The 54,718-nt window shown below is 72.2% G+C and carries 53 protein-coding genes (2 of these 53 cut by a window edge); 28 read left to right on the top strand and 25 right to left on the bottom strand.

Translation table 11 applies throughout. The features are described from left to right. Positions 1 to 1,034, bottom strand: the 5' portion of a protein-coding gene (locus ACIRD8_RS08825; RefSeq protein WP_403988166.1) for a citrate synthase 2. The gene continues 76 nt to the left of window position 1, outside the view; only the first 1,034 of its 1,110 coding nucleotides appear in the window; the start codon lies at positions 1,032 to 1,034; the stop codon falls past the left edge of the window. A gap of 257 nt (positions 1,035 to 1,291) precedes the next feature. Here ACIRD8_RS08825 and pdxH point away from each other — a divergent pair, with 257 nt between their 5' ends. Beyond that, on the top strand, positions 1,292 to 1,924 hold the full coding sequence (gene pdxH, locus ACIRD8_RS08820; protein WP_403988163.1) for a pyridoxamine 5'-phosphate oxidase: 633 nt from the start codon (positions 1,292 to 1,294) through the stop codon (positions 1,922 to 1,924). 436 nt (positions 1,925 to 2,360) lie between these two features. Then, positions 2,361 to 3,746 (top strand): PAS domain-containing protein, encoded by a 1,386-nt coding sequence (locus ACIRD8_RS08815; RefSeq protein WP_403988160.1) that lies wholly within the window; start codon positions 2,361 to 2,363, stop codon positions 3,744 to 3,746. A 112-nt stretch (positions 3,747 to 3,858) separates the two neighbouring features. Here the strand turns inward: ACIRD8_RS08815 and ACIRD8_RS08810 are convergent, their stop codons facing one another. Then, the gene (locus ACIRD8_RS08810; protein ID WP_099173970.1) at positions 3,859 to 4,614 is read right to left on the bottom strand and encodes an SIS domain-containing protein; all 756 of its coding nucleotides are present in this window, start codon (positions 4,612 to 4,614) and stop codon (positions 3,859 to 3,861) included. 221 nt (positions 4,615 to 4,835) lie between these two features. Here ACIRD8_RS08810 and ACIRD8_RS08805 point away from each other — a divergent pair, with 221 nt between their 5' ends. Together ACIRD8_RS08805 and ACIRD8_RS08800 are read left to right on the top strand one after the other, a co-directional pair. Next, complete coding sequence (locus ACIRD8_RS08805; protein ID WP_099173969.1) at positions 4,836 to 5,528, top strand: metal-dependent transcriptional regulator; 693 nt, start codon at positions 4,836 to 4,838, stop codon at positions 5,526 to 5,528. A 653-nt stretch (positions 5,529 to 6,181) separates the two neighbouring features. Then, complete coding sequence (locus ACIRD8_RS08800; RefSeq protein ID WP_403988691.1) at positions 6,182 to 7,075, top strand: alpha/beta fold hydrolase; 894 nt, start codon at positions 6,182 to 6,184, stop codon at positions 7,073 to 7,075. Positions 7,076 to 7,140: 65 nt separating this feature from the next. Here ACIRD8_RS08800 and ACIRD8_RS08795 read toward each other — a convergent pair whose 3' ends face one another. From ACIRD8_RS08795 to ACIRD8_RS08785, 3 genes are read right to left on the bottom strand one after another with little or no spacing between them, the layout of a single operon-like run. Continuing rightward, on the bottom strand, positions 7,141 to 8,790 hold the full coding sequence (locus ACIRD8_RS08795) for a transporter (protein ID WP_403988157.1): 1,650 nt from the start codon (positions 8,788 to 8,790) through the stop codon (positions 7,141 to 7,143). Continuing rightward, positions 8,787 to 9,611 (bottom strand): ABC transporter ATP-binding protein, encoded by an 825-nt coding sequence (locus tag ACIRD8_RS08790; protein ID WP_403988154.1) that lies wholly within the window; start codon positions 9,609 to 9,611, stop codon positions 8,787 to 8,789. The genes ACIRD8_RS08795 and ACIRD8_RS08790 overlap by 4 nt, the downstream gene beginning before the upstream one ends. Before the next feature lie 38 nt (positions 9,612 to 9,649). Continuing rightward, positions 9,650 to 10,327 carry a bifunctional DNA primase/polymerase gene (locus tag ACIRD8_RS08785; RefSeq protein WP_403988151.1) on the bottom strand — a complete coding sequence of 226 codons (678 nt, stop codon included), beginning with the start codon at positions 10,325 to 10,327 and terminating at the stop codon, positions 9,650 to 9,652. 255 nt (positions 10,328 to 10,582) lie between these two features. Here ACIRD8_RS08785 and ACIRD8_RS08780 point away from each other — a divergent pair, with 255 nt between their 5' ends. Continuing rightward, positions 10,583 to 11,965, top strand: a complete 1,383-nt coding sequence (locus ACIRD8_RS08780; RefSeq protein ID WP_403988148.1) for a transcriptional regulator — start codon at positions 10,583 to 10,585, stop codon at positions 11,963 to 11,965. Positions 11,966 to 12,125: 160 nt separating this feature from the next. Further along, a complete protein-coding gene (locus ACIRD8_RS08775; protein WP_403988145.1) occupies positions 12,126 to 13,589 on the top strand; it encodes a hypothetical protein in 1,464 nt (487 codons plus the stop codon). Between the two features lie 58 nt (positions 13,590 to 13,647). On the opposite strand, the gene ACIRD8_RS08770 is transcribed toward ACIRD8_RS08775, so the two are convergent. Beyond that, positions 13,648 to 14,916 (bottom strand): ABC transporter substrate-binding protein, encoded by a 1,269-nt coding sequence (locus ACIRD8_RS08770; RefSeq protein WP_403988142.1) that lies wholly within the window; start codon positions 14,914 to 14,916, stop codon positions 13,648 to 13,650. Between the two features lie 174 nt (positions 14,917 to 15,090). On the opposite strand from ACIRD8_RS08770, the gene ACIRD8_RS08765 reads away from it, so the two are divergent. Beyond that, a complete protein-coding gene (locus tag ACIRD8_RS08765; RefSeq protein WP_033297487.1) occupies positions 15,091 to 15,537 on the top strand; it encodes a hypothetical protein in 447 nt (148 codons plus the stop codon). A gap of 28 nt (positions 15,538 to 15,565) precedes the next feature. After that, positions 15,566 to 16,465, top strand: coding sequence for a formyltetrahydrofolate deformylase (purU, locus tag ACIRD8_RS08760; RefSeq protein WP_403988139.1), 900 nt, complete (start codon positions 15,566 to 15,568; stop codon positions 16,463 to 16,465). Positions 16,466 to 16,477: 12 nt separating this feature from the next. Here the strand turns inward: purU and ACIRD8_RS08755 are convergent, their stop codons facing one another. Next, entirely contained in the window at positions 16,478 to 17,806 is a 1,329-nt protein-coding gene (locus ACIRD8_RS08755; protein WP_403988136.1) for a maleylpyruvate isomerase N-terminal domain-containing protein, read from the bottom strand. Then, positions 17,803 to 18,384, bottom strand: a complete 582-nt coding sequence (locus tag ACIRD8_RS08750) for a sigma-70 family RNA polymerase sigma factor (protein WP_403988133.1) — start codon at positions 18,382 to 18,384, stop codon at positions 17,803 to 17,805. Before ACIRD8_RS08750 ends, ACIRD8_RS08755 begins: the two co-directional genes overlap by 4 nt. Positions 18,385 to 18,671: 287 nt before the next feature. On the opposite strand from ACIRD8_RS08750, the gene ACIRD8_RS08745 reads away from it, so the two are divergent. From ACIRD8_RS08745 to ACIRD8_RS08735, 3 genes are all read left to right on the top strand, one after another. After that, on the top strand, positions 18,672 to 19,046 hold the full coding sequence (locus tag ACIRD8_RS08745; protein ID WP_403988130.1) for an STAS domain-containing protein: 375 nt from the start codon (positions 18,672 to 18,674) through the stop codon (positions 19,044 to 19,046). Between the two features lie 106 nt (positions 19,047 to 19,152). Further along, positions 19,153 to 19,689 carry an EF-hand domain-containing protein gene (locus tag ACIRD8_RS08740; protein WP_403988127.1) on the top strand — a complete coding sequence of 179 codons (537 nt, stop codon included), beginning with the start codon at positions 19,153 to 19,155 and terminating at the stop codon, positions 19,687 to 19,689. Positions 19,690 to 20,256: 567 nt separating this feature from the next. After that, positions 20,257 to 20,718 carry an ATP-binding protein gene (locus ACIRD8_RS08735; protein WP_403988124.1) on the top strand — a complete coding sequence of 154 codons (462 nt, stop codon included), beginning with the start codon at positions 20,257 to 20,259 and terminating at the stop codon, positions 20,716 to 20,718. Between the two features lie 63 nt (positions 20,719 to 20,781). Here ACIRD8_RS08735 and ACIRD8_RS08730 read toward each other — a convergent pair whose 3' ends face one another. After that, the gene (locus ACIRD8_RS08730; RefSeq protein ID WP_403988121.1) at positions 20,782 to 21,771 is read right to left on the bottom strand and encodes a GlxA family transcriptional regulator; all 990 of its coding nucleotides are present in this window, start codon (positions 21,769 to 21,771) and stop codon (positions 20,782 to 20,784) included. Between the two features lie 63 nt (positions 21,772 to 21,834). Here ACIRD8_RS08730 and ACIRD8_RS08725 point away from each other — a divergent pair, with 63 nt between their 5' ends. Together ACIRD8_RS08725 and ACIRD8_RS08720 are read left to right on the top strand one after the other, a co-directional pair. Then, positions 21,835 to 22,275: a DUF2809 domain-containing protein gene (locus tag ACIRD8_RS08725; protein ID WP_403988118.1), complete on the top strand. Its 441-nt coding sequence runs from the start codon at positions 21,835 to 21,837 to the stop codon at positions 22,273 to 22,275. A 68-nt stretch (positions 22,276 to 22,343) separates the two neighbouring features. Further along, on the top strand, positions 22,344 to 23,657 hold the full coding sequence (locus tag ACIRD8_RS08720; RefSeq protein WP_403988115.1) for an MFS transporter: 1,314 nt from the start codon (positions 22,344 to 22,346) through the stop codon (positions 23,655 to 23,657). An 8-nt stretch (positions 23,658 to 23,665) separates the two neighbouring features. Here the strand turns inward: ACIRD8_RS08720 and ACIRD8_RS08715 are convergent, their stop codons facing one another. From ACIRD8_RS08715 to ACIRD8_RS08695, 5 genes are all read right to left on the bottom strand, one after another. After that, the gene (locus ACIRD8_RS08715) at positions 23,666 to 24,853 is read right to left on the bottom strand and encodes a flavin-containing monooxygenase (protein WP_403988112.1); all 1,188 of its coding nucleotides are present in this window, start codon (positions 24,851 to 24,853) and stop codon (positions 23,666 to 23,668) included. A gap of 136 nt (positions 24,854 to 24,989) precedes the next feature. Continuing rightward, positions 24,990 to 25,580: a hypothetical protein gene (locus ACIRD8_RS08710; protein WP_403988110.1), complete on the bottom strand. Its 591-nt coding sequence runs from the start codon at positions 25,578 to 25,580 to the stop codon at positions 24,990 to 24,992. A 9-nt stretch (positions 25,581 to 25,589) separates the two neighbouring features. Further along, entirely contained in the window at positions 25,590 to 26,501 is a 912-nt protein-coding gene (gene htpX / locus ACIRD8_RS08705) for a zinc metalloprotease HtpX (protein ID WP_403988107.1), read from the bottom strand. Positions 26,502 to 26,568: 67 nt separating this feature from the next. After that, positions 26,569 to 27,234, bottom strand: coding sequence for a pyridoxal 5'-phosphate synthase (locus tag ACIRD8_RS08700; RefSeq protein ID WP_403988104.1), 666 nt, complete (start codon positions 27,232 to 27,234; stop codon positions 26,569 to 26,571). Positions 27,235 to 27,377: 143 nt separating this feature from the next. Further along, a complete protein-coding gene (locus tag ACIRD8_RS08695) occupies positions 27,378 to 28,025 on the bottom strand; it encodes a TetR family transcriptional regulator (RefSeq protein WP_403988101.1) in 648 nt (215 codons plus the stop codon). 420 nt (positions 28,026 to 28,445) lie between these two features. Between ACIRD8_RS08695 and ACIRD8_RS08690 the strand changes: the two genes are divergently transcribed. Next, a complete protein-coding gene (locus ACIRD8_RS08690) occupies positions 28,446 to 29,240 on the top strand; it encodes a VOC family protein (protein WP_403988098.1) in 795 nt (264 codons plus the stop codon). Between the two features lie 204 nt (positions 29,241 to 29,444). Beyond that, complete coding sequence (locus ACIRD8_RS08685) at positions 29,445 to 31,829, top strand: PQQ-binding-like beta-propeller repeat protein (protein ID WP_403988095.1); 2,385 nt, start codon at positions 29,445 to 29,447, stop codon at positions 31,827 to 31,829. 4 nt (positions 31,830 to 31,833) lie between these two features. Here the strand turns inward: ACIRD8_RS08685 and ACIRD8_RS08680 are convergent, their stop codons facing one another. Then, positions 31,834 to 32,556, bottom strand: a complete 723-nt coding sequence (locus ACIRD8_RS08680) for a hypothetical protein (RefSeq protein ID WP_403988092.1) — start codon at positions 32,554 to 32,556, stop codon at positions 31,834 to 31,836. Between the two features lie 222 nt (positions 32,557 to 32,778). Between ACIRD8_RS08680 and ACIRD8_RS08675 the strand changes: the two genes are divergently transcribed. The 3 genes from ACIRD8_RS08675 (at position 32,779) to ACIRD8_RS08665 (ending at position 34,020) form a co-directional block, all read left to right on the top strand. Beyond that, positions 32,779 to 33,324, top strand: a complete 546-nt coding sequence (locus ACIRD8_RS08675) for a hypothetical protein (RefSeq protein ID WP_403988089.1) — start codon at positions 32,779 to 32,781, stop codon at positions 33,322 to 33,324. Positions 33,325 to 33,349: 25 nt separating this feature from the next. Further along, a complete protein-coding gene (locus tag ACIRD8_RS08670) occupies positions 33,350 to 33,625 on the top strand; it encodes a hypothetical protein (protein WP_403988087.1) in 276 nt (91 codons plus the stop codon). Between the two features lie 110 nt (positions 33,626 to 33,735). Then, a complete protein-coding gene (locus ACIRD8_RS08665) occupies positions 33,736 to 34,020 on the top strand; it encodes a hypothetical protein (RefSeq protein WP_403988084.1) in 285 nt (94 codons plus the stop codon). A 120-nt stretch (positions 34,021 to 34,140) separates the two neighbouring features. On the opposite strand, the gene ACIRD8_RS08660 is transcribed toward ACIRD8_RS08665, so the two are convergent. The 4 genes from ACIRD8_RS08660 to ACIRD8_RS08645 form a co-directional block, all read right to left on the bottom strand. Further along, on the bottom strand, positions 34,141 to 34,296 hold the full coding sequence (locus ACIRD8_RS08660) for a hypothetical protein (protein ID WP_403988081.1): 156 nt from the start codon (positions 34,294 to 34,296) through the stop codon (positions 34,141 to 34,143). 200 nt (positions 34,297 to 34,496) lie between these two features. After that, positions 34,497 to 37,454: an AfsR/SARP family transcriptional regulator gene (locus ACIRD8_RS08655; RefSeq protein ID WP_403988078.1), complete on the bottom strand. Its 2,958-nt coding sequence runs from the start codon at positions 37,452 to 37,454 to the stop codon at positions 34,497 to 34,499. A gap of 174 nt (positions 37,455 to 37,628) precedes the next feature. After that, entirely contained in the window at positions 37,629 to 38,453 is an 825-nt protein-coding gene (locus ACIRD8_RS08650; RefSeq protein WP_403988076.1) for a MerR family transcriptional regulator, read from the bottom strand. Between the two features lie 74 nt (positions 38,454 to 38,527). After that, positions 38,528 to 39,427 carry a MurR/RpiR family transcriptional regulator gene (locus ACIRD8_RS08645; RefSeq protein ID WP_403988073.1) on the bottom strand — a complete coding sequence of 300 codons (900 nt, stop codon included), beginning with the start codon at positions 39,425 to 39,427 and terminating at the stop codon, positions 38,528 to 38,530. Positions 39,428 to 39,559: 132 nt separating this feature from the next. Here ACIRD8_RS08645 and ACIRD8_RS08640 point away from each other — a divergent pair, with 132 nt between their 5' ends. Genes ACIRD8_RS08640 through ACIRD8_RS08615 form a run of 6 tightly spaced genes read left to right on the top strand, consistent with a single transcriptional unit; the run spans position 39,560 to position 46,043 of the window. Then, positions 39,560 to 40,744, top strand: a complete 1,185-nt coding sequence (locus tag ACIRD8_RS08640) for a C45 family autoproteolytic acyltransferase/hydolase (protein ID WP_403988070.1) — start codon at positions 39,560 to 39,562, stop codon at positions 40,742 to 40,744. 13 nt (positions 40,745 to 40,757) lie between these two features. Beyond that, on the top strand, positions 40,758 to 42,410 hold the full coding sequence (locus ACIRD8_RS08635) for an ABC transporter substrate-binding protein (protein ID WP_403988067.1): 1,653 nt from the start codon (positions 40,758 to 40,760) through the stop codon (positions 42,408 to 42,410). Positions 42,411 to 42,414: 4 nt separating this feature from the next. Next, positions 42,415 to 43,362 carry an ABC transporter permease gene (locus tag ACIRD8_RS08630; protein WP_403988065.1) on the top strand — a complete coding sequence of 316 codons (948 nt, stop codon included), beginning with the start codon at positions 42,415 to 42,417 and terminating at the stop codon, positions 43,360 to 43,362. Then, the gene (locus tag ACIRD8_RS08625) at positions 43,359 to 44,207 is read left to right on the top strand and encodes an ABC transporter permease (protein ID WP_403988062.1); all 849 of its coding nucleotides are present in this window, start codon (positions 43,359 to 43,361) and stop codon (positions 44,205 to 44,207) included. The genes ACIRD8_RS08630 and ACIRD8_RS08625 overlap by 4 nt, the downstream gene beginning before the upstream one ends. 4 nt (positions 44,208 to 44,211) lie before the next feature. Continuing rightward, complete coding sequence (locus tag ACIRD8_RS08620; protein WP_403988059.1) at positions 44,212 to 45,213, top strand: ABC transporter ATP-binding protein; 1,002 nt, start codon at positions 44,212 to 44,214, stop codon at positions 45,211 to 45,213. Continuing rightward, positions 45,210 to 46,043 carry an ABC transporter ATP-binding protein gene (locus tag ACIRD8_RS08615; RefSeq protein WP_403988056.1) on the top strand — a complete coding sequence of 278 codons (834 nt, stop codon included), beginning with the start codon at positions 45,210 to 45,212 and terminating at the stop codon, positions 46,041 to 46,043. The genes ACIRD8_RS08620 and ACIRD8_RS08615 overlap by 4 nt, the downstream gene beginning before the upstream one ends. Before the next feature lie 112 nt (positions 46,044 to 46,155). Here ACIRD8_RS08615 and ACIRD8_RS08610 read toward each other — a convergent pair whose 3' ends face one another. Next, positions 46,156 to 46,359, bottom strand: coding sequence for a cold-shock protein (locus tag ACIRD8_RS08610; protein WP_003967102.1), 204 nt, complete (start codon positions 46,357 to 46,359; stop codon positions 46,156 to 46,158). 297 nt (positions 46,360 to 46,656) lie between these two features. On the opposite strand from ACIRD8_RS08610, the gene ACIRD8_RS08605 reads away from it, so the two are divergent. From ACIRD8_RS08605 to ACIRD8_RS08590, 4 genes are all read left to right on the top strand, one after another. Further along, the gene (locus ACIRD8_RS08605; RefSeq protein WP_403988053.1) at positions 46,657 to 47,535 is read left to right on the top strand and encodes a menaquinone biosynthetic enzyme MqnA/MqnD family protein; all 879 of its coding nucleotides are present in this window, start codon (positions 46,657 to 46,659) and stop codon (positions 47,533 to 47,535) included. A gap of 497 nt (positions 47,536 to 48,032) precedes the next feature. Then, positions 48,033 to 49,688, top strand: coding sequence for a serine/threonine-protein kinase (locus ACIRD8_RS08600; protein WP_403988050.1), 1,656 nt, complete (start codon positions 48,033 to 48,035; stop codon positions 49,686 to 49,688). Between the two features lie 71 nt (positions 49,689 to 49,759). Next, positions 49,760 to 50,959 (top strand): cyclic dehypoxanthinyl futalosine synthase, encoded by a 1,200-nt coding sequence (mqnC, locus tag ACIRD8_RS08595; protein ID WP_403988047.1) that lies wholly within the window; start codon positions 49,760 to 49,762, stop codon positions 50,957 to 50,959. 7 nt (positions 50,960 to 50,966) lie between these two features. Continuing rightward, positions 50,967 to 51,614 (top strand): imidazolonepropionase-like domain-containing protein, encoded by a 648-nt coding sequence (locus ACIRD8_RS08590; RefSeq protein WP_403988044.1) that lies wholly within the window; start codon positions 50,967 to 50,969, stop codon positions 51,612 to 51,614. 41 nt (positions 51,615 to 51,655) lie between these two features. Here ACIRD8_RS08590 and ACIRD8_RS08585 read toward each other — a convergent pair whose 3' ends face one another. From ACIRD8_RS08585 to ACIRD8_RS08565, 5 genes are all read right to left on the bottom strand, one after another. After that, positions 51,656 to 51,922, bottom strand: a complete 267-nt coding sequence (locus tag ACIRD8_RS08585; protein ID WP_403988041.1) for a response regulator transcription factor — start codon at positions 51,920 to 51,922, stop codon at positions 51,656 to 51,658. A gap of 181 nt (positions 51,923 to 52,103) precedes the next feature. Continuing rightward, positions 52,104 to 52,952 carry a DUF3152 domain-containing protein gene (locus tag ACIRD8_RS08580; RefSeq protein WP_403988038.1) on the bottom strand — a complete coding sequence of 283 codons (849 nt, stop codon included), beginning with the start codon at positions 52,950 to 52,952 and terminating at the stop codon, positions 52,104 to 52,106. Positions 52,953 to 52,956: 4 nt separating this feature from the next. After that, positions 52,957 to 53,376 carry a peptidase inhibitor family I36 protein gene (locus ACIRD8_RS08575; RefSeq protein ID WP_403988036.1) on the bottom strand — a complete coding sequence of 140 codons (420 nt, stop codon included), beginning with the start codon at positions 53,374 to 53,376 and terminating at the stop codon, positions 52,957 to 52,959. A gap of 47 nt (positions 53,377 to 53,423) precedes the next feature. After that, complete coding sequence (locus ACIRD8_RS08570; RefSeq protein ID WP_403988033.1) at positions 53,424 to 54,383, bottom strand: hypothetical protein; 960 nt, start codon at positions 54,381 to 54,383, stop codon at positions 53,424 to 53,426. A 141-nt stretch (positions 54,384 to 54,524) separates the two neighbouring features. Further along, positions 54,525 to 54,718 carry the final stretch of a hypothetical protein gene (locus ACIRD8_RS08565; protein ID WP_403988030.1) on the bottom strand. The gene runs 205 nt beyond the window's last position, so 194 of the gene's 399 nt are visible here — the last part of the coding sequence; its start codon lies off the right edge, out of view; it ends in the stop codon at positions 54,525 to 54,527.

Genomic DNA, 54,718 nt, shown 5'->3' with positions numbered 1-54,718 from the left:
GCCGAGGGGCGTACCAGGCGGCCGGTGCGCTTCTGCTCCAGGATGTGCGCCGACCAGCCCGCCGTGCGGGCGCAGCTGAACATCGACGTGAACATGTGCGCCGGGACCTCCGCGAAGTCCAGCACGATCGCCGCCCAGAACTCGACGTTCGTCGCCAGGACACGGTCCGGGCGGCGCGCGTGCAGCTCCTCCAGGGCGGCCTTCTCCAGGGCCTCCGCCACCTCGAAGCGCGGCGCGGCCAGCTCACGGGCCGTACGGCGCAGGACGCGGGCCCGGGGATCCTCGGCCCGGTACACGCGGTGGCCGAAGCCCATCAGGCGCTCACCCTTGTCCAGCGCCTGCTTCACGTACGCCCGGGCGTCGCCCGTCCGCTCGATCTCCTCGATCATGCCGAGGACCCGGGACGGGGCCCCGCCGTGCAGCGGGCCCGACATGGCGCCCACCGCGCCGGACAGCGCCGCCGAGACATCCGCGCCGGTCGAAGCGATGACACGGGCGGTGAACGTCGAGGCGTTCATCCCGTGCTCGGCGGCCGACGTCCAGTAGGCGTCGACGGCCTTGACGTGCTTCGGGTCCGGCTCGCCGCGCCAGCGGATCATGAACCGCTCCACCACGGACTCCGCCTTGTCGATCTCGCTCTGCGGGACCATCGGCAGCCCCTGGCCACGGGCCGACTGGGCGACGTACGACAGGGCCATCACGGCGGCGCGGGCGAGGTCGTCGCGCGCCTGCTCGGCATCGATGTCGAGCAGCGGTTTCAGGCCCCACACCGGCGCCAGCATGGCGAGCGCGGACTGCACGTCGACGCGGATGTCGCCGGAGTGCACGGGGATCGGGAACGGCTCGGCGGGCGGCAGACCGGGGTTGAACGCCCCGTCCACCAGCAGACCCCAGACGTTGCCGAACGACACATGGCCGACGAGGTCCTCGATGTCCACGCCGCGGTAACGGAGCGAGCCGCCTTCCTTGTCCGGTTCGGCGATCTCCGTCTCGAACGCGACGACTCCTTCAAGTCCGGGTACGAAGTCGGACATCGGGCGGCTCCCTCGAATCGGCGGCTGCGATACGGCCACAAGGGCCGCTCCACGATACTGGCGGGTTACCTCGGTGCGGGGAAGGGTGACGTCCGGCACAGCCCGCGCGGCTCGCGGACCGTCGGTCGAGCCCCTCCCGCGGGGATTCCGGCCCGCTGCGGCAGGATGGCCCCGTGCCCACAGCAGATGCCACTCCGTCTTCCGCTTCCGCCTCCTCTCGCGTCCCGTCATCCGATTGCACCACCGATCCGGCCACGATGCGCGAGCAGTACCGCTCCGAGGACTTCATCGAGAAGGACCTCGCCGCGGACCCCATGGACCAGTTCGCCCGCTGGTTCCGCCAGGTCGCCGGGGGCGGCGCGCTCCACGAGCCGAACGCGATGGTGGTCTCCACGGCCGGCCCCGAGGGCCGCCCGTCGTCCCGGACCGTGCTGCTGAAGCAGTACGACGACCGCGGCTTCGTGTTCTTCACCAACTACGGCTCCCGCAAGGGCCGCGAACTGACGGCGAACCCGTACGTCTCGCTGCTCTTCCCCTGGCACCCGCTCGCCCGCCAGGTCATCGTGACGGGCACGGCGTCCCGCGTCGGACGCGAGGAGACCGTCGCGTACTTCCGCACCCGCCCGCACGGCTCCCAGCTGGGCGCCTGGGCCAGCGACCAGTCGACGGTGGTCTCCTCCCGCCAGGAGCTGGTCGACCGCTACGAGGAGCTGGCAGCCCGCTACCCGGAGGGCGAGAAGGTCCCCGCCCCGCCGCAGTGGGGCGGCTTCCGCGTCGTACCGGACACGATCGAGTTCTGGCAGGGCCGCGAGAACCGCCTGCACGACCGGCTCCGCTACGTCCGTGAGAGCCCGGCCGCGGACTGGCACGTGGAGCGCCTCTGCCCGTGAGCGCCTGAGCGGCCGGCCCCGCTCCCGGCGGCCCGGACACGCCCCGGACATGCCCTGGACATGCCCTGGACGTGCAGAAACCCGCAGGCTCTGGTCCCTCCTTGCGGAGGAGCCGGCCGGACTTACCGGCGAGCCTGCGGGTCGGTGACTGCTTGGGATTGGCCGGCGACCGGCCTGCACTGCAAAGAGCGCGACGACGGGCGTCAGCCCGCAGTCACCTCACGAGTCCGAGAAGAAATCACTTCCGGAACACCTCCTTTCTTCGCTGCCCACAGCCTAGGAACGTCCCCCGGCGCCACACAAGCGAATTAACGGATCCATCGGTGGACACCGGATTTCCTGGAAGTGGCTGTGTGGTGGCTCACGTTCGAGTTCAATGGTCTGACGTGCGGCAATGCGGAACGCGAAGCGCAATACGCCCTGCAGGAGGTACGGAGTGAGTGCTTCCAGGAGCACCGGGACCACCGACGCGCTCGGCCCCGACGAGGACCCCGAGCGGGAGCCGTCGGCGGCGATTCCGGGGTCCCGGCTTCTCGCCGCGCTGCTCGACGGCATGGATGCCGCGCTCTGCGCGTTCGACGCCCACGGCACGATCACCCACTGGAACCGTGAGGCCGAGCGGATCCTCGGCTGGAGCGCCGCCGAGGCCGTCGGGCGGCGGGGCTTCGCGGGGTGGGCCGTGCGGAGCGCGGACGCGGGGGACGTGCAGGGGCGGCTGCTGGCCGTCATGGAGGCGCCGGGGCGCCAGGTCCACGAGTTCGCGCTGCTGCGCAAGGACGGCGGGCGTGTCCTCGTACGGACCCAGTCGTCGGGGGTGCGCGGCGAGGACGGGAAGCCCGCCGGGGTGTACTGCGCGTTCAGCGAGGTGCACGCGCAGATCGATCTGGAACGGTCCATCGCGATCGGTGAGGCCCTCTTCGAGGACGCGTCCTGGGGTGTCGTCGCCGTCGACGTCGACCTGCGTCCGACCGTGGTCAACGCGTACGCCGCGCGGGCGCTGGGCGGCGGGCGCACCACGCCGCTGGGGCGGCCGCTGGGCGAGCTGATCGTGCAGGGCGTCGAGGATCTGGAGGGTGCGCTGCAGCATGTGCTGGCCGACGGTGCGCCGTCCGCGCCGGCCGAGCTGTGGGTGACCCTGCGGACCGCGGAGGGGGAGCGGCGGCGCTGCTGGCGCAGCGGGTTCCTGAGGCTGGCCTCGCCGCTGGCGGAAGAGCCTGTTCCGCTGGGGGTCGGCTGGCTGTTCCGGGACGTCACGGCGGCGAAGCTCGCGGAGCAGGACGCGGACCGGGTGCGGTTCCGCTCCAACCAGCTGCACCGGGCGGCCCGCCAGGCGGCGGAGTGCGAGGACCCCATGGAGGCGGCGACCACGTCGCTGGACTACGCCCTGGCGGGGTTCGCCGACCATGTGGTGGTCGATCTGCTGGAGGACCTGGCGGTGGGGGAGAAGCTCGTACGGGCCGCGTCCACGCCGGCCGACGCGCCGGGCCCGTGCCTGCCGGTCTCCGGCGGTTCGCTCCCCGTGCGGTACGCGCCGGGGCACCCGGCGCTCCAGGCCGTGGAGCGTACGGGTTCCGTACGTGCGGTGGCGCCGGCCGGTGCGGGCGAGACGTGGGCGGTGGAGCACCGGTGGCCGGGTGACTCGGTGCACGCGCTGTGCGCGGTGCTGCGGAGCCGGGGGCGGACGCTGGGCGTGGTGACGTTCCTGCGCGCGGCGAACCGCAGCGCGTTCGAACGGCCCGATGTGATGTACGCGGAGAGTGTGGCGGTCCGGGTCGCCTCGGCGGTCGATCTGGCCAGGCTGACGGCCGGGCCGGAGGGCTGAAGGGGCCCGGGCCCGGCGACTCGGTGCCGGGCCCAGCGCCTCGGTGCCGGGCCCGGTGCCGGTCCGCCCGGTGCCGGTCCGCTCAGTGCCGGTCCGCTCAGTGCCGGTCCGCTCAGTGGCGGTAGAAGATGCGGTCGCCGTACTCCCGCATCACGCGTCCGTTCCACTCGTGGCCGCCGTCGACGTTGCCCGAGCGCAGCAGCGGCGGTTCGATGCCCCGGGCGACGAGCTCCTCTGCGGCGGTGGCCATCATGGCCTGCATCAGTGCGCTGGTGACGACCGTCGACGCGGGTGCGAACGGTGCCTCGACGCCCTCCGCGCTCAGCTCCGCGTCGCCGATCGCGATCTTGCTGTCGAGCACGATGTCGCAGTGGTCCCGGAGGAATCCGCCCGAGACGTGCCGGGACTTGGTGCCCGTCGTGTACGCGACGGAGGTGACCCCGACGACCGTCAGGCCGAGCGCCCGCGCGTTCTGCGCCATCTCCACGGGCAGTGCGTTGCGCCCGGACAGGGAGATGATCACGAGGAGGTCGCCGGCCCGGGCCGGGCTGGAGTCGAGCACCGCGCCCGCCAGGCCGTCCACCCGCTCCAGCGCGGAGCCGAGCGTGGCCGGCATGACGTCGACGCCGACGGTGCCGGGCACGGCGAGCAGGTTCATCAGGGCCAGTCCGCCCGCGCGGTAGACGACGTCCTGGGCGGCGAGCGAGGAGTGCCCGGCGCCGAAGGCGAAGAGCCGGCCGCCCGCGGCGACGGTGTCGGCGATGGCGGCCCCCGCGGCGGCGATCGACCCGGACTCCTCGTCACGCACCCGCTCCAGCAGGCCGATCGCTGCGTCGAAGAACTGACCGGCGAGCTTGCTGTCGCTCATCGAGGAGGCCTTTCCTGCGGGGGGTGGGGCGGGGTGCGGGGCCCGTGCGGTGCCCGTGTCGCGGATCACGTTGCGGTCTGGACCAGTGGGCTGTCAATAGCGCCGTGGACGGGCCGTCGGCACCGACTCCCGACGGCGGGGCACGGTTGTCGGTGCTATGCGTCAGAATTGGGGCAGGGCCATCGCACGACGACTTCATGTCACAGCATCGAGGGGCACGTATGTCCGGACTGATCGATACAACGGAGATGTATCTCCGCACCATCCTCGAGCTCGAAGAGGAAGGCGTGGTCCCCATGCGCGCCCGGATCGCCGAACGGCTGGACCAGAGCGGTCCGACGGTCAGCCAGACGGTGGCGCGGATGGAGCGGGACGGGCTGGTCCAGGTCGCGGGCGACCGCCATCTGGAGCTGACCGAGGAGGGGCGCCGGCTGGCGACGCGGGTGATGCGCAAGCACCGGCTCGCCGAGTGCCTGCTCGTCGACGTCATCGGCCTGGAGTGGGAGCAGGTCCACGCCGAGGCCTGTCGCTGGGAACACGTGATGAGCGAGGCCGTGGAGCGCCGGGTGCTGGAGCTGCTGCGGCACCCGACGGAGTCTCCGTACGGGAACCCGATCCCGGGGCTGGAGGAGCTGGGCGAGAAGTCCGAGGCCGATCCGTTCCTGGACGAGGGCATGGTGAGCCTGGCCGAGCTCGACCCGGGCGCGGAGGGCAAGACCGTGGTGGTGCGCCGGATCGGTGAGCCGATCCAGACCGACGCACAGCTGATGTACTCGCTGCGGCGGGCGGGCGTGCAGCCCGGCTCGGTCGTCAGCGTGACCGAGTCGGCCGGCGGGGTGCTGGTCGGCTCCAGCGGTGAGGCGGCCGAGCTGGACGCCGAGGTCGCCTCGCACGTCTTCGTCGCGAAGCGCTGAGCAGTACGTTCGTGCGCGCCGGTGCCCTGCTCGCAAGTGCAGGCGCCGGTGCGGATGCACGTGCAGATGTGGGCGGGTAAGACCGCTTTCTGTTTTCCGCCCGGAATCGCAGCGCCCGGGCGAAACGCGTGCCAGGCTGTGGCCAGGCATATGACCTGAGGGTGCCGGCAGAGGCTGCCGCGCGGTCGGGGAGGGAGCAGGGAATGCGCCCGTCGCACTGGCACGTGCACCGTGAGGTGGCTGCCGGGCTTTCCCACGCCCCCGTTCGAATCGCCCCGGATGCCCTTCACGCCGCTCCGGTGGGCCTTCGTGCCGCTCCGGCGGCCGGGCGAACCCTTTCAGCGGTCCCCCATGATCGCGGATCCATGTGTTCCGGAACGCTGGACGGCCTCGGCGCCCGAGGGTGCCGAGGCCGGTCCTCCCCTGCGCTGACCTGGAGCCCCGAGCTCTCGAGGTCAGTCCCCGCGGACCCCTGTCCCCGAGTGGTCCGCTTCCCGGAGAAGGTCTCCCCCGGGAGGCCGTCATCAATCCTGAACCGCTGTCACTCAAACGTGGGAAGTTGCGAGCCGGAAGCGAGTTTTCGAATAAAGGTTCGATAGCCTGGCGGGCACGCACACACGGTGATCGAGGACCAGAAGGGGGTGCCAGAACCTATGGTGCGGCGCATCGATGTGACCGGATCGGACGGGGTACGCCTCGCGGCCTGGGAGTTCGCCGATCAGCCCAAGGGGCGCCCGGAGACCGGGCAGGCCCCGGGGATCTTAATGCTCCACGGGCTGATGGGCCGGGCCACGCACTGGGCCTCCACCGCCCGCTGGCTCTCCGAGCGCCACCGGCCGGTCGGCCTCGACCAGCGGGGCCACGGGCGCAGCGACAAGCCGGCCGACGGCCCGTACACCCGCGACGCCTACGTCGCGGACGCCGAGGTCGCGATCGAACAGCTCGACCTCGGCCCGGTCACCCTGATCGGGCACTCGATGGGCGCGCTCACCGCCTGGCAGCTCGCCGCGAAGCGCCCCGACCTCGTCAAGGCGCTGATCATCTGCGACATGCGGGCGTCCGCGCTCGGGGCGGCCTCGCAGCGCGAGTGGGAGGACTGGTTCAACTCCTGGCCGCTCCCCTTCGCGACGCTCGCCGACGTACGGAAGTGGTTCGGCGAGGACGACCCCTGGGTGGAGCGGCCCAATCCCTCGCGCGGTGAGTTCTTCGCGGAGGTGATGGCCGAGAGCGCCGACGGCTGGCGGCCCGTCTTCTCCCAGGAGCAGATGCTGACGTCCCGGGCCACCTGGGTCTACGACGCCCACTGGGAGGAGCTGGCGCAGGTGCGCTGCCCCACCCTCGTGCTGCGCGGGATCGACGGGGAGCTGGGCAGGGCCGAGGCCCAGGAGATGGTCCGCGTCCTGCCCCGCGGGCAGTACGCGGAGGTGGAGGACGCCGGCCATCTCGTCCACTACGACCGGCCCGAGGGCTGGCGCAGGGCGGTGGAGCCCTTCCTGGAGCGCCTCGCCGACGGCTTCCGGGACGACCGGGAAGCCGTGAGCCCCTGATCCCTCACGCGCCCCGGCGCCCGATCCCTCGCGTACCCCGGCGCCCCGCCCCGTGAGCCGGTCCCTCAGCCCTTGCTGACCGCGGCCAGGATCTCCGGGAGCCGGCCCGCCGTGCGCGGCGCCGCCAGCCGTACGCCCAGCCACCCGATGAACGCCCCGTACACCGCGCCCACCGGCAGCAGCAGCCACAACCGGTCCTGGTGGTCCGCCACATGCAGCCAGATCGTCAGCGCGATCACGGGCCCGCTGAGCACCGCGGCCGCGATCATGCCGCCGAAGATGGAGATCCAGGCGAGCCCGGCCTGACCCGGCACGACGTTCTTGAACGCCCCGTCCTGGGGGATCGAGTACGGGAACTGCGCCGAGGCCAGGGCGCCCGTCGCCAGCATCGCGCCCAGCAGGGCGAACGACAGCCCCATGGCCCCCGGCAGCGCCGTCCAGTTCCCGAGCACCGCAGCGGTCACCACCGTCACCAGGACCGTGTACGGCAGGGTGATCAGCAGCAGCGCCAGGGCCCGCGCCCGGAGTTCGACATAGGCGTCCCTGGTCGAGGAGATGGACAGCGCCACCATCCAGAAGGCGGAGGTGTCCTGCCCGAACTGGTTGTACATCTGCATGCCGAGCATCCCGGCCGCGAAGCACGCGAAGTAGACCGACCCGGACCCCTGCACCGCGTTGAGCACGGGCACGATCAGACCGATCGCCAGCGCCGTCACCCAGGACGCCTTGGTCTTCGGGTCCCGTACGACGTACCGCAGACTCCGCTGCATCACCGTTCCCGTGCGCCCCTCGGGCAGCAGCGCGAAGAACCCGGAGCCGGCCCCGTCCCCGCGCGACCGGCGGGCCGACGGCTCGGCGGCGGCGAGCGTGGAGCCGTCCGGCGACGTCATCAGCTTCACCAGGCTCCGCTGCCACAGCCACATCAGGCCGCCCAGCGCGAGCACCGAGATCAGCAGCTGGCCGAGCGCCGTCCCGTACGACCCCTCGGACGCGGACCCCACGGCTCCGAGGGCCGAGGCGGGGGGCAGCCAGCGCACCACGTCCGCGACCGGTTCCAGCGAGGACAGCCCGCCCGCCCGGCCCAGGCGCTGCGCGCCGAAGTTGACGAACTGGATGCCCACCGCGATCACCAGCCCGCTGAGCACCGCGAGGTCGCGGCCCTTGCGCGAGGTCAGCAGCCGGATGTTGGCCGTGGCGACGGACCGCGCCAGCGCCACACAGACCAGCAGCGTCAGTGGCACGGCGAGCGCACCGAACACCACCGCGGCCGCGCCGTGCGCCACCGCGATCACCGAACCGAGGGTCAGGGCGAGCGTGAAGAGCGGCCCGATACCGATCAGCGAGGCCACCAGCAGCGCCCCGATCAGGGGGCGGGGCCGCAGCGGCAGCATCACCAGCCGGCTCGGGTCCAGGGTCTCGTCACCGCTCGGGAAGAACAGGGGCATCACCGCCCAGCCCAGCGCCACCACCGCGGTCAGCAGCACCACCAGGGTGCCCGCCTGCGCATGGCCGCGCAGGGCGACCAGACCGATCACCTGGGCCACCGCGAACAGCAGGGTGACGACGAGCGAGGCGACATAGGCGGCCCGCCGCCCGGAGGACTGGCGCAGCCCGTTGCGCAGCAGCGTCAGCTTGAGCCGTACGAAGACGGGGACGATGCCCCGGCCGGGCACGGCCGGGACGGCGGAACCGGCGGGCGCGTCCAGCACCGTCATCGGGCACCGCCCAGCCAGTCCAGGGAGTCACCGGTGTCCCGGGCCCCCGCGCCGACGAGCTCCAGGAAGGCGTCCTGGAGGGAGGCCGCCCCGCCGCGCACCTCGGCCAGCGTGCCCTGGGCCCGGATCCGGCCCGCCGCCATGACGGCGACCCAGTCGCAGAGGGACTCGACGAGCTCCATCACATGGCTGGAGAAGACCACGGTCGCGCCGGAGCGGGTGTAGCGCTCCAGCACCCCGCGGATGGTCTGCGCCGACACCGGGTCGACGCCCTCGAAGGGCTCGTCGAGGAACAGCACTTCGGGGTTGTGCAGCAGGGCGGACGCCAGCCCGATCTTCTTGCGCATCCCGGTGGAGTAGTCGACGACCAGCTTGTGCTGCGCCCCGGCGAGATCCAGTACGTCGAGGAGCTGGGTGGCCCGCTTGTCGACCTCGGCGCCCGGGAGCCCGCGCAACCGTCCGGTGTAGCCGAGGAGTTCGCGCCCCGAGAGCCGCTCGAAGAGCCGCAGGCCCTCCGGCAGCACCCCTATCCGGGACTTCACCTCGACCGGGTCACGCCATACGTCGTGGCCGCCGACCTCGATCCGCCCCATGTCGGGCCTGAGGAGCCCGGTCACCATCGAGAGCGTGGTCGTCTTCCCCGCGCCGTTGGGGCCGACCAGGCCGATGAACTTGCCCGCGGGCAGGTCGAGATCGATCCCGGAGACCGCGACCTGCTCCCCGAACCGCTTCCACAGCCCCTCCACCCGCACGGCGGGCGGTGGCGCCGGAGCCACCCCCGCCGTGTCGGTCCCGCCCGCACTGTCCGCCTGGTCCGGCATGGCACTGCCCTTCGCTATCCCCGCGTGTGGGGACCACCCTACGAAAGACGTGTGCGGGCGTCGGCCGTCTCCCGTGCGCAGGCGTACGCGAGCGGGCTGATCAGCTCGTCCGCGCCGGGCAGCCACAGATCGGCGCGGGAGGGGCCCCGGGCCCACTGCACGGCGCCGCGGCCCGCCACCCGGGTCGGCGGCGCGGCCACGTAATCGCCCTCGCCGCGCCCCACCAGGCCGATCGCCGCGGTGTCCCAGCCCAGCTGCCGTACGAGCCCGGGCGCCTTGGCCGCGGTGCCCGGCAGGGCGAAGAACAGCATCCGGCGGTCCGGGGTGCGGGTCACCGGGCCCAGCGCGAGGCCCAGCCGCTCCATCCTCGCCAGGGCCAGGAACCCGGCGGACTCCGGTACGTCCAGGGCGTCGAAGGTCCGGCCGGCCGGCAGGAGCACCGACGCCCCGGGCTGCCTGGACCACATCCGGCGGGCCGCGGCGGCGCTGCCGGTCGCCAGGCCCGCCCAGTCCGGCCCGGCCGGGTGGGCTCCGGGGGCGGCGCAGCCCGTGTCACCGCACGAGCAGCGCTCCGTCCCTCCGGCGGCCTCTAACCAGGTACCCGGGAACACGTCCCAGTGCCGCTCCTGGGCGTACCGGGCGGCGGCGTCGATCAGCTGTTCACCTCGCTGTTGGGGGATCCGGGCGGCTTGCGTCACTCCGATGGGCTCATCCACGCCCCGCTCAACTCCCGGCGTCACCAAGGGTTACGGGCGCGCGTGCGCCCTTCGGGAGGGATCGATCCTGCATATGGGGCGCACGGGTGCATGGCCGGGGGCGCGTGGGAGGAAAGGCACCGATGTGCGGGTAGCCAGGTGCAGGACTGCGCCAACTCGCCACCGCTCGTACCCGATACAGATGAATATGCGCATTTCTTGTGCCGTGCCGGGCAGTGATCCCTTCATCGAATCACTGCGGTCTCAGGGGGAAATATGGCAGCCAGGCCTCTCGTCGCCCGCCAGCCGAACGAACGGCTCCAGACGCTCATCCAGGAGGCGGCGTGTTCCAACGCCGGCCTCGCCCGCCGGGTCAACATGGTCGGGGCGGAGCGGGGGCTCGACCTGCGCTACGACAAGACCTCCGTGGCCCGGTGGCTGCGCGGGCAGCAGCCACGCGGCAGGGCGCCGGGCATCATCGCCGAGGCGATCGGGCGGAAACTCGGCCGCACGGTCACGATCGACGAGATCGGCATGGCCAACGGCAAGAGCCTGGCCTCCGGCGTCGGCCTGCAGTTCGCGCCGACCGTGCTGGGCGCCGTCGAGCAGGTCTGCGAGCTCTGGCGCAGCGACGTGGGCCGCCGTGACCTGCTGTCCGGATCGGCGGTGGCCGCCTCCGCCCTGGTCGAGCCCAGCCGCGACTGGCTGATCACGGGCGCCGACCCGCAGGTGGCGCGGACGGCCGGGAGCCGGGTCGGCATGCCGGACGTGGCGGCGGTGCGGGCGATGACGGCCGCGCTCGTCGACCTGGACCACCGCTTCGGCAGCGGGCACGTGCGGCCCGTCCTGGTGCACTACCTCAACAGCGTGGTGTCCGGGCTCCTTTCGGGGTCGTACCGCGAATCGGTCGGCCGTGAGCTGTTCGGCGCGGTCGCCAGACTCACGGAGCTCGCCGGGTACATGGCCGTCGACACGGGCCAGCCGGGTCTCGCCCAGCGGTACTACATCCAGGCGCTGCGGCTGGCCCAGGCGGCGGGCGACCGGGCGTACGGGGGCTATGTGCTGGCCGCTTCGATGAGCCACCTCGCGGCCCAGCTCGGGAACCCGCGTGAGATCGCCCAGTTGGCGCGGGCCGCGCAGGAGGGCGCTCGGGGGCAGGTGACCCCGCGGGCGGAGGCGATGTTCCACGCGGCGGAGGCCCGGGGGCACGCGCTGATGGGCGATGCCCGCACCTGCCAGGTCGCGGCGGGCCGGGCGCTGGCCGCCCTGGAGCAGGCCGACCCGGAGAAGGGCGACGACCCGGACTGGATCATCCACTTCGACGCGGGGTACCTCGCGGACGAACTGGCCCACTGCCACCGGGACCTGGGGCAGGCCGAACCGGCCGCCCGCCGGGCGAAGGAGGCCCTGGCGGCCCTCCCGGAGTCCCGGACCCGGCGCCGGGGCATCGGCCTGGTGCTGCTGGCCTCGGCGCAGGTGCAGCAGCGCGAGGTGGAGCAGGCCTGCCACACGGGGCTGCGGGCGATGGAACTGCTCGGGACGGTGCGCTCCAGCCGGGGTGCCGAATATCTCGACGACCTCCAGCAGCGGTTCGAGCCGTACGCCGACGAGCCCGCGGTCCGGGAGTTCGGTGCCAGGCTGGAGCTCCAGGCCGCCTGACCGGCGTATTCGGCGAGTTGACCATGATCAGCGCCGTGGGCGCCGCATGTGTTACCCGCGGTGTGAAGGGGTGGTGAGCGCTCCTGGGCGCTTGGCGCCGGGCTCCGGACACCCGGTAGCGTGAGCCGACGATTCCATAGGTTCACACGTAGGAGTCCCGGTGACGCAGAGCGGACAGGGTGACGAGCGGCAGCTTCCCGCTGTACGGCCCGCGCACGAAGGTGTCGTGCTGCCCGCGGAGGGTGGTGCCCCCTGGAACGCGGGCGGGCCGGCGGGCGGGCAGCCGGACCAGGCCGCCCCCGCGGGCGGGCAGCCGTGGGGCCAGCCCTGGGGGCCCGGGGCCTCGCACCAGGACGGCCCGGGGCAGCTGCCACCGGAGCAGCACCAGCAGGGCGGCTACCAGCAGCCGCAGCACGGGCAGTACCAGCCGCAGCAGTACGCCCCCCAGCAGGACGCGTACCGGCCGGACCCGTACCAGCAGGACCCGTACCAGCAGCAGCCGTACGCCCAGCCCCTGCCGCCCGAGGCCGCGCCCGCGGGGCAGGGCCTGGGGCAGGGCGGGGACGCGGACGCCACGCAGTACATCGCTCCCGTCCCCGGCGGTCCGCTCCCCGGCGGGCTGCCGCCGGAGCGCCAGGCGGAGTCCACCCAGTACCTGGGGCAGTCCTCCGGGGCCCCCGCGCAGCCGTCCGACGCCGACGCGACCCAGTACATACCCCCGGTGCCCGGCGGCGCTCCGTACGGGATCCGGCCGGGAGCCCCGGGCGACCGGCAGCCGCCCGCGGAGTTCGACAGTCTCTTCCGCAGTGAGGGGCCCGCGGGCGCCACGCAGCAGATGCCCCGCTTCGACGGGTCCCAGCAGCCGCACCAGCCCCACCAGCCATACCCGGGCCCGCAGGCCGCCCAGCCGTACGGGGCGGGCCCGCAGGGCTTCCACGGCGGGCACGGCGGCCACGACGCGGCCGAGCCGGACCAGGGCGGGGATGCGCCGCGCAGGCGGTCCGCGCACATCCCGCTGATCGCGGCCGTCGTCGTCGGCTGCGCCGTCATCGGGCTGGGCGCCGGAGCCCTGATGAGCGGCGGGGACGAGTCCCCGGACGACAAGCAGCCGGTGGCCGCGCAGAGTTCACCCGCCGCCGAGCCGTCCACGCAGGCGGCCGAAGACCCGGCGAAGCCCCAGGCCGAGGCGCTCGACAAGCTGCTCGCGGACAGCAACAACAGCCGCTCGGCGGTGATCGGCGCCGTGGAGAAGATCAAGACCTGTCGCGCCCTCGACCAGGCGGCCACCGATCTGAAGGGCGCCGCCGCCCAGCGCCGGGACCTGGTGACCCGGCTGGAGGCGCTGAGCGTCGACCAGCTCCCGAAGAACGCCGAGCTGAAGGACTCCCTCACCAAGGCCTGGCAGGCGTCGGCGGAGGCCGACGACCACTACGCCGTGTGGGCCGGCCAGGCCAAGCACGACAAGAAGGTCTGCAAGGGCGGCAAGGCCCGCAACACCGACGCGACCGCCAAGGCCGGTGTGTCGAGCAGCGACGCCACCATCCAGAAGCGCAAGGCCTCGGGGCTGTGGAACTCCATCGCGCAGAAGTACGGGCTGACCGAGCGCGCCCCCACGCAGCTCTGACGCGACTGCCCTCGACTCCTTCCGGCCGCCCCCGGGAGCCGAGGGCGGCCGAGCGGACTCAGCCGCCGGGCCGGGCGTTCACGAGGGTCTCCGTCACATCCACGAAGCCCTTCTTCTCGGCGGTCAGACGCCCGGCGCGGACCACCTGGAACGTCACCCGGCCGTTGACGATGCGCCCGTAGGCGGCCGTGCCGACCATGTCCTGGAAGCGCCAGCGCAGGACCGGGGTGAGGCCGCCGGTGTCCACCTCGGTGCCGCGGTTGAGGCTGACGGAGATCCCGCCCGCCGAGATGTCGGGCCGGTCCATCGCCTCGACGACCGCCCGGAGCGCGGTGTAGGCGATCCAGGTCGTCTGCACGCCCGTGTCCGTGGGATCGATCCGGTTGTCCCCGAAGGCGTACTTCTCGATCACCTCGCGCATCTCGTCCCAGCGGGCGTCGCCCGACTCCGGGTACCAGCCGGTGACGAGGGCCCCCTCGAAGGGGCTGTCCGGGCCGCCCGACCGGTTGATGAGGCCCTGGCCGACGCTGCCCAGCACGGAGGAGATCCGCACCCGGCTGCCCTCCGGTTCGAGCCGGCGGAAGGAGTCGAAGAACGTCTCCGTGCCCGGCCCGAGCACTGCGGTCACACAGCCGTCGCCCGCCTTGTCGAGGGCCCTGGCCGCCTCGGAGTCGTACGACGTGGCCCCCTCGGCCGCACTGATGTCGTAGGACGCGGGCCGGTCGCTCCGGGTGAGGCTCGCGTCGAGGAGCCCGGGCATGCTGTCGCCGACCAGGGTGTCGGGCCGCACGAGCGACACCCGCTCGCAACTGGCCGCCAGCTGCTCGCCGTTGCCCGCGACGAGCGCCGGCTGGCCACCGTTGACCGGGTAGGAGAGATAGCTGGTGAACTCGTCGGCGGAGGCGCCGTACCCGCCGATGTACGGGATCCCGGCCGCCTCCAGCGGAGCGAGGAACGCCCGCCCGTACCGGCTGTACGAGCCGACGACCGCCGCCACGTCCGCGTCGGCCGCCCGCCGGGCGCACTTCGAGGCACCGGTCGGGGTGTCCTGCTCGTTGCAGGTGAGCACCCGCAGCTCGTGGCCGTCGATCCCGCCCTTCTCGTTGATCCAGCGGGCGTAGGTCCTCGCCATGGCGGGCATGCCCGCCATGTTCACGGTGTCGGCCCCGGTGGTGTCGGGGGCCCACGTCATCACGGTGACGGGTTCCCTGGAGCCCCCCGAGACCCCGGGGAGGACACCGCAGCCGGATATCAGCAGCGCCCCGGCCGCCACGGATGTGAGGAGCTTGCAGGGGCGGGGGGAGGTGAGGCGTCGCCATCCGGTCATGGGCATGAACACTTGCGGCTCACGGGTAACGCCATGGTGTGGAGCGGTCAACGCACGGTGACGTGGAGGTGAATTACGGGGGGCCGCACACGGCCTCGGCAAGGGAACGTACGATCGGCAACCGTGCAGCAAGGTTCGGAGAACACTTCCCGTCGCGGCCGTCGCTCCTCCACCATGGGCGGCATGCCGCTCAATGACATGCCGTGGTGGCGCTGGCGCAGCAACGTGCGCTCGGCGCTGCACATGCTCTCCGACCCCGTCTTCCACCACGAGTGCTGGCTGGCCGGCCGGGAAGGGTACGGCGACGTCACCGACGCCGTGTACCGCCTGGTCGAGGACACCTGGCTGGACAACTGGTCTGCCGAGAAATACGTGGGGACAATCTTCCGCGACTCGGCCGAGGCCGCCCTCGTGGACGTCGCCGCCCTGCGGGTGCTGCGCATCATGCACCAGATAGGCGCCGATGCCCCCGTCTCCGCCTATCTGGAGCACCCGGGCTGGCAGGAGGCCGTCGTGGCCGCCCGCGAGGCCCATGTGATGCTCGCCACCAATGACGCGGAGGACCCCGACACCCCGCCGCGCTCCCTGGACGTGCTCCGCATCATGACCAGATCGGCGTGACCTGCGGACGGTGTGGCACCCTACGGGGATGACCGCGCCGCAGCCCGCCGAATCCGTACCCGCTGCCTCGGACACCGCCGCCGAGCAGTACGTCCTCACGCTCTCCTGCCCCGACAAGCAGGGCATCGTGCACGCCGTGTCGAGCTATCTCTTCATGACCGGCTGCAACATCGAGGACAGTCAGCAGTTCGGCGACCACGACACCGGTCTCTTCTTCATGCGCGTCCACTTCTCGGCGGACGCCACGGTCACCGTGGACAAGCTGCGCGCCAGCTTCGCCGCGATCGGGGACGCCTTCCGGATGGACTGGCAGATCCACCGGGCGAGCGACCGGATGCGGATCGTGCTGATGGTCAGCAAGTTCGGGCACTGCCTCAACGACCTGCTGTTCCGCTCCCGCACCGGTGCGCTGCCGGTCGAGATCGTGGCCGTGGTCTCCAACCACACGGACTTCGCCGAACTCGTCGCCTCGTACGGCGTCCCCTTCCGGCACATCCCCGTGAACAGGGAGAACAAGCCGGAGGCCGAGGCGCAGCTGCTGGAGCTGGTCCGCGGGGAGAACGTCGAGCTCGTCGTCCTGGCGCGCTACATGCAGGTGCTCTCGGACGACCTCTGCAAGCAGTTGAGCGGCCGGATCATCAACATCCACCACTCCTTCCTGCCGAGCTTCAAGGGCGCGAAGCCCTACCACCAGGCCCATGCGCGCGGGGTGAAGCTGATCGGTGCGACGGCGCACTACGTGACCGCCGACCTCGACGAGGGGCCGATCATCGAGCAGGAGGTCGAGCGGGTCGGGCACGGCGTCACGCCGGACCAGCTCGTGGCCGTGGGGCGTGACGTGGAGTGCCAGGCGCTGGCCCGCGCGGTCCAGTGGCACGCGGAGCGGCGCATCCTGCTCAACGGCCGCCGTACGGTCGTCTTCCCGTAAGGGGCCCCGCGCTCAGAGCCGGCTGAGGGAGGCCGCGGCGAACAGGACGTCGCGGATCGCCTCGCGGTCGCCCTCCTGCCCGGCCGCGGCCTCGACCGGCAGCACATGGCCGGCCACCAGCCGGCAGAACTCCACCCCGTCGAGCGCGACCTGCGCGACCGCGTGGTCGGGGGAGCCGAGAGCGGCGGGTGAGTCCAGCGCGATGTACCAGTCGCCGCCGCCGCGCCCCTCGACCTCCAGGTGGAGGGAGCGGCCCGGGGACCCCGCGGTGACCAGCCGGCGCGCCGGTGCGGCCAGCCCCGCCCGGCGGCGCTCGGCCAGGATGGCGGGCAGCAGCCGGGCCGCCAGATCGATCATCCCGTGCAGATGGGCGGCGGCGGGCGGTTCGTAGGGGTAGTCCACGGCGTCGGCGATGTCGCCGCCGTGCACCCAGCACTCGAAGGCCCGCTCCAGGAGCGAGTCCTGCAGCGGAAGGGCGAAGTGCCCGTACGGCACGGACAGCTCCGCGACGCCCCGGCCGGCGAACGACACCGTACGGACGAGGGAGTGGCTCTGGTCACGCCAGGGCTCCCGCACGGTCCGGGTGGGCGGCCGGGAAGCGGCCGACCAGTACCGCTCGGTGCGCTCGGTCGGCGGCAGCGGCTTGTCGCCCACGCCCAGCGGGTCGTCCAGGCCGAGGGCCCTGGACACCAGTCCGTCGACGGCCGTCAGATGGCCGATCACCCCGGCGACCGTGGTCTTCCGGTTCACCTGCCGGTCGTCCTCGAACCACTTCAGCCGCACCGGCGCGTGCCACTCCGAGTCGCCGATGTCCCGCAGCAGCGCGTCGAGCCGTGCGGTCTCCGCGTCGTACGGTGCGGCCCAGGCAGGCACGGGGATGCGCGCCGGCCGGCGGCCGAGACAGCCCTCCAGGACGCGGGAGCGGAGCATCGGGTCAAGGTCCAGGGTGCCGTCGGAGTGCAGCAGCCCCACCGCGTCGCGCAGCCTCAGCGCCTCGTCGGCGCAGGGCGCGCACGAGGTGAGGTGCTCCTCGACGGCCGCGGTCTCCTCGGCGGAGCAGGCGGCCAGGGCCCAGGCACCGAGGAGGGACTTGAGCACCTTGTGCGGGAGCGGCGGGGCGGGCGGCTCCGGGAGCTCCGGAGGTTCGGGCGGCTCCGGTGGTTCGGGAGGTACGGGCGGCTCCGCCCGGGGTGGCTCCGGCGGATCAGGCGGTTCCGAGCCTCCCGGCCGGGCCGGGGGCAGCGTCTCCCGGTCGTCGGCGGCCTGCCGCGGGCCCGGTATGCGCCGCTCGACCGGCGGGCGCTCCCCGTCGCGGCCGTCGCCGCCCTGGGACCCGTTCACGGCGTCGGCCCGTATCCGGGAGGGGCGGAGTCCGCCGACGGCCGGGTGTTCGCCGTGGAGAGCAGCTGGAGGCCGAGCCGCAGCCGGCGCCTGGCCTCGTCCCCGGTGACGCCCAGATCGGCGGCGGCCTGCCGGTAGTCACGGCGCTGTACGTACGCGAGCTCCAGGGCGGCGCGCAGCGGTGCGGGCATCGAGGCGACGATGTAGTCGGCCCGGGCCGCAGCGGTGGCCTTGAGCACCCGGTGCTCCAGCTCCTCGGCCCGCGCGTCGGCGTCGGGCCCCTCGGCCCCGCCGTGCGTGCTGCGGAGCCGCTGCACGGACCGGCGGTGGGTGAGCCGCGCCACCCAGGAGCGCATGGAGCCGTGCTTGGGGTCGTAGGCGCCGGGGTTCTCCCAGACGTAGCCGAAGACCTCGCGCGTCACCTGGTCCGCGGCGTCCTCGTCGTCCAGCATGCGGTGGGCCTGACTGTGCACGAGGGCGGCGAACCGGTCGTAGAGCTCGCCGAGGGCGGCCGCCTCGCCACGCGTCAGACGCTGCTGCATGCGGCGGTCCCAGCGCGGTGGTGCGTCCTTCGCCATCCAGCCCCCAGCCCTGTGCCTCTCGTCATGTCGAATGTAGTCGGCGGCATGGTCCGGACACGCACCTTTGCGGCAAGTACGTCCCTCAAGTGGCGCCGGATGATAGGGAATGATTCCCCCCTTGCCCCTTCCTGATCGCGTAAACAAACCTGAAGTGATCATTTCTGGATGGATCCTGTGCCAGGCCGGTGGGCGGATGGGTGTTTCGCGAGCGGGTGGGCGGGCAGCCGCGAGGAGGAACGGAAACTTCCGGATCCTCCGGAGCCCCGGACGAGAGGCCGAGTCGCGTGACGCTGAAGGTGTACGAGACCGAGCAGGACGCGTGGACCGTGCTGCGGATCCACGGTGAGCTCGACCTCGTGAGCTCACCCGTCGTGCGCCAGTCGGTCCACGGTGCGGTGGCCGAGGGCCGGCACGACGTGATCCTCGACCTCTCCGGTGTCCTGTTCTGCGACTCCAGCGGTGTCGGCGTCCTGATCGCCTCCCGGCGCCTGATGAAGTCCTGCGGCGGCCGGCTGCGGATCGTCCTCCCGGCCCGTGGCGCGGTCGACGGCTCGCACGTCAACAAGGTGCTCGGCGCCCTCGGCGTACGCCGGCTCTTCGACGTCTACCCGGACTCGGACGCGGCCACCGACGACGCGTCCAGGCCGCTCACGGCCTGACGCCACCGTCCGGCCCCCGCCCGGCACACAGGACCGACGCGAAGTTGTCACACTCCTGGGCAGGCTCGGTGACACGTGACGCCGCTCGGCGTCGTACGCTCCCCGCATGGACAGCGCAGAGTACGAGCGCAAGATCGCGCACCGCTTCGCCGCCTTCGACCAGGACGGCAACGGCTACATCGATCGCGCCGATTTCAACGCCGCCGCGGCCCGTCTGCTCGCCGAGTTCGGTACGACGGCCCGCTGCGACCGCGGCCAGTCCCTCTACACGGGCGCCGAGGCGTTCTGGCAGGGCATGGCGGGCATCGCCGACGTGGACGGGGACCAGCGCGTCAACCGTGAGGAGTTCGTCGGCGGGGCCGTGAAACGGCTGCGTGACAGCCCCGAACGCTTCGCGGAGATCGCGCGCCCCTTCCTGCGCGCGACGATCGCCGTGGCCGCCGGCACGGACCCCGAGGGCGCCGCCCCCGTCTCGGCCCCGGTCGCCGCGGTGGAGCGCGCCCTGCGGGTGCTGGGCGCCGCGGACGACATCGCGAGCGTCGCCGCCCGGAGCCTGGACACCGACCAGGACGGCCTGATCGGCGAGGCGGAGGCGGTCGCCGCCTTCTCCGTCTACTTCACCGTGATCGAACCCGACGCGTAGACCCCGCGAACTCGCGACCCCGCGTCAACACGCCCAACGGCATGAGCAGTTCGTTCCCCTCCGCGGTCCGGCCCCGGCTTCCCGCCGCCGGGCCGCGGTGCGTGGCCCCGGGGTGGTCGTGGCTGACCGGGGGGCGTACGGGCCGTGCCGCGCGGGTGACGCAACGCATCCGGAGAGCGAGTGCGCCCCCGGAGCGCACCGTCACCGGGCGGAGTCACGGGCCCGCGCTCGGGTACGCTCCGTTGGATGCGAGTGGTACTGGAACCGGAGGATCCGGGTACGGCCCCTGTGGCCGCCCCGGGCGCCGCGCGGTGCCCTGCTCGCGCCCCACGGAGCTGCGACGGGCCTGCCGGGGACTCGGTCCCCGGGGTGCCGGTGCGTCTCTGTTCGACTCTCCGCAGCACGCGTCGCACAGTATGGGCCACGCGTACTCCTTCGCGCTGGAATATGCCCGAAGCGCTTGTTGCGGTGACTGTACGTCAACCATGCTGTCTCGCAGGGGAGTCACGTTCCGTGACCCCGAGGAGGCGCTAGGCGATGTGTCCGCCGGTTCGGATGGTGTGAGCGGTGCAGGTGCTTCAGGTTCAGATGGAGGTCGGGCCGGATCCCGCGGAGGTGGGACGGGCCCGCAGATGGGCGCGGTCGCGCCTGATCGGGTCCGGGATGGAGGACGACGAGCCGCTCGCGGAGACCCTGATCCTGCTGATCTCCGAGCTCGTCACCAACGCGGTGGTCCACACGGGCTGCCCGGCCGTGCTGCGGATGCTGTTCGGCTCGGCGAGTCCGGCGGGCTCCGCGGGGACGGTGCGGGTCGAGGTGGCCGACACCAGCTGCCGTCCGCCCCAGCCGCGTCACGCGGAGGGCGAGGACACCGGCGGGCGCGGGCTGGAGCTGGTGGACGGCCTGGCGGACCGCTGGGGCTGGCAGCCGGAGGGCGCCGGGAAGCGGATCTGGTGCGAGGTCGACCGTGGGGGCCCGGTGATGGTGCCGGTGGTCCAGGACCAGCCCGGCGACCGGGCCTGTCTCTGACCGGGCGCTCTCCCGGCCCGTCGTGACCGGGCGCTCTCCCGTCCCGGAGCTCGTGCGGGGCCCTCAGCGTCCCGCGACCGTCGACCGGAACGTCCGCCGGTAGACCGTGGGCGCCACCCCCAGCGCGGCCTGCACGTGCTGCCGCAGGGAGGTGGCCGTACCGAAGCCCGCGTCCCGTGCCACCTGGTCGATCGACAGATCCGTCGACTCCAGCAGCTGCCGTGCCCGCTCCACCCTCTGCTGGGCGAGCCACTGCCCCGGGCTGATGCCGACCTCCTCGCGGAAGCGGCGGGTGAAGGTGCGCACGCTCATCGACTCCTGGCGCGCCATGTCGCGCAGCTGGATCGGCTGCTCCAGCCGGCCGATCGCCCAGGTCCGTGCGGCCGTCGTCGTCGCCAGCCCCGCCTCGGGCAGCGGGCGCCGGATGAACTGGGCCTGACCGCCGTCGCGGTGCGGGGGTACGACGGTGCGGCGGGCGATGTCGTTGGCGACGGCGGTGCCGTGGTCGCGGCGCACGATGTGCAGGCAGAGGTCTATCCCGGCCGCCACACCGGCCGAGGTCAGCACGTCCCCGTCGTCGATGAACAGGACGTCCGGATCGACGCGGACCTTCGGGAAGAGCCGCTGGAAGTGGTCGGCCGATGACCAGTGGGTGGTGGCGGGGCGGCCGTCGAGGAGCCCGGCCGCGGCGAGGACGTAACCGCCCGTGCAGATGGAGACCATGCGGGTCCCCGGCCTGATGTACGCGAACGCGGCGGCCAGTCCGTCGGTGAGCCTGCCCTCCTGGTGGACGGGGCCGAGCTCGTGCGAGGCCGGGACGACGACGATGTCGGCGGTGGCGAGCGCCTCGGGGCCGTGCTCGACCACGATGCTGAAGTCGGCGTCGGTGCGGACCGGGCCGGGCGGGCGCACGGAGCAGGTCACGACCTCGTACAGCTTCGCGCCGCGGCCGGTGTCCCCCATGTCCCGCGCGAGGCCGAAGATCCTCTGCGGTATGCCCAGTTCGAAGGGGATCACCCCGTCCAGGGCGAGCACCACGACACGTCGGCGCATCTGGCTCCTGCTCTCTCCCGCGGATTGGGTGTGACCGGTGACGGCCTGATAAACGTACCGGCCATGAGTGAAAAGCCGACCCTCCTCGACCCCGTTCCCAGGACCGCCACCGTCCGTGCCGCGGCTCTGGCCGCGGCGCTCGTGACCGTGGCGGCGGGCCTCGGCGTCCGTGCGACGGCCGGCGGGGACGTGGCCGGCGGGGACGTGGCGAAGTACGCGGGCGACGCCCTCTACACCGTGCTGATCCACACCCTGGTGGTGTTCCTCGCGCCCCGGGTACGGCCCCTGACGGCGGCGGGTGCCGCGCTGGCCTTCAGCTGGGCGGTCGAACTGGCCCAGCTCACCGGCGTACCGGCGGACCTCGCCCGGCACAGCACCGTGGCGCGGCTGGTGCTCGGCTCGACGTTCAACGCCCCGGACCTCCTCCGGTACGCGGCGGGGGCGGCCCTGGCCTGGGCCGCCCACCGCGGCCTGCGGTCCTGGTCCGCTCGCGCACGGGCCTGACCCGGCGTGGCCCGATCCCTGCGAAGGGTGTCTTTCGAGCCACTCGTCCGGGAGCGGCCTCCGGCCCGATGCTGAGCGGCGTGACCCAGACAACCGACAGCGCGGCGACCGAGCGCACGCCTCGCCGCCGCTCCCGTCCGCTCGTACACCGTGCGTGGATCGTCGCCGCCGTCACCTTCGTGACGATCATCGGCGGCGCGGCCTTCAACTCCCTGCCGGGCCTGCTCATCGACCCCCTCCACTCGGAGTTCGGCTGGTCACGCGGCGAGATCGGCCTCGCCGTCTCCCTCGACATGGCGCTGTACGGGCTGACCGCGCCGTTCGCTGCGGCGCTGATGGACCGCTTCGGCATCCGCCGGGTCGTGGTCGTCGCGCTCGCCGCCGTCGCGACGGGGGCGCTGGCGAGCGTCTGGATGACGGCGTCCTGGCAGCTGCTGCTCTACTGGGGCCTGCTCGTCGGCCTGGGCACCGGATCGATGGCGCTGGCCTTCTCGGCGACCGTGACCAACCGCTGGTTCGTGGCCCGGCGCGGTCTGGTGACCGGCGTCCTGACCGCGGCCGGCGCCTCCGGCCAGCTGGTCTTCCTGCCGCTCTGCGCCTGGATCGTCAAGGACCACGGCTGGCGCCCGGCCTCGGTGACCGTCGCGCTGGCGGCGCTCGTGGTCGTCCCGTTCGTCTGGTTCCTGATGCGCGACCACCCGGCCGACGTGGGCCTCGCCCCCTACGGCGGCGCGTACGTCGAGAAGCCCGCGCCCGTCACCGGCGCGGCGAAGCGCACCGTACGCGTGCTGTTCGACGCGGCCCGCACGGGCCCCTTCTGGCTGCTGGCGGGCTCGTTCGCGATCTGCGGCGCCTCCACCAACGGCCTGATCCGCACCTACTTCGTGCCCTCGGCCCACGACCACGGCATGCAGATCACCGCGGCGGCCTCGCTGCTGGCCGTCATCGGCGTCTTCGACATCATCGGCACGGTCTTCAGCGGCTGGCTCACGGACCGCTTCGACGCCCGCAGGCTGCTCGCCGTCTACTACGCGCTGCGCGGTGTCTCGCTGCTGTTCCTGCCGATGCTGATGGCCCCCACGGTCCATCCGCCGATGGTCTTCTTCATCGTCTTCTACGGCCTCGACTGGGTCGCCACGGTCCCGCCGACCCTGGCCCTGTGCCGCGAGCAGTACGGCGAGGACAGCGCGATCGTCTTCGGCTGGGTCCTGGCGTCGCACCAGGTGGGGGCGGCCCTGGTGGCGTTCCTCGGCGGGGTGGTACGGGACGTGACGGGCTCGTACGACCTGGTCTGGTACGCCGCGGGGGCGCTGTGCGCGACGGCGGCCCTGATGGCCCTGGTGATCCGCCGCAAGGGGGCCGCCACCGCCGTCACCCTCTGACCGCTCGGTCAGTTCTTCCTGGCCAGCCGGCCGGCTATCTTCCGCGCGTCCAGGGCCATCTCGCGGAGCATCCCGCTGATCGGGTTGGTGAAGCCGGTGAAGTAGAGGCCCGGTGCCCCCTCCGGGGTGCGGGCGCCGTGCACCACGGGGCGGCCGCGGGGGTCCAGGACGCCGAGGTGGCCGACCAGGTCCTCCAGGGCGCGTTCGTAACCGGTGGCGGCGATCACGGCGTCCGGGGTGATCCGGGTTCCGTCGGCCAGCACCACGGCGTCCCCGTCGAACGACTCGACGGCCGCCACCGGGACCACCCGGCCGCACTTCACCGCGTCGATCAGCCCGACGTCCTGGACGGGGATCGCGCCCTCCTTGACCCGGGAGTACAGGCCCGTGTCGGGGCGCGGGAGGCCCTGTTCCGCCAGGTCGGGGACCGAGACGCGGCACATCAGGCGGCCCGCCCGGTCCACCAGCCGGACCGGCAGTCTGCGGACCAGGACGGCGGTCGCCTGGGCGGGCCAGCCGGCCGTGGAGCGGCGCACGATGTGCGGGGTCGTGCGGACCGCGATCCGCACCCGGGAGGCGCCGCCCTCGACCAGGTCCACGGCTATCTCCGCCCCGGTGTTGCCGATGCCGACGACGAGGACGTCCTTGCCCGCGTACGGCGCAGGGCCGCGGTACTCACCGGCGTGCAGCAGCTCACCGGTGAACTCCTCACGGCCGGGCCACGCCGGAATGCGCGGGGTGTGGTTGAAGCCGGTGGCCACCACCACCGCCCGCCCGGTGAGCACCCGGCCGCCGGTCGCGCTCAGCTGCCAGGCGGTGCCGTCACCGGTCCGGTCGATCCGGGACACCTCGACGCCCGTCACCACCTCCAGCTCGTGGTGCTCGGCGTACTTCTCCAGGTAGCGCACCATGTCGTCGCGCGACACCCAGCGGCCGAAGCGGCGGGGCATCGCCAGCCCCGGCAGCGCCGACCAGCGCCGGGTCGTGTGCAGGTGCAGCCGGTCGTAGTGGCGGCGCCAGGACGCCCCGACGTCACCGGACTTCTCCAGCACCACCGCCCGTACGCCCTGTTCCCGCAGGGCCGCCGCGGCGGCGAGGCCGCCCGGGCCGCCGCCGATCACATAGACCGGCCGGCCGTCGGTGCGGTCGATGGAGGCGGGCAGGGCGGCGCCGGGGGCAGGGGTTGATTCGGGCATGCTTCGGAGCGTAATAGGACATGGACATGATGGGTCCCGGTCCGGGCGGGAATCGGTTGCGAAATGATCACGGGCGCGTGCGCCGGTCCGTGCGGAGGCCAGGAGCGCCCGGTCACAGGCGCGTGCGCCGGAGCGTTCAGAGCCCCGGCGCGCCCCACACCGGGAACCAGCGCGAGAGGTCGTCCTCCACCCGGAGGTCGTCGCCGAGCACGGCCCGCACCTGGAGTTCCAGCTGGTTGTCGCGCTTCTCCCCGCCGCCCGGAGCCGGGGCGAACGGGTAGAACGTACCCCTCTTGTAGAGGTAGACCAGCGCCAGCGAGCGCCCCTCCGGATTCCGGAACCCGATCATCGAGCAGAGCAGATGCGGGCCGAAGCCGCCGTCCTGGAGGAGGGTGTTGACCGCGTGCAGGTCGTTGACCAGGGCGGCCATGCCGTCGGCACCGGGCTCCTGACGGGCGAGCAGCCAGGTGTAGCCGTAGGAGTCCCGGCTGAACTCCACCGGGATCCCGCCCCGCCCCGTGTCCGCGTCGAGCAGCTCCCGGACGTCCTGCTGGATACGGGCGAACGTGCCGCCCTCCACCCCCGCGAAGCACACCGACCCGAGCCCGGTCGGTGTGAAACCGGTGCCGGCCTGGAGGGTGAGCGCGGCGGACGGCACGGCGAAGAGCTGGTCGAGGTCGGGGCGTACCGGTTTGCTGCGCCCCAGGATGCTGTCGAGCAGGCCCACGGAGGCTCCTTACGGGTGGGAGAGGCCGGCGGAGATGCGGGCCAGCTGGTCCAGACGCTGTTCGAGGGTCGGGTGGGAGGAGAGCAGTCGGCCCAGGCTCTCCTTGGCGGCGAAGGCGGGCACGAAGTAGAAGGCGTTGTACGGCTCCGCCTTCCGCAGGTCCTCCGTCGGGATCCTGGCCATCTGCCCGCTCACCTTGGTGAGGGCGGAGGCGAGCGCCGAGGGCCGGCCGGTGAGCAGGGCGGCGGTGCGGTCGGCGGAGAGCTCCCGGTAGCGGGAGAGCAGCCGGGTCAGCAGGAAGCTCAGGGCGTACACCACCGCGCTGATCAGCGGGATGAGCATGATGATGATGCCCGCGGGGTCGTTGCCGCGGCTGTTGCGGGCGAAGCCGCCCCACAGGGCGACCCGGGTGACGATGCCCGCGAGGACGCCCAGGAACGACGCGATGGTCATCACGGCCACGTCGCGGTGCGCGACGTGCGACATCTCGTGGGCCAGGACCCCTTCGAGCTCCTCGGGCTCCAGTCTGCGCAGCAGTCCGGTCGTGGCGCAGACCAGGGCGGTCTTCTCGCTGCGGCCGGTCGCGAATGCGTTCGGCACGTCGCTCCGCGCGATGGCGACCCGGGGCTTGGGCATGTCGGCGAGGGCGCAGATCCGGTCGACCGCACCGTGCAGCTCCGGCGCCTCCTGCGGGGTGACCTCCCGGGCGCCCATGCCGTACGCCGCGATGCGGTCGCTGAACCAGAACTGGGCGATGAACAGACCGCCCGTGATGACCAGGATGAGGGGCCAGGCGCCGCGCAGGACAGCCAGCAGCACGCCCACGAGGACCACGTACAGCAGGCCGATGAAGAACATCGTGCTCACCATGCGGGTGGTCAGGCCTCGGTCCGGGGCGTATCGGGAACGCGTTCGTGCCATGGGTGCCTCCAGCTGCTCACCTGACTCCCATAGTGCTCCTTTCCCGGGTAAACCGGATGTGAGGGGCTCAGGGCCAGAGGAGTTCGCGGGTCCAGCCCGCGCCGTCCCGCCGATAGCGCAGGCGCACGTGCCGGCGCCGGTCGTCGCCCTGGAAGAACTCCACCTCCCGCGGTTCGACCACATAGCGCGTCCAGGTCTCCGCCTCGGCGTCCGGCTCCTGCCGCGCGCGCTCCCAGGCCGCCTCGGAGGCCAATACGAGGTCCTCGTGCGCCGGGAGCACCTCGCTCTGCGAACCGGTCAGCGCGGCGGCCAGCGCCCCGGTGGACCTGGCCCGCAGATCGGCCCGGCTCTCCTCGCGGGCCGCGGGGGTGACGTCGCCCCGTACGCGCACCTGGCGGCCCTGGGCGGGCCAGTAGAAGCCGAGCGCCGCGTATGGGCGGGCGGCCAGCTGGCGGCCCTTCGCGCTGGTGGCGTGCGTGGCGAAGTGCCAGCCGCGCTCGTCCGCGTCGTGCAGCATCAGCGTGCGCACATCGGGCCGGCCCTCCGCGTCGGCCGTCGCCAGGGTCATGGTGTGCGGCTCGGTCTGCCCGGCCGCCACCGCCTCGGCGAACCAGGTGTGGAAGAGGGGGAGGGGAGCGGCGGGCGCGGCGGACGGGTCGAAGCGGGGGAGGGGTACGTCCCAGACGCGCTGTACGTGGAGCAGGTCGCGGAATTCCTTCTGTGCATCGCTCATGGGCCCATTCCACAGCGTCCCGCGCCGGTCCGGGAACGCCGACGGCGGACCACAGGGGTGGTCCGCCGTCGGTGAGACAGGACATGGGGAGCCGCGGTGGGGCGGCTCCCGGCGCGTACGGGGGGTGCGGGGCTTGCCGGGGCCTACCTGACCGGCTTCTTGCCGGTGATGCCCAGGTGGACCAACAGGGCGAGGTTCGGCCGGATTTCGGCCTGCTTCACGCCCCAGGTGGTGAAGCCCTTCTGGTGCGAGGCGACCCCCGCCAGCATGACGACCAGGGAGCCGGCCACCGCGGCGGGGCTGACGTCCTTGTCCACCCTGCCCTTGGACTGGAGCTCCTTGACCGCGTCCGTCAGGGAGTTGGTGACGGTACTCAGGACCTTCATGCGGATCTTGTAGAACCGCTTGTCGCCCTCGGCCGCGCCGAGGTCGACGACGCGGAGGATCGCGTCATGACGCCGCCAGAAGTCGAGGAATCCCTCGACGAGTTCTTCGGAGGCCTGCCAGCCGGCCTTGCCGACCCAGGAGCGGCCGCCGACCAGTTCGGTCAGTTCGGCACCTTCCTTGGCCATTTCCTCGGCGAGTTCGAGAACGGCGCCCTCGACGTCGGGGAAATACTGGTAGAAAGTCGCGGGTGAAGTCCCCGCCTTCCGTGCGACGTCGATGACTTTGACGTCCCGGTACGGCGAGGAGCTGAGCATCTCGCTGAGGCAGTCGAGCAGCTTCTGCCGCGTCGCCTGACCTCGCCGACCAGCCACGCGGCCGTCGACGGTGCGTACTTGTCCTGTCATGCCGTCAGCTTACCGAGGGGTGATCCGAGCGCGATCTGACCGACTGCAAATGGGGAACGCCCCAGTGCGGACGGGGTGAACAGCGCAATTCAGCGGCGGAGTGCGAGCTGTTTCCGCGCGGGCGTACGTGTTTATGGAATTGCACTTCTCTCCGCTCCGGGGCCTGCCCGGTGCGATGTTGTTATCAACAGCCTGTGGATAACTTCGGTGGACAACTCTCGTCCACGCAGGTCGCAGGACCTTCACGATTCGGGCAAAGGTTCTATTCAGCCCCTCGGGGCGCGCCGGAAGGCCCCCGACGTTACGTTGAGTGTGACGGGCGTCACGGCTGCCCTCGCGATCTCGCCGCGGATTCACTGCGAGCACGGCGAACTCGCGGCGACCTCACGGCGACCTCACTGCGACGGAAGGACCCGGGCCATGGCCGTATTCGCGCAGTCCGCGCCGTGCTGGGTGGATGTGCAGCTCTCCGACCTGGAGGCCGGCAAGCGCTTCTACGGCGGGCTCTTCGGCTGGACCTTCCACGCCGGGGACGGCATGCCCTTCGCGGATGCGTACAGCGAAGGCGAGCTGGTGGCCGCGCTCGCCGCCAAGCAGGACGGCCGCATGCCCACGACCTGGGGCGTCTACTTCTCCACCGACGACATCCGCGCCACCGTCGCCCTGGTCAGGAAGGCGGGCGGCCAGGTGATCACCGATCCCGTACGGGCAGGCGCGGCCGGAGTCCTCGCCCAGGCGGCCGATCCCGGCGGCGCGGTCTTCGGCCTCTGGCAGGCGGGCGAGCGCGCGGGCTTCGAGAAGCAGAACGCGCCGGGCGCCTTCTGCTGGACCGAGGTCTACACCCGGCAGCCCGAGCGCGTGGACGCGTTCTACGAGGAGGTCTTCGGGTTCCGGGGGACGGACATCCGACTGCCGGGCGCCGAGGGCGGCACGGAGCCGTTCCGGACCTGGTCCCCCGCAGGGACCGAGCCCGGTGAGGACACCGCGGTCGGCGGGCGCGCGGTCATCACGGACGCGTTCCCCGCGATGCTGCCCAGCTACTTCCTCAGCTACTTCGCCGTCGCCGACTGCGATCTCGCCGCCGACACCGCCGCACGCCTCGGTGGCCGGATCACGGCGCCTCCCCTGGACATCCCGTACGGGCGGATGGCGGTCCTCCAGGACGACCAGGGTGCGGCTTTCGCCGTGCTCCAGCCGACCGAGCTGCTTCCGTAGGTCTCGCGACGGCGTACCGGCGGTGTCCTGAAAGGGATGGAGTGCCACACAACACTCCGTTCCGCCCCCGGGTTCGCAACCGGGCCGCGAGCCAGGAAGAATCAGGGTGCGCACCGCCAAGTGGTGCCCAGTGGTGAGACGCTGCACAGGGCGGGATTTCGCGGGCTTCTGTTCCTGAGGTCCGTACGGGGAGGTGGCAGGCAAGTGGAGCAGCTGACGCAGCATGACCCGAGGCGGATCGGCCCGTTCGAGGTGCTGGGACGGCTCGGGGCCGGCGGCATGGGGCTGGTCTATCTGGCGCGGTCGGCGTCGGGCCGACGGGTGGCGATCAAGACGGTCCGCACGGAACTGGCCGAGGACCAGCTGTTCCGGGTCCGCTTCACACGTGAGGTGGAGGCCGCTCGCGCGGTCAGCGGCTTCTACACGGCCGCCGTGGTCGACGCGGACCCGAGGGCGGCCGTCCCCTGGCTGGCCACCGCCTACGTCCCCGCCCCCTCCCTCGAGGAGATAGTGAATGAGTGCGGGCCGATGCCGACCCAGGCCGTCCGCTGGCTGGCCGCCGGGATCGCCGAGGCCCTCCAGTCGATCCACGGGGCCGGTCTCGTCCACCGCGACATGAAGCCGTCCAACGTCCTCGTGGTCGAGGACGGACCGCGGGTGATCGACTTCGGTATCGCGTCCGGTGTCTCCAACACCCGGCTGACCATGACGAACGTCGCGGTGGGCACGCCCGCCTACATGTCTCCGGAGCAGGCGCGCGACTCGCGCAGTGTGACGGGCGCCAGCGACGTGTTCTCGCTCGGCTCGACCCTCGTCTTCGCCGCGACGGGACACGCGCCGTACCACGGGGCGAATCCGGTCGAGACCGTGTTCATGCTGCTGCGGGAGAGCCCCGACACCGAGGGGCTGCCCGACGATCTCCGGCCGCTCATCGAGTCCTGCATGCAGATGGACGCTTCACGGCGGCCCAGCCCGGCGGACCTGCAGTCCCAGCTGGCCCCGCACCTGTTCGCCTCCGGCAGCGACGACAGCGGCACGGCTTCGGCCTGGCTGCCGACCGCCGCCACCGCGATGATCGAGCAGCGCAGGGGCGGTGGCCGTGCCCTCGCCGTGGCGCCCGCGCCCGCCCCCGTCGTCGTGCCTCCGCCTCCGCAGCAGCCGCCGCCGGGCGCCGACTGGGACGGGGCGTGGCGCAGCGGAGGCGACCTGCGGACCGCGCCGGCCCCCGCGCCGGTGTCGGCCCCCGCCCCCGACGGCGGTCCCGTCCAGCTGCCCGGCGCCAAGGTGCCGATCGGCCCCGGTCCGCGCCCCGTTGACGTACGGGGCCCCGCCGCCGCGCACGCCGACCCGGCCACCGGCTGGGTGCGTCCGCCGGGCGGTCACACCGCGGCGGCCCCGGTCGCTCCGGTGCCCGCCCCGGCACCGGCCCCGGACGCGGCGCCCGCCGCGCCGGAACGCTGGCGGCCGTGGCGTTTCCGTATGTCGAACGACGTGTGGGGCACGCCCGTCGTGGTGGGCGACCTGCTGTACGTGACGTCCTTCGAGGTCCACGCCCTGGACGTGGGCAACGGGCGCCGCCAGTTCAAGACCCGCGACGTGGCCTGGTCGATGGCCGTCGACGGCGGCCGGATCCACGCCTCGGACGGCCCGTCCCTGTACGCGCTGGACGCGGCGACCGGCGCCGAGCGGTGGCGGCTCCAGACGGACGCCTGGGTGTACTCCCTGCAGGCCGACCGGGGCACCGTCCTGACCGGGACGCGGGGCGGCGGCGTACAGGCGTGGGAGGCGTCCAGCGGCGAGAAGCTGTGGGAGACCTCCGGCGTCCAGACGGACTTCGAGACGCCGGAGGCCGGCCCCGTCATCCATGACGGCACGGTCTACCTGTGGCAGGAGGCCCGTCTGCGGGCCGTCGACGCGCGCACCGGCACGGAACGCTGGTCGTACCCCGTCGGTGACGCCGCGTCCTGCGGCGGGGTCCCGGTCCGGGTCACCCCCGCGTCGGACGGCTTCGTGTACATCGCGGCGGGGACCCGGGTGCTGGCCGTGGACGCGGTCTCGGGCCGGGTCCACTGGCACTTCGAGTCACCGGCGGTCTTCCTCTCCCCGCCCGCCTTCGCGCCGGGGCCCGCGGTCACCGGCGGCGGGGTGTACCTCGCCGACTACCTGGGCACCGTGTACGCCCTGGACGCGTCCACCGGCAAGGACCGCTGGCGGATCGCGACGGAGGCCCGGCAGTCCATCGAGCCCGTGCTCGTCACGGGGGGCAACGTGCACGTCGGCAGCGGCAGCGCGCTCTACACCCTGGACGCGGTGACCGGGACGCCGAAGTGGCGGTTCGCGGCGGGCGGCGAGGTGGTCGGCGCACCTGTGGTCGCGGACGGCCGGGTCCACTTCGGTTCGGCGGACCACGTCCTCTACACCCTGGACGCGGCGGGCGGCCAGCTCCGCTGGAAGCTGGCCACGGGCGGCGAGATCACGGGTTCCCCGGTCGCGCAGGGGGGCGTCGTGTACGCGTGCAGCAAGGACCGCTGCGTGTACGCCCTGGACGCGCTGAAGGGCACCGGGACGGGGAACAGGGCCCGGGCCTGACGGCTCAGGGGTGGGGCGGGTGGTACCGGTCGTCCCGGTCCTGCCGCCCTTCCTCCGGGTACCCGCCTCCGCCTTGCGGGTACCCGCCTTCCTGGTACCGGCCTTCCGGATGCTGGACCGGGTACTGGGCGGTGTCCTCGTCGGCGCGGGACGCCCGGTGCCGGCCCGGCCCGGTGTACGGATCCGCCTCGGGCTCCGGCCCGGGGGAGGTCTGCGCGGCCGGGCCCGGCTCCTGCGTCGGCGGCCAGGTGTCCGGATGGTCGTCCGGCGGAACGGGATACGGCTCGGCGGTGTACCCCGGCCGCGCCGCCCGCTTCTGCCGTCCCGACATCAGCAGCGCGCCCAGCAGGAGCAGGAGACCGCCCGCCAGCGCCTGCGCCACGCCCCAGCGCAGCCCGTTGCCGTCACCGTCGACCGTCAGGCTCCCGGCGTCCTGCCCCTGCCGGACCATCCACAGCACGGTGAAGCCGAGCACGATCAGCCCGGCCAGGGCCACCACCCAGCGCAGCCGGAACACGACCCCCACGAGCGTCACCAGGGCGGCGAAGAGGAACGGCAGCAGGATCGAGCCCAGCACGGAGGAGGAGACGCCGGTGATGCCGTTGAACAGGTCCTGGATGCGGTAGTCCCGCCCGAGCCTGTCGTTGAACCAGCTGTGGAAGGGGCTCTGCACGGCGGCCGCCGCACCCACGAGCGCGACGACGGAGCCGAGGACATTGCGGATCATCGACAGCCTCCCGGGCCAAGGCGCACGGCTGTGCGCACCGCTCCCCGCGCTCGACGCTACGCCTGGCCGATCTTCCCTGCCATCGGAGGCCGCTGAGACCATGACGAGACCGTGACAGGGTCATGACGCGACCATGGGTGAGCGCACGGAATGCTGTGCGTTACGGTGTCGCGCGGCCGTGCGACGGCCAGGAAGCCGACTACAGCAAGGGGGGCTGCATCGATGATGCGGCGACAGATGAGGTTCGCGGCCGTACTGGTCGTGGTGGTGCTCGCGCTCACCGGATTCTCCACGTCCAGCCACGGCGGCAAGAGCGGGAAGAGCCGCAGCGGCAAGAGCAGCAGTTCAGGGGGCGGCTGCTCCAACTCCAAGAAGAGCAACGGCAGCTACCACGACTACGACGACGACTACGACAGCTCGTCCAGCTCGTCCAGTTCGTCCGGCGGCTCCACGTACGAGTCGGCCACCCCCGCCGCGACCGGCTCCGAGTCACCCGGGCTGCGCGTCATCCGCTGCGCCCAGCCCAAGAAGGGCAAGCGCAGGGCGACGACCGCCTCGTCGGTCGAGATCCGCTCGACCGCGGCGGTCACGCACACGTACGAGGTGGACGTGACGTTCGTCGACGCCAAGGGCCTGACCGTGGACACCGGCGAGACCGACATCGAGGTCGACGCCGGGGAGAAGCAGATCATCTCGGTCGCCATGGACAGCCCCCGCGCGGTCTCCCGCGTGGCGCGCTGCCTGGTCACGGCGGAGCTGCGCTACTGACGGCGGAGCCGGTAGGGTGACCGGTATGGCAACCAAGAAGTACACGGTCACACTGCCGGAGGAGCTGGCGGAGGAGATCCGCAGCGAGGTGGGCCCGGGCGCGTTCAGCGCGTATGTCACGCATGCCATAGAACGCCAGCGTGAACAGGACCGGCTGGGCGAGCTGGTGGCGTGGATGCAGGAGAAGGACGGTCCGCTCACCGAGGAGGAGCAGGCGGCTGCCTCGGCGGAGCTCCGGGACATCGAGCGGTGGTTCGAGGAGCGGGAGCCCGGGGCGCACGGCGGGGCGGCCGCCGCGTGACATCCGCACTGTGTTTCGTACTGGACTGTGAGGCCCTTTCGCGGGCCGTGTCCCGTGAGCGGGTCATGACGGGGATTCTCACCAAGGCACATCAGGGAGGGGTCCGTGTGGTGACCAGCTCCATGACTCTCATCGAGGCGTACCACGGCAAGGTCCGGCGCGCCGAGTGGAACTGGGTGATGTCCCGCATCGCCGTGGAGCCGGTCACCAAGGATGTCGCCGATGAGGCGATCGGTCTGCTGAGCGGGACCGGCCTGCACGGACACAAGTACGCCATCGACGCGGCGCTCGCGGTCATCGCGGGGCGGCAGCGCGGGCGGGTGGCGGTCTTCGCCTCGGGCGAGGACGACATGCGGAAACTGTGCCGACCGGAGGTACAGGTCCGGGCGTTGTGACCGGGAGCGCGGACAGGGTCCGAGCCGGTCGGCTCGGGCCCTGTGCGTGTGTGCGGACATGCAGCGGCCGCGGCGGCTCCCCCTCCGCGCCGCCGCGGCCGCTCCCCGTGCGGGTGAGGTCTACTTGGCCGGCTCGGTCGTGGCGTGCTGGTCCTGCGTCGTCGCGCCGCCGCCCGTCGCATGCTGGTCCTGAGTGGTGACAGGGGTCTCCGGCTCACCGGTGGCGTGCTGGTCCGCGGGCTTGAAGATGGGGTCCTGCTTGCTGGCGTCGGCCATGATGGTCAACTCCCTCTCTGCACTGCACGATGGGTTTGCGAGGCCCGTCCGGCTGTTCCCCCGTGGACTGCCGGACGGGCCCCTCGGGGCCGTTCACCCTAGTGGCACGGCCGCTGTCGCCCCGTCTGCCCCCCGACGCGACGGATCGACAGGCATGAGCATGCCGGGCAGTGATAAACGAACGATGAACGCCCTGTTCTTCAGGCGGCAGCCGCAGGTGACAGCAGCGATCGGACTTCTTCCGCTTCCGGGGAGGCGAGTTCCTCGTAGATGTCGAGTGCCTCCGCCCAGCAGACCTGGGCGCGACCGGCCTGCCCGATTCCGGCAAGTGCCCGGCCCAGTACGGTCAGCACGTTTCCACGGCGCCATTCGCCACCGATGCCACGGAGGACCGTCAGTGCGAGCTCGGCGAACTGGGCGGCCTGGGCAGGACGGCCCGAGACGAGGTCGACCTCCGCGAGCCGGAACAGAGCCATGCCCTCCCACAGTCGCTGCCGGCTTTCGCGGAAGATGGCGAGAGCCTCGTTCAGTTGCGCCGCTGCCGCAGCCGGCTTTCCGCTGTGGGTGAGCGCCATGCCCAGGGCGTACCGGCCGTTCGCGCCGCGAAGCGCGTGTCCGAGGGAGTCGTAGATCTCTATGCCGGCTGTCGCCAGGGTGATGGCGCTGTCCGTCCGCCCCGTGGCGAGGTGGATGCGCGACAGATTGCACAAGGCGCTGGCCTCGCCGGGACGATTCTCGTCGCTCCGGAACGCTTCGATCGCTTGGCCCAGGAACGTCTCACCGTCCGCATGGCGGTTCTGGTAGAGCGCGATGATGCCTCGGGCGTTGGACGCCCAACACTGGGGCAGCCGGTCATCGACGGTGCCGGCGAGCCGCAGGGCCTCCTGTGCCTCACGGTCCGCGTGGTCGAACCGTCCGGCCAACTGGTGAACATTCGCGAGCGACATGACGGCGCGTCCCTCCGCCCGTGGGTCTTCACATGCCCTGGCGGCCTCCCTGACAGCCACCGCCGCTGCCTCGTACTGCTTCGAGTTGGCACCGGACTCGCCGAGGTCGAGCGCCGCGTAGAGCAGATCGACGGCGCGGGCCAGGGTGTCAGGGCCTACCGACTGGCGTACACACGCCAGCAAGTTGGTCGCCTCGGCGTACAGCCAGTCCAGCGCTGAATGCCGGTTCCGGAACGACAGGCCCTCGTGCTCCGTCGGCTCGAGGTGGTCCACCAGCCGGTCCCCCGGCCGCTCCAGCGCGTACACCCCCGCCGCCGTGGCCAGGTAGAAGTCCAGCAGTCGCGACAGCGCCAGCTCCCTTTCCACCGGCGGCTGTTCGTCGCGCTCGGCGCAGGCGCGCGCGTAGAGCCGCACCAGGTCGTGGTAGCGGTAGCGGCCCGGGGCGGCGGACTCCAGGAGGCTGGTGTCGACCAGGGTCTCCAGGAGGTCCTCCGCCGTGTGGAGGTCCAGGTTCAGCAGGGCGGCGGCCGCGGCGAGGGAGATGTCCGGGCCGTCCGCCAGGCCCAGGAGGCGGAAGGCGCGGGCCTGGGCCGGCTCCAGCTGGCCGTAGCCGAGCTCGAACGTGGCCTTCACCGCGAGGTCGCCCGCCTGGAGTTCGTCGAGGCGGCGGCGTTCGTCGGCGAGCTTCGCGGCCAGCACCGAGACCGTCCAGGTGCGGCGGGCGGCCAGCCGGGAGGCGGCGATGCGGATGGCCAGCGGCAGGAAGCCGCACGCCGCCACCACGTCCAGCGCCGCCTCGCGCTCGGAGCGGACGCGCTCGTCGCCGACGATACGGGTGAAGAGCTGCAGGGCCTCCTCGGGCGACATCACGTCCAGGTCCACGAGGTGCGCGCCGGCCAGGTCGACCATGCGCACACGGCTGGTGACCAGCGCCGCGCAGCCCTCCGTGCCGGGGAGCAGGGGCCGGATCTGGGCCGCGTCGTGGGCGTTGTCGAGCAGGACCAGGATGCGGCGGCCGTCGAGGGTGGAGCGGTAGAGCGCGGCCCGCTCGTCCAGGGAGTCCGGGATCGCGGAGTCGGGCGTGCCCAGCGCGCGCAGGAACGAGCCGAGGACGGTCTCCGGTTCGGCGGCCCGGGCGCCCGCGCCCTGGAGGTCGACGTACAGCTGGCCGTCCGGGAAGTGCGGGCGGGCCCGGTGGGCGACGTGCACGGCGAGGGTCGTCTTGCCCACGCCGCCGATGCCGGCCAGCGCGGAGACCGCCATGACGGAGCCCTCGGCGGTGGCGAGCCGGTCACCCAGCTCCCGTACGAACGCGTCGCGGCCCGTGAAGTCCGGGACGGTGGCCGGGAGCTGGGCCGGGCGGACCGGGGCGGAGGCGGGGGCCGGTTCGTCGGCCGGGCGGGCCAGTTCCTCGTCGGCCCGGAGTATCCGCTGCTGGAGCTGGGCGAGCTCGGGGCGCGGGTCGACGCCCAGTTCCTCGGCGAGCAGGCGGCGGGTGTCGGCGTACACCGCGAGGGCCTCGGCCTGCCGGCCGCTGCGGTACAGCGCGATCATCAGCAGCTCGCGCAGCCGTTCGCGCAGGGGGTGCGCCGCGGTGAGGGCGGTGAGTTCGGAGACCGCCTCCGCGTGGCAGCCGACCTCCAGGTCCAGGTCCAGCCGGGTCTCGGTGAGCTGGAGGCGCCACTCCTCCAGGCTGGTGCGCTGGTTCTCGGCGTACGGGCCGGGGAGGGAGGCGAGCGCCTCGCCGTCCCAGAGGCCCAGCAGCTTGTTGATCAGGGTGCGGGCCTGGCAGCGGTCCCCGCCGCCCCGGACCTTCTCCGCCTCGGCGGACAGGTCCTGAGCGAGCGTCAGGTCAAGGGCCTCGCGCGGGATCCGGACCGCGTAGCCTCCGGACTCGCTGACCAGGGTGTCCTGCCCGAGGATCTTGCGGAGCCTGGAGGCGTACGTCCGTACCGTGGCCAGTGCCTGGGACGGAGGGTCCTCGCCCCAGAGGGCGTCGATGAGCTCGGAGGCGGTGGCCGTACGGCCGTCCCGCAGGAGCAGGGCGGCCAGCAGGGCCCGTTGCTGCGGGGACCCGGGCGGCAGGAGCTCGCTGCCGCGCCATGCGCGTACGGGACCGAGCACGGTGAAGCGCAGTTCGGTGCCGGCGGCCCGTTCCCGCGGAGCGCGCTGCTCCGGAACGCGCACGCCGGGTCCGTTGTCGCGGTCCATGATGCCCCCTGTCCTGCTCGCCCCGTCGGTGCCGATCCCGCTGTGCCCGGTACCGCTGGTATCGCGCTCAACAGTCTGCCTTGTTATGGGCGGGCTCGTCAGCATCGGGTGGTGCTCTGCACAGGCCCTCGACATGAGTCGGGGGCGAGGGCCCGTGCGGAGGGCGGCGTCAGGTCAGCCGGCGAGGGGCAACTGGAGTTCGGTGACCCACTCCTCCCAGTCCTCCGGGCACTCCAGGGAGACCTCCCTGGCGTAACCGGCGGGGCGCCGGCCGTGGTCGTCGATCCAGTGGGCCAGGGTCTGCTCGGTCGCCAGTACGTGCTCCATGGAGCCGCGGTGGACGATGGCCGCCGCCTCGAACGCGGGCAGCTCGACGACGGTGACACCGCTGTCGCCGAGCGGGCCGACAGGGCACTCGACGGTCACACCCGCGTGGACGGTGACCGCGCCGTCGCCTGCCGGGGCATCCTCGTACCGTGCGATGCCGGGCCCGGACGGGCTGATGCCCGCGGCTGCCAGCAGGGGGAACAGCCGGTCGTACAGCGGCCCGATGACCGGGGTGATGTCCTGCGGCCGGTAACTCGCGGCCGTCGCGGCCAGTTCGGCGACCCGTACCGCCGGGATCACCTTGACGATGACGTCGTTCTCGGGCATGCGTCCCTCGCTCTCGATGGACCGGAGCCTCGCCTCGACCCGGGTCAGCCGGGCCGCCGCCGCGGTCATCGCGGCCTCCAGCTCCGCCCGGCGCAGCCGCAGCATGCCGCGCAGCTCGTCCGTCCCGACCTGCTCGTCGACGACGGCCCGCACCTGCTGGAGGGTGAAGCCGAGGTCCTTCAGCGCGATGATGCGGTTGAGGCGGGCCAGTTGGCCGGCGCCGTAGTAGCGGTAGCCGGTGGCGGGGTCGGTGCGGTCCGGGCGCAGGAGGCCGATGGCGTCGTAGTGGCGCAGCATCCGGGCCGACACCCGGCCGTAGCGGGCGAAGTCTCCGATGGTGAACATGACGTCTCCCAGTGCAGGCCTTCACACGGGGTGAAGGTCAAGCGGCCGCCCGGACCCCGTGCCCGGGCCCCCTCTCAGCCCCGGCGCTTCGGGTCGAGCAACTGCTCCCGCAGCGCCGTGAGCTGGTGCGAGGACTCCACCGCCCGGGTCTCGTCCAGGGTGGCCAGGGCCAGGAGCAGTGCGTCGGCGACGAGCAGGCCGGTCAGGGACTCCGCCGTGATGCCGGTCGGGGTGTGCGGCGCGGTGAGGACCGCCTCGACGCGGTCTGCGTACGCCTCGCCCAGTTCGTCCGTCACCAGCACGACCTTGGCGCCGACCGCGCGGGCGCGTTCCATCATCACGGTCAGCTCCACCAGCCGCCGGCCCGGCTGGAAGATGACCACGGCGTCGCCCTGGCCCAGGGCCAGCAGCTGATCGGCGAGGGCGAAGCCCGTCTCGGAGACGAAGCGGGCCCTGCGGCCGATCCTGCCCAGGGCGAGCGCGAGGTGGCGGGCGCCCGGTTCGGAGGCGGCGATGCCGTAGCAGAACACCTCGTGCGCCTCGGCGAGCGCGGCCACCGAGCGTCTGACGGCCTCCGGTTCGGTGAGTCTGCGGGCGTGGTCGATGCGGTCCTGGGCCTCGGCGAAGACATCGCTCCAGATGGAGTCCAGGTCCCGGCCGACGTGCGCGATGCGCTGCTTGAGGCGCACCTCGGGGGCCACGGTCGAGGTGAAGTCGTTGGCCAGCTCGCGCTTCAGGGCGGGCAGGCCCGCGTACCCCAGGCGCTGGAGGGCGCGTACGACCGTGGCGTTGCTGGTGGAGCTGGCGGCCCCCAGCTCCTGGGCGCTGGCGAAGAGCAGCTGCTCGACGGGGGCGGTGACGAGGTACTGCGCGACGGCGCGCTCGGAGGTCGACAGGTCGTCCCATTGGTCACGAATTGCCGCACGCAGCCGTGTCACTCCGGTTTCGTTCTCTGGAATTTCCATTACAACCATTGACTTCCGTGTGACCCGCGTTACTGTCCTGGGCAGAACGTTCCAAGGGGAACGCATCCTGAAATCGACGTTACAGGATCATGGCGATCCACAGGCCGTCGTTCGCGGAAGCGTTCCGTCGCGAGGAGAACAATGGCACCCCGTTCCACGACATCCGCCCCCGCCCGGGTCCTCCCGGTCATCGAGATCTCCGGAAGTCCGCTCGACCGCGGGCGTCAGTACGGCGAGGCAGTGCGGCCCCAACTGCGCGCCGCCCTGGGCTACTACGAGGAGGCGTTCGGCCGGTCCGCCGGGCTCACCTGGGACCGGGTCGCCGCCCGCGCGGGCCGCTGGCTCGACCCCGTACGCGCCTATGCGCCGGACCTCGTCGAGGAGATGCAGGGCATCGCGGACGGCGCCGGGGTCGGTCTGCTCGACGTCCTCGCCCTGAACGCCCGCGGCGAGGTCATCTACGACAAGTCCTTCGCGGAGATGGAGGCGGCCGGGCAGCAGGCCGAGGAGGAGCCCGCCGAGGGCTGCACCTCGTTCGCCGCCTACGGCGAGGCCAGCGGCGACGGCCACGTCTACGCCGGGCAGAACTGGGACTGGCGCGCGGGCGTCCAGGACACCGTCGTCATGATCCGGATCGTCCAGCCCCCGAAGCCGACCCTGATCATGCAGGTCGAGGCCGGCCAGGTCGGCCGCCAGGGCGCCAACTCCGCGGGGATCGCCCTCAACGCCAACGGCCTCGGCGGCCGGTTCGACGACGCGATCGGCCTGCCCCAGACCGTCGTACGCCGCAGCGTCCTGGACCAGAGCAACATCACCGACGCGCTCGACGTGCTCTGCCGCACCCGGGCCCACATCGCCAGCAACGCCCTCCTCACCTGCCGCGAGGGCTTCGCCATCGACCTGGAGACCACCCCGGCCGGGCACGGCTGGATGTATCCGACCGACGGCCTGCTGGTGCACGGCAACCACTACCAGGCGGGCATCCCCGCCCAGTTGGCCGCCTCCGGCTACCGGCCCATGTCGTCCGACTCGCTGGTCCGCGTCCCCCGCGCCGAGCAGGGGCTCCGGGCGCTGCGCGGCTCCACCGGCCCCGAGGAGTCCTGCGCGGTCATCCGCCGGGCCATGTCGGACCACCTCGGCCACCCGGAATCCCTCTGCACCCACCCCGACCCGCGCCGCCCGGCCGTGGAGCACTGGACCACGCTCGTCTCCTCCCTGGCCGACCTGACCTCCGGCGACTACCACGTGACCGCCGGGACCCCCTGCGACCGCGAGTACCAGCACCTCCCCTGGAACCTCTACGACGGCCCGTACGGCCAGAACTGACAGGACATCAGTGATGAACCGAACCCATCGACGAAGGACGGCCCTGGCCGCCGGGCTCGTCGCGGCGACGCTCGTCGCGGCCTCGGGCTGTAGCGGCGCCACCCAGAACACGGGTGGCGGCTCCCCGGCCACCGACGCGGCCCGGCTCACCCTCACGCCGACCACCACGGCGGCCAAGGGCGAACTGGCCAACGCGAACTGGCTCCTGGAGGACGAACCGGACTCCCTCGACCTGGACACCCAGGGCTCCAGCGCCGGACGCGTCGTCCTCACCAACGTCTGCGAGCGGCTCTACCAGCTCCAGCCGGACATGTCGACGAAGCCCTTCCTCGCCGAGAAGGCCGAGACACCGGACGACAGGACCCTCGTCCTGACGCTGCGCTCCGGCGTCACCTTCCACGACGGCACCCCGATGACCGCCGACGACGTGCTGTGGAGCCTGCAGCGGCACGCCGACCCGGACATGGAACAGGGCGACGAGTTCGGCAACATCGCCGCGATGCGGAAGACCGGCGACCGGCAGATCACGATCACCTTCAAGGCGCCGGACGCCATGTTCTTCAAGGCGCTCGCCGGTGACGCGGGCATCGTCTGGAACAAGGAACAGGTCGAGAAGGCCGGCAAGGACTTCGGCACCCCGGGACAGACCGACGCCTGCACCGGCCCCTACCGGCTCGGCGCCTGGAAGTCCGGCGACTCGATCACCATCGAGCGCTACGACGCCTACTGGGGCGAGAAGCCGCTGACGAAGCAGGTCACCTTCCGCTGGGCCGCCGACAGCGCCCTGGTCAACGCCCTGACGACCGGGGCCGCCGACGGCGCGTACGCCGAGTCGCCCAACACCGCGGCGGCGCTCGGCGGCAAGAAGGGCATCGAGCGGTACTACGGCCCCTCGACCGCCTCCCTCGTCCTCATCCCCACCGAGCGCGGCGGGCTGAAGGACCCGAAGATCCGGCGGGCGCTCTCCCTCGCCCTGGACCGCAAGGGCATCGCCGCCTCCGGCTACGGCTCCATGGTCCAGCCCTGGGGCACCCCGGTCGGCTCCGGCGCCTGGGGCTACGAGAAGGACACCTTCGAGGCCGCCCAGAAGGACATCGCGTACGCCCCCGAGAGCCCGGACGCCGAGGACCTCGCCGAGGCGAAGAAGCTGGTGAAGGAGGCGGGCGGCGGACCCGGCGAGCCGATCGTGATCGGCACGGACGCCAGCCAGGGCCGTACCGTCGTCGCCAACGCCGTGCGCGCGGCGCTCCAGCGGATCGGCCTCACGGGGCAGATCAAGACCGTGCCGACCTCGCAGTTCGAGCAGTTCTACAGCGACCAGTCGGTGCGCGGGGAGATCGACGTACTCGTCGGTGACTGGTACATCTCCAAGGCCGACCCGATGGGCTTCTACGACAACGCCCTCTCCGACTCCTCCAACAACTGGGTCGGCTTCAAGGACGCCGCGTACGACGCCAAGGTGAAGCAGGCGCTCTCCACCCTCGACGACGCCGAGCGGGCGAGGCTCGCCGTGGACGTGCAGAAGACGTTCACCGACGCCGCCGTCTGGATCTCGGTCGCCCAGGTGCCGTCCGTCCTCGTCCTGAGCGACGAACTGACCGGCCCGCCCGCCTCGATGGCGTACCTCTACTACCCGTGGGCCGCCGGGCTCGGCAGGAAGGGCTGACGCGATGCTCGCCCGGATCTCCCGGCGGCTGGCCGGACTGCTGGCCACGCTCCTCGCCGCCTCGTTCGTCATCTTCGCCGCCGTTTACGCCGCCCCCGGCGACCCGGCCGTCTTCCTGGCCGGCGGGCGCGACAAGCTCACCCCGGAGAAGCTGGAACTGGTCCGCGCCCAGTACCACCTCGACGAGCCCCTCGTCGTGCAGTACGGGCGCTGGCTGGGGGACTGCCTCCACTTCGACCTCGGCCGCTCCTTCAAGTACAGCGACCAGGTCGCCGACCTGCTGGCCGCCCGCTTTCCGACGACGCTCGCCCTCGTGGCGTACGCGACCGTGCTGTTCGTCGTCCTCGGGGTCGGCGCCGGGATCCTCGCCGCGGTCCGGCGCGGGACGTGGGTCGACTCCACCGTCGTCGGCGGCACCACCCTGGCCGCCTCCGTCCCCTCGTTCGTCTCGGCCATCGCCCTGGTCGCGCTGTTCGGCGTCCAGCTCGGCTGGTTCCCCGTCACCGGCAGCGGCGAGGGCTTCGCCGGCACCCTGCACCATCTGACCCTGCCCGCCCTGTCGTTGGCCCTCGGCGCGCTCGCCCTGATCAGCCGGGTGACCCGGCAGTCGATGGTCGACGCGGGCACCGCCGACCACGTGGAGGTCGCACGGGCCTCCGGCGTCCCGGAGCGCGAGATCGTCGTCCGGCACGTCCTGCGCAACGCGCTCGGGCCGATCGTCACCATGTGCGGCCTGGTCATGGCGGGCATGCTCGCCGGCACGGTCGTCGTGGAGACGGCGTTCGGGATCAGCGGCATCGGCTCGCTGCTCGTCGGCGCGATCAACACGCACGACTTCCCCGTCGCCCAGGCCGTCCTCCTGCTGATGGTCACCGGCTACATCGTCGTGACCACCCTCGTCGACCTGGTGCACCCGCTGCTCGACCCCCGTGTGAAGGAGGCCGCCGCATGAGCGCGCTCACCCTCGCCCCCGTGCGGACCGGGAAGGACGCGCGCCGCCCGGTGAGCGTCATGATCGCGGGCGCGGCCCTCGTGCTGGTGATCCTCGCCGCGCTCCTCGCCCCGGTCCTCGCCCCGTACGCCCCCGACGCCATCGACCTCTCCGCCTCCCTCATCGGCACCGGCGGCGACCACCTCCTCGGCACCGACTCCTCCGGGCAGGACCTGCTCTCCCGGGTGCTGTACGGAGCCCGCACCAGCCTCATCGCGCCGATCCTCCTGCTCGCCATCGCGGCGCTCCTCGGCGTGGTGCTCGGCACCCTCGCCGCCTGGCGCGGCGGCTGGGTGGACACCCTGGTCTCCCGGCTGACCGACGTCATGTACGCCTTCCCGGGGCTGCTGTTCACCGTGATGATCATCGCGGTCTTCGGGGCCGGCATGACCACCTCCGTGCTCGCGCTCGGCCTCGCCTACACCCCGACCGTCGCCAAGTACACGCGCTCGGTCGCCCTCGCCGAGCGCCGCAAGCCGTACATCGACGCCTACCGGGTGCAGGGCATGGGCGGCGCGCGCATCTGCGCCCGCTACCTGGTCCCCAACCTCGGCCGCTCTGTCATCGGCTACCTGGTGGTGCTGTTCGGCGAGGCGCTCATGTCGCTGGCCACGCTCTCCTACCTGGGGTTCGGCGCCCAGCCGCCCAGCTCCGACTGGGGGCTCATGGTGCAGGAGGGCCAGGCCGCCGTCGTCCAGGGCGCGCTCCTGCCCGCCCTGGTGCCCGGCTTCGCCATCGCCCTCGTCGTGGTGTCCTTCAACGTCGTCGGAGTCTGGGCCGCCGACCGACTCGGCAGCAGGAGGTAACCGCATGCTCCTCGACATCGAGAACCTCACCGTCGGACTCCCCGGCACCGCCCGGCCCGTGCTCACCGACGTGACCCTGCGGGTGGCGGCCGGTGAAGTGGTCGGGCTGGTCGGCGAATCCGGCTCCGGCAAGTCCACGACCGCCCGGGCCGCCCTCCGTACGCTCCCCGAGGGCGCCGCCGTCTCCGGTTCCGTACGCGTCGACGGCACCGACGTCCTCGCGCTCCGCGGCGAGGCCCTGCGCGCCCACCGGGCCCGTACGGTCGCGATGGTCCACCAGGACCCGCGCTCCGCGCTCAACCCGGTCCGCCGCATCGGCGACTTCCTGGTGGAACGGCTCGCGGGCACCGGCCTCGACCGGAAGGCGGCTCGCGCCCGGGCCGTCGAACTCCTCGAAGCGGTCGGCCTCCCCGACCCCGGGCGCCGGGTCCGCCAGCGCCCCCACGAGCTGTCCGGCGGGATGCTCCAGCGCGTCGTCATCGCGGGCGCGCTGGCCGCCGAACCCCGGCTGCTGCTCGCCGACGAGGCCACCAGCGCCCTGGACGTCACCACCCAGGCCGAGATCCTCGCCCTGCTCCGCACCCTGCGCGCCGAGCGGAGCCTGGGCCTCCTCTTCATCACCCACGATCTGCACCTGGCCGCCGCCTACTGCGACCGCGTGTACGTCATGTACGCGGGCCGGGTCGTCGAGGAGCAGCCCGCGGCGGGGCTCTTCGACCGGCCCCGCCACCCCTATACGAAGGGCCTGCTGGCCTGTTCGCCGACGCTGGGGGAGGCGGAGCGGGAGATCCGCCCGATCCCCGGCCGCCCGCCGTCGCTCTCGGACGCCTTCGGCGGCTGCGAGTTCGCGGACCGCTGCCCGGAGGCCGAGGCGGCGTGCGCGACTTGGCACCCGGAACCGGTCACGCAGGCCGGCGGGGGCATGGCGGTCTGCCGGCGGCTGCCCGTCCTCAGCGTGTCCGGCCGGAAGAACGTGTCCGGCCAGGAGAAGAGGAGCACCCGATGACCACGATGACCGCGACCGAGGACGCACCCCTGCTGGCCGTGGACGGTCTGCGCAAGACGTACGCGCTGCCCGGCGGCGGCCGGCACACCGCCGCCGACGGCGTCACCTTCACCGTCCCGGCGGGCGGCTCGCTGGGGATCGTCGGGGAGTCCGGGTCGGGCAAGACGACCGTGGCCCGGATGCTTGTGGGCCTCGTACGCCCCGACGCGGGCACCGTCACCGTCTCCGGGCGGCCCCGCGCCCCGCGCACCCCGCGCGGCCGGGCCGCCCGGCTGGCCAGGGCCCGGGAGATCCAGATCGTCTTCCAGGACCCGTACGTCTCCCTCGACCCGCGCCTCACCGCCCGCCGGTGTCTGATCACCGCCCTGCGGCTGCACGGCAGGGACGAGGCGCTGGCCGACGGCCTGCTCGACCGGGTGGGCCTCGGGCACCGCGAGGCCGGTGCGCTGCCGCATGGGCTCTCCGGCGGACAGCGCCAGCGCCTGGCCATCGCACGGGCCCTGGCGGTCGACCCCAGGGTGCTGGTCCTCGACGAGGCCGTGGCCGCGCTGGACGTCTCGATCCAGGCGCAGATCCTGGCGCTGCTCGCCGAGATCCGGCGGGACACCGGGGTCGCGCTGGTCTTCGTCAGCCATGACCTGGCGGTCGTCCAGCACATCACGGACGAGGTGCTGGTGATGCGCCGCGGCACCGTGGTCGAGCAGGGGCCGACGGCCGGGGTGCTGGCCGGCCCGCAGGACCCCTACACCGGGCTGCTGCTGGCCTCGGTGCCCCGGGAGGGCTGGGACCCGGCGGACGCCGTCAGGGCACGGGCCGCCGCGGGGCTCTGAGGGCTCCCGGGAGACGGGACGGAAAAGGCAGGAGCCCCGTTCCTCCGCCGAAGCGGGGGTGCGGGGCTCCTTGGGTACTGCTCACTCGGCCGCGATCGGCCGACCCGGGCAACTAGGCCGGGGTGACGTTCTCAGCCTGCGGACCCTTGGGTCCCTGAGTGACGTCGAAGTTCACGACCTGGTTCTCCTCGAGGGAGCGGAACCCGGACGCGTTGATCGCGGAGTAGTGGACGAAGACATCCGGGCCGCCGCCGTCCTGGGCGATGAAGCCGAAGCCCTTTTCAGCGTTGAACCACTTGACGGTTCCGGTAGCCATAAAGCCCTCCTTGGGCCAAAGGGTTGCCCTGCTCCAGAACCTGCAAACAAGTCTGAAAACTACAAAAGCCTGCGGGTTACATGCTCCGCAGGCTCTGTACTGCAAGGGAAACCAAACTGCAACTTGCGGGCGAGCCTAGCACGCAGTGTGCGGGGAGCGGTAGAGGGAAAGATCTCTTCACCCGGATGTTTGATTGAGCCGCCGGAGTGCTGACGGACATAGCCCGCGCCGCACTCGGGCACCCCTCCGGGCGCCCCCGATGGTGCCGGCCGACGGGGGCAGGTCTAGCCTCGCGATGTGGACAATTCAACCGTCTCTCCTGCAGAAGGCGACGACCGTCGCACCAGGCCGCGCGTCGGCCACATCCAGTTCCTGAACTGCCTCCCCCTGTACTGGGGCCTGGCGCGGACCGGAACCCTGCTCGACCTGGAGCTCTCGAAGGACACCCCGGAGAGACTCAGCGAGCAGCTGGTCAGGGGGGACCTCGACATCGGTCCCGTGACCCTGGTCGAGTTCCTGAAGAACGCCGACGAGCTGGTCGCCCTCCCCGACATCGCCGTCGGCTGCGACGGGCCGGTCATGTCGTGCGTGATCGTGTCCCAGCTCCCGCTGGAGCAGCTGGACGGGGCCCGGGTGGCCCTGGGCTCGACCTCGCGCACCTCCGTGCGGCTGGCCCAGCTGCTGCTCGCCGAGCGCTACGGCGTCACCCCCGACTACTACACCTGCCCGCCGGACCTCGGCCTGATGATGCAGGAGGCCGACGCGGCCGTCCTCATCGGCGACGCGGCGCTGCGCGCGAACCTGCACGACGCCCCCAGGCTCGGACTGCAGGTCCACGACCTGGGCCAGATGTGGAAGGAGTGGACGGGGCTGCCGTTCGTCTTCGCCGTCTGGGCTGCGCGCAAGGACTACCTGGCCTCGCACCCCGACTACGTGGAGAAGGTGCACGAGGCGTTCCTGGCCTCCCGCGACGTCTCGCTGGAGGAGGTCACCAAGGTGGCCGAGCAGGCGGCGCGCTGGGAGGCCTTCGACGCCGAGGTGCTGGAGCGCTACTTCACCACCCTGGACTTCCGCTTCGGCCCGGACCAGCTGGCGGGCGTGCGCGAGTTCGCCCGGCGGACCGGCCCGACGACGGGCTTCCCGGCGGACGTGAACGTCGAACTGCTCGGAGGCTGACACCACCGGCGTACGGGAATGGTGCGGGGGAGAGAAGGCGAATCCCGCACCTTCCCCGTACCTTCCTGACCTCTTCCGCGGCCTTCTGCCGCCTTCCTTCCGCGCCCTCCCTTCCCCGGGCCGCTTTCCCCTGATGCGCGTCCGCGGCATTCCGTTCCCTTGAAAGGGGGCGAATGTCGGGAGTTCTGTCCCGGAGCGCCTCTCCAGGGCGCGAGGGCGAATAGCCGGTGTCTCCCGGAACGCCTTCCGGTTTCCCTCCGGTGAACCCGCGGACGGCACCGACGGTGCGGACGAACGACGTATTCACGCCTTTCCGTGTGGCGAAATCCCTGCTTCGTGCCCATAGGGGCGATATCGGCGGAAGGGGTCTCCGTGACCGTGCGACCCGCGCCGCCTAGGGTCTGTCGTCAAGCTCCCGCCGTCGCCCGCAGGCGGGAGCTTGACGACAGACCCTAGAGGCTGCCGTCCGAGTCCCGGGGACCACAGGGGGAGACCGCATGCAGCCGCTGGAAGCCGGCGAACCGCACACCATCGGCGCCTACCGGCTGCTCGGCAGGCTCGGCGCCGGCGGGATGGGCCGGGTCTACCTGGGCCGCAGCGCGGGCGGACGCACCGTCGCGGTCAAGGTGGTGCACCCCCACTTCGCGCTCGACGAGCAGTTCCGCGCACGGTTCCGCCGCGAGGTGGAGGCCGCGCGGCGCCTGGGCGCGCAGTGGACGGCTCCGGTCCTGGACGCCGACCCCGACGCGGCCGTGCCGTGGGTCGCGACCGGTTACGTCGCCGGGCCGCCGCTCTCCGACGCGGTCACCCGCCACGGCCCGCTGCCCGAGTACGCCGTACGGACCCTGGGAGCCGGGCTCGGCGAGGCGCTCGACGCCGTACACGCGCACGGCCTGATCCACCGTGACGTGAAGCCGTCCAACGTCCTGCTCGCCCTCGACGGCCCCCGGCTGATCGACTTCGGCATCGCCCGGGCGCTGGGCGCCACCGTCTCCCTCACCTCCACCGGCGTCTCCGTCGGCTCGCCGGGCTACATGGCGCCGGAACAGATCCGCGGCCTGGACATCACCGGCGCGGCCGACGTCTTCTCGCTCGGCGCGGTCCTCGCCTACGCGGCGACCGGCACCGCGCCCTTCCCCGGTGACTCCTCCGCCGTACTCCTCTACAAGGTGGTGCACGAGGAACCCGAACTCGGCGACCTGGAGGGCGAACTGCGGGAGCTGGTCGCCGGGTGCCTCGCCAAGGACCCGGCGGAGCGGCCCGCCCCCGCAGAGATCGCCCGCAGGCTCGCGCCCGGCGGGGCCGCGGCGCTGGTGGCACCGGGCTGGCTGCCGGGCCCACTGGTGCGCGAGGTCAGCCGATCGGCGGTGGCCCTGCTGGACCTGGAACCGCAGGACGCCCCGGTGCAGTCGGGGCCGGTGCCGTTCAGCAGCGCGTCCCTGGGCAGCGCGGCACCCGGCACCTTCGGCCCGCCCCTGCCGCCCCGGCCGTCCGAGCCCCCGGCAGCGGTGGATCCGCCGGGGGAGCCGGGGCCCGGCGCGCGTGTCGCCGTCACCCTGGACACGGGCCCGCAGCCCGGGCAGCGCCGGGGCCGGCGGGTCAGCTGCACCGTCGCACTGGCGGTCGCGGGCGCGCTCGCCGTGGTGACCGTGGGCGCCGCGACGATGAGCGACCTGTTCACCGGCAGCGACGACGACAACCGCGGCAGCGACACGGCGGCCGGACGTACGCAGAGCCCGTCGGGCAGTGCCTCGGAAGCCCCTGCGGGCTCCGCACCGGTGAGCGCGCTGCCCAGGGCCTTCGCCGGTACGTGGAAGGGGGACGCCACCGAACGCAGCGGGCTGTCGCACGGCACGGTCACCGCCGTGTTCACCGAGGGGGCCAAGGGAGAGGACGTGGTCCGGCTGACCCACCGGCTCGACGCGTTCGGTACGAGCGTCGTGTGCAAGGGCGTCGGGAAGCTCGTCTCGGGCACGGCGAAGGAGGTGAAGATCCGCGAGCGCACCGACCCGGACCACGCCGACAGTTCCCTGTGCACCGGAGGCGACGCCGATCTCGTCTTCACCCTCACGGGGTCCGGCACACTCCGCTACCAGTCCCACGAGGAAGCCGCGGGCACCCCGAAGGGCACGCTCAGCCGGTCCGGCGGCTGACCCCGGCAAGGGCTGGCGTACGCTGAACCGTCCGTAGATCCGTTGAAAAACCGCCGAAAGGTGACAGCCCGGTGACCGAGAAGGCCGACCTCCAGCCCATCCTCGACCGAGCCGCCGAAGGCGGCCGGATCACTCCGGAAGAGGCCGTCGACCTGTACCGGTCGGCACCGCTGCACGCGCTGGGATCCGCGGCCGACGCCGTACGCCGCCGCCGTTACGCCGGTACCGAGCACATCGCGACGTACATCATCGAGCGCAACATCAACTACACCAACGTCTGTGTCACGGCGTGCAAGTTCTGCGCGTTCTACGCGCCGCCCAAGGACACCGCCAAGGGCTGGTCCCGCGACCTCGACGACATCCTGCGCCGCTGCGCGGAGACCGTCGAGCTCGGCGGCACCCAGATCATGTTCCAGGGCGGGCACCACCCGGACTACGGCGTCGAGTACTACGAGGAGCACTTCTCCGCGATCAAGAAGGCGTTCCCGGAGCTGGTCATCCACTCGCTGGGCGCCTCCGAGATCGAGCACATGGCCCGGATCTCCAAGGTCTCCGCCGAAGAGGCCATCAGCCGGATCCACGCCGCCGGTCTCGACTCCTTCGCCGGAGCCGGTGCCGAACTCCTGCCGGCCCGGCCGCGCACGGCGATCGCCCCGCTCAAGGAGTCCGGCGAGCGCTGGCTGGAGATCATGGAGATCGCGCACGGCCTCGGTGTCGAGTCCACCTCCACCATGCTGATGGGCACCGGCGAGACCAACGCCGAGCGCATCGAGCACCTGCGGATGATCCGCGACGTCCAGGACCGTACGGGCGGCTTCCGCGCCTTCATCCCGTACACCTACCAGCCGGAGAACAACAAGCTGAAGGGGCAGACGCAGGCCACGCTCTTCGAGTACCTGCGGATGATCGCCATCGCCCGGCTCTTCCTCGACAACGTCGCCCACATCCAGGGCTCCTGGCTGACCACGGGCAAGGAGGTCGGCCAGCTGTCCCTGCACTACGGCGCGGACGACCTCGGCTCGATCATGCTGGAGGAGAACGTCGTCTCCTCGGCCGGTGCCAAGCACCGCTCCAACCGGCTGGAGATCATCGACCTGATCCGCAAGGCGGGCCGCGTCCCCGCCCAGCGCGCCACGACGTACGAGCACCTGGTCGTCCACGACGACCCGGCGAACGACCCGGTCGACGAGCGCGTCGTCTCGCACATCTCCTCCACGGCGATCGCGGGCGGCACCGCGCACCCCGAGCTCAAGCTCCTCGACGCCAACTGACGTCACCGTGCTGACCGTTCACGCCGCGCCGCTGGTCCTCCCGGTCGGCGCCGCAGGCGTCGAGGGCGGCGCCGTCGTGGTGGACGGCGACCGGATCGTGGCCCTCGGACCGTACGACGAGGTGACGGCCGCGCACCCCACCGCCCGGATCCGGCGGTGGCCGGGCGTCCTCACCCCCGGCCTGCGGCAGTGGGACGTCGTCCCCCTGTTGACCCGCTGCTACCACCCCGACCCGCGCGAGGCGGGCGAGCTCGGCGAACAGCCCCTGACCGGGGCGGACTTCGAGGCGCTGGCCGAGCGGATGGACGAGCCCCGCCGGGCCGGCAGCGTGCGCCGGGGGCTGCAGCGCATGCTGCGCCACGGCACCACCCATGTGGCGGGCCCGTTCGACGACCACGCCGTACGCACCGCCGTGGCCCGCTCGGGGCTCACGGCGGTCGCGGGACCTCCCGGCGGGCTCCTGGACGAGCCGGACCTGGACCCGTTCGTCCACGGCGGTGACCTGCCGGGTTCCGTGCACGGCCCGCTCACCGTCGGCGGACGCGCCGACCTCGCGGTCTTCGACGTACCCGACGAGGCGGCGCTGGCCGCGGCCGGCGCCGGGACCTGCGTCGCCACGGTGCTCGGCGGGCGGCTGGTGTACCGGCAGCGGTGAGCGCGGGCCGCCCTGCGCGGCGGGTGCGGGGCGACCGCGCGTCACGCGGTCAGGCAGACGTCGTGTCTCTCCGCGGTCAGGCAGACCTCGTGATGCGCCGCGAGCAGACACAGCTGGAGCCGGGAAATCCCGCCCAGTTTGCTTCGTATGTTTGCGAGATGGAATTTGACGGTGCGCTCCGTCAGATGCATGCACCGGCCCAGCTCCGCGTTGGAGGGGCCGGTCTGCAGGCGCACGAACACTGCACATTCCTGTTCGGTGAGCGTGTGCGTTCCGGTGTCCGGTCTCTTCGCTTTCAGTATCGCCATAATGTCGGAATGCTTCGCATTTGAACCGCAAATCGGGCAGTGGGTTCGCATGATCCCCCCCCGGGAACACTCGACCAGTTGATGTTTGGACCATACCAGCCGCGTCTCCGGGAGGTGAATCAGATATATCGCGCCACTGACCGGAAAGGGCCGGGTCGCGCGCAGTGTCCAGCATCGGGGATCAGGGGACGAAGGGACCTGCCAGATAGCGTCCATGACTGTCGTACGGCCAGGCATTGGCTGTGCATCCGAGAAGCCCCTTGATCTGTTGCATCATGGCGGGCGCGGGTTGTCCCGGGCCCGGACAGGTCTCGTGCCCCCGGCCGATTTCGTGTCCGACCTCGTGATTGATGATCAATGCCCGGTAATCCTCGATCGGGCCGTCGAACTGCGGTGAACCGCGTACCCACAGTTTCAGATTGACCACGACGGAATGCTGCACCCGGCAATTCACGTTCCCCTTGCTGCTCGGGGTCGTCACGAAGCAGAGCCGGTCGGTGGTGCCCGGCGTGGCGATGCGGACCGTGAAGTCCGCCGGGCCGGAGGAGACCAGCTGGAATCCGTAGGCGGGGTCGTTGGTCCAGCCCTGGGAGCCGCCCAGGATCGCGGACACCGACCGGGCCGCTTCGTCCGGATCCAGGTCGATGCCGTTCTCGACCTCGACCTTGTACCGGCGTACGCGCCCTTGGCCCTGTCGTTCGCCCGCGGTGTGCGCCGGGGTGAACGTGCCCGGCCCGCGGTCCGGAACGGCGATGTCCCGTGGCGGGCTGCTGGAGGGGGACGCCGAGGGGGAGGCGGTCGGCGAAGAGGTTGCCGACGACTCGCTCGGGGCGGGGGCGGGCGGGCCGGTGGTGCGGGCCGGCCGCGGAGCCCGGGCCTCGGCGGGGGTGTCGTCGCGTGCGAGGAACGCGACAGCGCCGCCCAGGCCGACGACGAGCGCGGCGAGGGCGGCGGTCAGAAACGTCCGTTGTCGTTTTCGGCGACGTCGCCTTTCGGCTGTGCGAGTGCCGCGAGTGCCGCGTCTCCCCATTGATTCAGCCGATGATGTACGCGGTGCTGACGGACGAGATCGTGTTCTTGAAGGTGACGGACGCGTTGCCGATGTAGCCCGCCGGGACATAACCGTATGTCCCGGTGTAATTCGTCCCGGTGTAGACCAGGAGGCTGTTGTCCGTGGTGCGGTTCCAGTAGGAGGCCGTGTTGTTGGCGACCCGCTGCCCGGCGCCGTTAAGGGAGCCCTTGAAATAGTCGTTTCCGAGATCGGGGTCCTGTCCGTGCGACGGAAGGTCGAAGACGGCGCCGCCCCGGTTGGAGTTGTAGTAGAGGCCCATCTCGCCCGCGCTGAGCGTTCCGTCCTTCCCCGCCGCGTACGAGGGGCCGACGGTGGCGAACGAGAAAGCGGCCATCAGGAAGGAGCCCGTGAGGGCGGCGCGGGTGAACCGGTGTACACGCATGGTGGAACAACCCCTTTCGGAGGGCGACCGGGGTGAGGTCGAAAGGCTCATGAGGTCAACTCGGCGGCGAGACGCAGCCGTTCCGTGAGCTGGTTCTTGACGGTTTCGAGAGTCTCCGCGTTCTGGTCGATGATGCGTTTCTGATAGGCCTTCTCCACCGCGTACCAGATGCCGATCAGATTGGTTTCCTTCTTGCAGGCGACATCCTGCTTGGCGGCCGCCACGGCCTTGGGTGTGGTGAGCGAGGTGTCGCCGAAGCCGAGATCGCTCTGCGGACTGACCGGGTTCTCCGTCCGGTAGCCCTGTTCGGCCATGCAGGCCGACCACGCCTTGATCGCCTTCGCCACGCGACTGTCCTCACGCGAACGCCCGTTGGCGTCGAAGGCGAAGTTCTGCGGCACCATGATGTCCACCGAGTCATCGGTGGGCGCGTAGAGCTTGAGGAACCCCTCACGGAGGCAGCCGCCGGCGGGGACCTTCTTGCCGGCCACGGTGATGGCCCCCTTGTCCGACTTCTCCGCCTCCTCCTGGCTCATGGGCACTGCTTTGGAGGGATCGACCTTGTCCTCGCCGTGCAGGATGAGCTTCTCGTTGGCGCCGAGTGCTTTCTGGGCCGGCTTCGGCGAGCCGTCCGCCACCTCGGGGTTGCTGTAGCCGTAGCGCGCGGCGGTGGCCGCGTCGCTGACCCCGTACCTCGTGGCGTTGTCCCCCCGTTCGCCCCTGTGGCTGCGGACCGCGTACCGGTATCCGTAGCGCCGCATGCACCGGTCGGTGAGGACGTCCTGGGCCTCGCCGAAGGTCGCACGCTGTGCCGCGTCCGGGACGTAGGCCTCAAGCGGGAACTGGAGGGACCTGCTGTCCAGCACCACGGGAACGTCGCCGGCCGGAGGCTCGCTCTTCGGGTCCTCACCCCCGGAACCGGAGGACGAGCATCCGGCGAGGGCGAGCAGAGCAACGGCTGCGATGATGCCGCTACGGGTGACTGGGAGGAGGCGTCGCGCAGGCATGGTGGCTCCGGTCGTGAACAGGTAGTATCCGCCGTCGATCGGTGCTCCGCCCGGCGCTTACGGGCGGAGCACCGGTCGACCGTGTGGCTCATGGCGCCACGTCAGCCGGCTGGACCGTCGCTCTGTGGCCGGCGCGCCGGATCAGACGACGTAGTACGCGGACGAGATCGTGTTCTTGAACTTCGCGGAGGCGTTACCGCGGTAACCGGCGGGCAGGTACCCGGCGGTGCCGTTGCCGTTCGCGTCGGTGTGCACGCTCCATTCGAAGGTGTCGAGGTTCAGGTACGACTCGGTCCAGTCGTTGGTGGTGTGACCACTGCAGGACTGGGAGCCCT

The sequence above is a fragment of the Streptomyces sp. NPDC102451 genome, from assembly GCF_044765485.1.
Taxonomy (GTDB): domain Bacteria; phylum Actinomycetota; class Actinomycetes; order Streptomycetales; family Streptomycetaceae; genus Streptomyces.
The sequence above is the reverse complement of the archived record's forward strand: the minus strand, read 5'-3'. Positions and strand labels throughout refer to the sequence as shown.

Excerpts from the sequence above, each read along its gene's own strand:
- pdxH (WP_403988163.1), top strand. The coding sequence starts at position 1,292 with ATGCGCGAGCAGTACCGCTCCGAGGACTTCATCGAGAAGGACCTCGCC.
- ACIRD8_RS08810 (WP_099173970.1), bottom strand. The coding sequence starts at position 4,614 with ATGAGCGACAGCAAGCTCGCCGGTCAGTTCTTCGACGCAGCGATCGGC.
- ACIRD8_RS08805 (WP_099173969.1), top strand. The coding sequence starts at position 4,836 with ATGTCCGGACTGATCGATACAACGGAGATGTATCTCCGCACCATCCTC.
- ACIRD8_RS08800 (WP_403988691.1), top strand. The coding sequence starts at position 6,182 with ATGGTGCGGCGCATCGATGTGACCGGATCGGACGGGGTACGCCTCGCG.
- ACIRD8_RS08795 (WP_403988157.1), bottom strand. The coding sequence starts at position 8,790 with ATGACGGTGCTGGACGCGCCCGCCGGTTCCGCCGTCCCGGCCGTGCCC.
- ACIRD8_RS08790 (WP_403988154.1), bottom strand. The coding sequence starts at position 9,611 with ATGCCGGACCAGGCGGACAGTGCGGGCGGGACCGACACGGCGGGGGTG.
- ACIRD8_RS08780 (WP_403988148.1), top strand. The coding sequence starts at position 10,583 with ATGGCAGCCAGGCCTCTCGTCGCCCGCCAGCCGAACGAACGGCTCCAG.
- ACIRD8_RS08770 (WP_403988142.1), bottom strand. The coding sequence starts at position 14,916 with ATGACCGGATGGCGACGCCTCACCTCCCCCCGCCCCTGCAAGCTCCTC.
- ACIRD8_RS08765 (WP_033297487.1), top strand. The coding sequence starts at position 15,091 with ATGGGCGGCATGCCGCTCAATGACATGCCGTGGTGGCGCTGGCGCAGC.
- purU (WP_403988139.1), top strand. The coding sequence starts at position 15,566 with ATGACCGCGCCGCAGCCCGCCGAATCCGTACCCGCTGCCTCGGACACC.
- ACIRD8_RS08750 (WP_403988133.1), bottom strand. The coding sequence starts at position 18,384 with ATGGCGAAGGACGCACCACCGCGCTGGGACCGCCGCATGCAGCAGCGT.
- ACIRD8_RS08740 (WP_403988127.1), top strand. The coding sequence starts at position 19,153 with ATGGACAGCGCAGAGTACGAGCGCAAGATCGCGCACCGCTTCGCCGCC.
- ACIRD8_RS08730 (WP_403988121.1), bottom strand. The coding sequence starts at position 21,771 with ATGCGCCGACGTGTCGTGGTGCTCGCCCTGGACGGGGTGATCCCCTTC.
- ACIRD8_RS08725 (WP_403988118.1), top strand. The coding sequence starts at position 21,835 with ATGAGTGAAAAGCCGACCCTCCTCGACCCCGTTCCCAGGACCGCCACC.
- ACIRD8_RS08720 (WP_403988115.1), top strand. The coding sequence starts at position 22,344 with ATGCTGAGCGGCGTGACCCAGACAACCGACAGCGCGGCGACCGAGCGC.
- ACIRD8_RS08715 (WP_403988112.1), bottom strand. The coding sequence starts at position 24,853 with ATGCCCGAATCAACCCCTGCCCCCGGCGCCGCCCTGCCCGCCTCCATC.
- htpX (WP_403988107.1), bottom strand. The coding sequence starts at position 26,501 with ATGGCACGAACGCGTTCCCGATACGCCCCGGACCGAGGCCTGACCACC.
- ACIRD8_RS08700 (WP_403988104.1), bottom strand. The coding sequence starts at position 27,234 with ATGAGCGATGCACAGAAGGAATTCCGCGACCTGCTCCACGTACAGCGC.
- ACIRD8_RS08695 (WP_403988101.1), bottom strand. The coding sequence starts at position 28,025 with ATGACAGGACAAGTACGCACCGTCGACGGCCGCGTGGCTGGTCGGCGA.
- ACIRD8_RS08690 (WP_403988098.1), top strand. The coding sequence starts at position 28,446 with ATGGCCGTATTCGCGCAGTCCGCGCCGTGCTGGGTGGATGTGCAGCTC.
- ACIRD8_RS08680 (WP_403988092.1), bottom strand. The coding sequence starts at position 32,556 with ATGATCCGCAATGTCCTCGGCTCCGTCGTCGCGCTCGTGGGTGCGGCG.
- ACIRD8_RS08675 (WP_403988089.1), top strand. The coding sequence starts at position 32,779 with ATGATGCGGCGACAGATGAGGTTCGCGGCCGTACTGGTCGTGGTGGTG.
- ACIRD8_RS08670 (WP_403988087.1), top strand. The coding sequence starts at position 33,350 with ATGGCAACCAAGAAGTACACGGTCACACTGCCGGAGGAGCTGGCGGAG.
- ACIRD8_RS08660 (WP_403988081.1), bottom strand. The coding sequence starts at position 34,296 with ATGGCCGACGCCAGCAAGCAGGACCCCATCTTCAAGCCCGCGGACCAG.
- ACIRD8_RS08655 (WP_403988078.1), bottom strand. The coding sequence starts at position 37,454 with ATGGACCGCGACAACGGACCCGGCGTGCGCGTTCCGGAGCAGCGCGCT.
- ACIRD8_RS08650 (WP_403988076.1), bottom strand. The coding sequence starts at position 38,453 with ATGTTCACCATCGGAGACTTCGCCCGCTACGGCCGGGTGTCGGCCCGG.
- ACIRD8_RS08645 (WP_403988073.1), bottom strand. The coding sequence starts at position 39,427 with ATGGTTGTAATGGAAATTCCAGAGAACGAAACCGGAGTGACACGGCTG.
- ACIRD8_RS08640 (WP_403988070.1), top strand. The coding sequence starts at position 39,560 with ATGGCACCCCGTTCCACGACATCCGCCCCCGCCCGGGTCCTCCCGGTC.
- ACIRD8_RS08635 (WP_403988067.1), top strand. The coding sequence starts at position 40,758 with ATGAACCGAACCCATCGACGAAGGACGGCCCTGGCCGCCGGGCTCGTC.
- ACIRD8_RS08630 (WP_403988065.1), top strand. The coding sequence starts at position 42,415 with ATGCTCGCCCGGATCTCCCGGCGGCTGGCCGGACTGCTGGCCACGCTC.
- ACIRD8_RS08625 (WP_403988062.1), top strand. The coding sequence starts at position 43,359 with ATGAGCGCGCTCACCCTCGCCCCCGTGCGGACCGGGAAGGACGCGCGC.
- ACIRD8_RS08620 (WP_403988059.1), top strand. The coding sequence starts at position 44,212 with ATGCTCCTCGACATCGAGAACCTCACCGTCGGACTCCCCGGCACCGCC.
- ACIRD8_RS08615 (WP_403988056.1), top strand. The coding sequence starts at position 45,210 with ATGACCACGATGACCGCGACCGAGGACGCACCCCTGCTGGCCGTGGAC.
- ACIRD8_RS08610 (WP_003967102.1), bottom strand. The coding sequence starts at position 46,359 with ATGGCTACCGGAACCGTCAAGTGGTTCAACGCTGAAAAGGGCTTCGGC.
- ACIRD8_RS08600 (WP_403988050.1), top strand. The coding sequence starts at position 48,033 with ATGCAGCCGCTGGAAGCCGGCGAACCGCACACCATCGGCGCCTACCGG.
- ACIRD8_RS08585 (WP_403988041.1), bottom strand. The coding sequence starts at position 51,922 with ATGGCGATACTGAAAGCGAAGAGACCGGACACCGGAACGCACACGCTC.
- ACIRD8_RS08580 (WP_403988038.1), bottom strand. The coding sequence starts at position 52,952 with ATGGGGAGACGCGGCACTCGCGGCACTCGCACAGCCGAAAGGCGACGT.
- ACIRD8_RS08575 (WP_403988036.1), bottom strand. The coding sequence starts at position 53,376 with ATGCGTGTACACCGGTTCACCCGCGCCGCCCTCACGGGCTCCTTCCTG.
- ACIRD8_RS08570 (WP_403988033.1), bottom strand. The coding sequence starts at position 54,383 with ATGCCTGCGCGACGCCTCCTCCCAGTCACCCGTAGCGGCATCATCGCA.